Origin of the sequence: Rhizobium sp. SG570, from assembly GCF_012275345.1 — a bacterium.
GTDB classification, from domain to species: Bacteria; Pseudomonadota; Alphaproteobacteria; order Rhizobiales; family Rhizobiaceae; genus Rhizobium; species Rhizobium lusitanum.
Genome location: NZ_JAAZQI010000008.1, coordinates 1 through 56,651 on the forward strand (window position 1 = coordinate 1; position 56,651 = coordinate 56,651).

Annotated in this window: 54 protein-coding genes and 1 riboswitch (1 of these 55 running past the window's edge); of the genes, 22 read left to right on the plus strand and 32 right to left on the minus strand. The window is 60.2% G+C overall.

What is annotated here, in order from left to right; all coding sequences use genetic code 11:
- Positions 1 to 100: 100 nt before the first annotated feature.
- The 3 genes from FHT28_RS17060 to FHT28_RS17070 are packed head-to-tail and all read right to left on the minus strand — an operon-like array spanning position 101 to position 2,209.
- Entirely contained in the window at positions 101 to 499 is a 399-nt protein-coding gene (locus tag FHT28_RS17060) for a Fur family transcriptional regulator (protein ID WP_037202531.1), read from the minus strand.
- A complete protein-coding gene (znuB, locus tag FHT28_RS17065; protein ID WP_168596839.1) occupies positions 496 to 1,323 on the minus strand; it encodes a zinc ABC transporter permease subunit ZnuB in 828 nt (275 codons plus the stop codon). The genes FHT28_RS17060 and znuB overlap by 4 nt, the downstream gene beginning before the upstream one ends.
- The gene (locus FHT28_RS17070) at positions 1,316 to 2,209 is read right to left on the minus strand and encodes a metal ABC transporter ATP-binding protein (RefSeq protein ID WP_037202533.1); all 894 of its coding nucleotides are present in this window, start codon (positions 2,207 to 2,209) and stop codon (positions 1,316 to 1,318) included. The genes znuB and FHT28_RS17070 overlap by 8 nt, the downstream gene beginning before the upstream one ends.
- 100 nt (positions 2,210 to 2,309) lie before the next feature.
- On the opposite strand from FHT28_RS17070, the gene FHT28_RS17075 reads away from it, so the two are divergent.
- Both FHT28_RS17075 and zigA read left to right on the plus strand, forming a co-directional pair.
- A complete protein-coding gene (locus FHT28_RS17075) occupies positions 2,310 to 3,263 on the plus strand; it encodes a zinc ABC transporter substrate-binding protein (protein WP_168596840.1) in 954 nt (317 codons plus the stop codon).
- A gap of 91 nt (positions 3,264 to 3,354) precedes the next feature.
- On the plus strand, positions 3,355 to 4,560 hold the full coding sequence (gene zigA / locus FHT28_RS17080; RefSeq protein WP_168596841.1) for a zinc metallochaperone GTPase ZigA: 1,206 nt from the start codon (positions 3,355 to 3,357) through the stop codon (positions 4,558 to 4,560).
- A gap of 186 nt (positions 4,561 to 4,746) precedes the next feature.
- On the opposite strand, the gene FHT28_RS17085 is transcribed toward zigA, so the two are convergent.
- The 14 genes from FHT28_RS17085 to FHT28_RS17150 form a co-directional block, all read right to left on the minus strand.
- Complete coding sequence (locus FHT28_RS17085) at positions 4,747 to 5,469, minus strand: PAS domain-containing protein (protein ID WP_037202536.1); 723 nt, start codon at positions 5,467 to 5,469, stop codon at positions 4,747 to 4,749.
- A 271-nt stretch (positions 5,470 to 5,740) separates the two neighbouring features.
- A complete protein-coding gene (locus FHT28_RS17090; protein WP_037202857.1) occupies positions 5,741 to 6,673 on the minus strand; it encodes a lipid A biosynthesis lauroyl acyltransferase in 933 nt (310 codons plus the stop codon).
- A 5-nt stretch (positions 6,674 to 6,678) separates the two neighbouring features.
- Positions 6,679 to 7,707 carry a zinc-binding dehydrogenase gene (locus tag FHT28_RS17095; protein ID WP_037202538.1) on the minus strand — a complete coding sequence of 343 codons (1,029 nt, stop codon included), beginning with the start codon at positions 7,705 to 7,707 and terminating at the stop codon, positions 6,679 to 6,681.
- A gap of 157 nt (positions 7,708 to 7,864) precedes the next feature.
- Positions 7,865 to 9,151: a beta-ketoacyl-ACP synthase gene (locus tag FHT28_RS17100; protein WP_047556477.1), complete on the minus strand. Its 1,287-nt coding sequence runs from the start codon at positions 9,149 to 9,151 to the stop codon at positions 7,865 to 7,867.
- A gap of 11 nt (positions 9,152 to 9,162) precedes the next feature.
- On the minus strand, positions 9,163 to 10,368 hold the full coding sequence (locus tag FHT28_RS17105) for a beta-ketoacyl-ACP synthase (protein WP_168596842.1): 1,206 nt from the start codon (positions 10,366 to 10,368) through the stop codon (positions 9,163 to 9,165).
- 43 nt (positions 10,369 to 10,411) lie between these two features.
- Entirely contained in the window at positions 10,412 to 10,885 is a 474-nt protein-coding gene (locus FHT28_RS17110; protein ID WP_037202542.1) for a 3-hydroxyacyl-ACP dehydratase FabZ family protein, read from the minus strand.
- A gap of 122 nt (positions 10,886 to 11,007) precedes the next feature.
- Positions 11,008 to 11,286, minus strand: a complete 279-nt coding sequence (locus FHT28_RS17115) for an acyl carrier protein (protein ID WP_003502893.1) — start codon at positions 11,284 to 11,286, stop codon at positions 11,008 to 11,010.
- A 227-nt stretch (positions 11,287 to 11,513) separates the two neighbouring features.
- A complete protein-coding gene (locus FHT28_RS17120) occupies positions 11,514 to 11,942 on the minus strand; it encodes a L,D-transpeptidase (RefSeq protein ID WP_037202544.1) in 429 nt (142 codons plus the stop codon).
- A 121-nt stretch (positions 11,943 to 12,063) separates the two neighbouring features.
- Positions 12,064 to 13,044: an adenosylcobinamide-phosphate synthase CbiB gene (gene cbiB / locus FHT28_RS17125; protein ID WP_037202546.1), complete on the minus strand. Its 981-nt coding sequence runs from the start codon at positions 13,042 to 13,044 to the stop codon at positions 12,064 to 12,066.
- Positions 13,041 to 14,039, minus strand: a complete 999-nt coding sequence (gene cobD / locus FHT28_RS17130) for a threonine-phosphate decarboxylase CobD (RefSeq protein WP_168596843.1) — start codon at positions 14,037 to 14,039, stop codon at positions 13,041 to 13,043. The genes cbiB and cobD overlap by 4 nt, the downstream gene beginning before the upstream one ends.
- On the minus strand, positions 14,036 to 15,343 hold the full coding sequence (locus tag FHT28_RS17135; RefSeq protein ID WP_092573890.1) for a cobyrinate a,c-diamide synthase: 1,308 nt from the start codon (positions 15,341 to 15,343) through the stop codon (positions 14,036 to 14,038). Before FHT28_RS17135 ends, cobD begins: the two co-directional genes overlap by 4 nt.
- Positions 15,340 to 16,188: a uroporphyrinogen-III C-methyltransferase gene (gene cobA, locus FHT28_RS17140; protein WP_168596844.1), complete on the minus strand. Its 849-nt coding sequence runs from the start codon at positions 16,186 to 16,188 to the stop codon at positions 15,340 to 15,342. Before cobA ends, FHT28_RS17135 begins: the two co-directional genes overlap by 4 nt.
- Positions 16,189 to 16,487: 299 nt before the next feature.
- Positions 16,488 to 17,447, minus strand: coding sequence for a nucleoside hydrolase (locus FHT28_RS17145; RefSeq protein ID WP_047556462.1), 960 nt, complete (start codon positions 17,445 to 17,447; stop codon positions 16,488 to 16,490).
- Between the two features lie 160 nt (positions 17,448 to 17,607).
- Positions 17,608 to 18,012 (minus strand): cobalamin biosynthesis protein, encoded by a 405-nt coding sequence (locus FHT28_RS17150; RefSeq protein WP_047556760.1) that lies wholly within the window; start codon positions 18,010 to 18,012, stop codon positions 17,608 to 17,610.
- A gap of 159 nt (positions 18,013 to 18,171) precedes the next feature.
- Between FHT28_RS17150 and FHT28_RS17155 the strand changes: the two genes are divergently transcribed.
- The 3 genes from FHT28_RS17155 (at position 18,172) to FHT28_RS17165 (ending at position 20,216) form a co-directional block, all read left to right on the plus strand.
- Entirely contained in the window at positions 18,172 to 18,948 is a 777-nt protein-coding gene (locus tag FHT28_RS17155) for a TSUP family transporter (protein WP_131511992.1), read from the plus strand.
- A 102-nt stretch (positions 18,949 to 19,050) separates the two neighbouring features.
- Positions 19,051 to 19,416: a nuclear transport factor 2 family protein gene (locus FHT28_RS17160; protein WP_092573898.1), complete on the plus strand. Its 366-nt coding sequence runs from the start codon at positions 19,051 to 19,053 to the stop codon at positions 19,414 to 19,416.
- Positions 19,413 to 20,216 carry a helix-turn-helix transcriptional regulator gene (locus tag FHT28_RS17165; RefSeq protein ID WP_047556458.1) on the plus strand — a complete coding sequence of 268 codons (804 nt, stop codon included), beginning with the start codon at positions 19,413 to 19,415 and terminating at the stop codon, positions 20,214 to 20,216. The genes FHT28_RS17160 and FHT28_RS17165 overlap by 4 nt, the downstream gene beginning before the upstream one ends.
- Before the next feature lie 18 nt (positions 20,217 to 20,234).
- Here the strand turns inward: FHT28_RS17165 and cobO are convergent, their stop codons facing one another.
- Genes cobO through cobU form a run of 5 tightly spaced genes read right to left on the minus strand, consistent with a single transcriptional unit; the run spans position 20,235 to position 27,017 of the window.
- Complete coding sequence (cobO, locus tag FHT28_RS17170) at positions 20,235 to 20,879, minus strand: cob(I)yrinic acid a,c-diamide adenosyltransferase (protein ID WP_047556456.1); 645 nt, start codon at positions 20,877 to 20,879, stop codon at positions 20,235 to 20,237.
- A complete protein-coding gene (locus tag FHT28_RS17175; protein ID WP_168596845.1) occupies positions 20,876 to 21,475 on the minus strand; it encodes a dimethylsulfonioproprionate lyase family protein in 600 nt (199 codons plus the stop codon). The genes cobO and FHT28_RS17175 overlap by 4 nt, the downstream gene beginning before the upstream one ends.
- On the minus strand, positions 21,472 to 25,428 hold the full coding sequence (cobN, locus tag FHT28_RS17180) for a cobaltochelatase subunit CobN (protein ID WP_168596846.1): 3,957 nt from the start codon (positions 25,426 to 25,428) through the stop codon (positions 21,472 to 21,474). Before cobN ends, FHT28_RS17175 begins: the two co-directional genes overlap by 4 nt.
- A gap of 9 nt (positions 25,429 to 25,437) precedes the next feature.
- Entirely contained in the window at positions 25,438 to 26,487 is a 1,050-nt protein-coding gene (gene cobW / locus FHT28_RS17185) for a cobalamin biosynthesis protein CobW (protein ID WP_092573906.1), read from the minus strand.
- A 5-nt stretch (positions 26,488 to 26,492) separates the two neighbouring features.
- The gene (gene cobU, locus FHT28_RS17190; RefSeq protein WP_047639827.1) at positions 26,493 to 27,017 is read right to left on the minus strand and encodes a bifunctional adenosylcobinamide kinase/adenosylcobinamide-phosphate guanylyltransferase; all 525 of its coding nucleotides are present in this window, start codon (positions 27,015 to 27,017) and stop codon (positions 26,493 to 26,495) included.
- 140 nt (positions 27,018 to 27,157) lie between these two features.
- A riboswitch (cobalamin riboswitch) is annotated at positions 27,158 to 27,556 on the minus strand.
- A 180-nt stretch (positions 27,557 to 27,736) separates the two neighbouring features.
- On the opposite strand from cobU, the gene FHT28_RS17195 reads away from it, so the two are divergent.
- A complete protein-coding gene (locus tag FHT28_RS17195) occupies positions 27,737 to 29,533 on the plus strand; it encodes a chloride channel protein (protein WP_037202573.1) in 1,797 nt (598 codons plus the stop codon).
- A gap of 98 nt (positions 29,534 to 29,631) precedes the next feature.
- Here the strand turns inward: FHT28_RS17195 and FHT28_RS17200 are convergent, their stop codons facing one another.
- A complete protein-coding gene (locus FHT28_RS17200) occupies positions 29,632 to 31,086 on the minus strand; it encodes a cobyric acid synthase (RefSeq protein ID WP_037202574.1) in 1,455 nt (484 codons plus the stop codon).
- A 236-nt stretch (positions 31,087 to 31,322) separates the two neighbouring features.
- Between FHT28_RS17200 and FHT28_RS17205 the strand changes: the two genes are divergently transcribed.
- From FHT28_RS17205 to bmt, 5 genes are all read left to right on the plus strand, one after another.
- Positions 31,323 to 31,466 (plus strand): hypothetical protein, encoded by a 144-nt coding sequence (locus FHT28_RS17205; protein ID WP_092573908.1) that lies wholly within the window; start codon positions 31,323 to 31,325, stop codon positions 31,464 to 31,466.
- Between the two features lie 830 nt (positions 31,467 to 32,296).
- A complete protein-coding gene (locus FHT28_RS17210; protein WP_037202576.1) occupies positions 32,297 to 33,295 on the plus strand; it encodes an ABC transporter substrate-binding protein in 999 nt (332 codons plus the stop codon).
- A 243-nt stretch (positions 33,296 to 33,538) separates the two neighbouring features.
- Positions 33,539 to 34,450 (plus strand): proline/glycine betaine ABC transporter permease, encoded by a 912-nt coding sequence (locus FHT28_RS17215; RefSeq protein WP_037202577.1) that lies wholly within the window; start codon positions 33,539 to 33,541, stop codon positions 34,448 to 34,450.
- Positions 34,443 to 35,495 (plus strand): glycine betaine/L-proline ABC transporter ATP-binding protein, encoded by a 1,053-nt coding sequence (locus FHT28_RS17220; RefSeq protein WP_037202578.1) that lies wholly within the window; start codon positions 34,443 to 34,445, stop codon positions 35,493 to 35,495. The genes FHT28_RS17215 and FHT28_RS17220 overlap by 8 nt, the downstream gene beginning before the upstream one ends.
- A 160-nt stretch (positions 35,496 to 35,655) precedes the next feature.
- Positions 35,656 to 36,669, plus strand: coding sequence for a betaine--homocysteine S-methyltransferase (gene bmt / locus FHT28_RS17225; RefSeq protein WP_168596847.1), 1,014 nt, complete (start codon positions 35,656 to 35,658; stop codon positions 36,667 to 36,669).
- 85 nt (positions 36,670 to 36,754) lie between these two features.
- On the opposite strand, the gene glf is transcribed toward bmt, so the two are convergent.
- Both glf and FHT28_RS17235 read right to left on the minus strand, forming a co-directional pair.
- Complete coding sequence (glf, locus tag FHT28_RS17230; protein WP_210255781.1) at positions 36,755 to 37,930, minus strand: UDP-galactopyranose mutase; 1,176 nt, start codon at positions 37,928 to 37,930, stop codon at positions 36,755 to 36,757.
- Between the two features lie 146 nt (positions 37,931 to 38,076).
- Positions 38,077 to 39,216 carry a DUF707 domain-containing protein gene (locus tag FHT28_RS17235; RefSeq protein WP_052212357.1) on the minus strand — a complete coding sequence of 380 codons (1,140 nt, stop codon included), beginning with the start codon at positions 39,214 to 39,216 and terminating at the stop codon, positions 38,077 to 38,079.
- Positions 39,217 to 39,568: 352 nt separating this feature from the next.
- Between FHT28_RS17235 and FHT28_RS17240 the strand changes: the two genes are divergently transcribed.
- Positions 39,569 to 41,452 carry a glycosyltransferase gene (locus FHT28_RS17240; RefSeq protein WP_168596848.1) on the plus strand — a complete coding sequence of 628 codons (1,884 nt, stop codon included), beginning with the start codon at positions 39,569 to 39,571 and terminating at the stop codon, positions 41,450 to 41,452.
- A gap of 93 nt (positions 41,453 to 41,545) precedes the next feature.
- Here the strand turns inward: FHT28_RS17240 and FHT28_RS17245 are convergent, their stop codons facing one another.
- Positions 41,546 to 42,535 (minus strand): glycosyltransferase family 2 protein, encoded by a 990-nt coding sequence (locus tag FHT28_RS17245; RefSeq protein WP_168596849.1) that lies wholly within the window; start codon positions 42,533 to 42,535, stop codon positions 41,546 to 41,548.
- Positions 42,536 to 42,828: 293 nt separating this feature from the next.
- On the opposite strand from FHT28_RS17245, the gene FHT28_RS17250 reads away from it, so the two are divergent.
- A complete protein-coding gene (locus FHT28_RS17250; protein ID WP_168596850.1) occupies positions 42,829 to 44,043 on the plus strand; it encodes a glycosyltransferase family 2 protein in 1,215 nt (404 codons plus the stop codon).
- A gap of 91 nt (positions 44,044 to 44,134) precedes the next feature.
- On the opposite strand, the gene FHT28_RS17255 is transcribed toward FHT28_RS17250, so the two are convergent.
- The 3 genes from FHT28_RS17255 to FHT28_RS17265 all read right to left on the minus strand — a co-directional run bounded on the left by FHT28_RS17255 (position 44,135) and on the right by FHT28_RS17265 (position 47,278).
- Positions 44,135 to 44,863, minus strand: coding sequence for a phosphodiester glycosidase family protein (locus FHT28_RS17255; RefSeq protein ID WP_210255784.1), 729 nt, complete (start codon positions 44,861 to 44,863; stop codon positions 44,135 to 44,137).
- Positions 44,864 to 44,903: 40 nt separating this feature from the next.
- Entirely contained in the window at positions 44,904 to 45,596 is a 693-nt protein-coding gene (locus FHT28_RS17260; RefSeq protein WP_168596852.1) for a 4Fe-4S dicluster domain-containing protein, read from the minus strand.
- Positions 45,597 to 45,697: 101 nt separating this feature from the next.
- On the minus strand, positions 45,698 to 47,278 hold the full coding sequence (locus FHT28_RS17265; RefSeq protein ID WP_037202588.1) for a trimethylamine methyltransferase family protein: 1,581 nt from the start codon (positions 47,276 to 47,278) through the stop codon (positions 45,698 to 45,700).
- 262 nt (positions 47,279 to 47,540) lie between these two features.
- On the opposite strand from FHT28_RS17265, the gene FHT28_RS17270 reads away from it, so the two are divergent.
- A complete protein-coding gene (locus FHT28_RS17270) occupies positions 47,541 to 48,242 on the plus strand; it encodes a B12-binding domain-containing protein (protein WP_037202864.1) in 702 nt (233 codons plus the stop codon).
- A gap of 66 nt (positions 48,243 to 48,308) precedes the next feature.
- Here FHT28_RS17270 and FHT28_RS17275 read toward each other — a convergent pair whose 3' ends face one another.
- Positions 48,309 to 48,467 carry an entericidin A/B family lipoprotein gene (locus FHT28_RS17275; RefSeq protein WP_037202590.1) on the minus strand — a complete coding sequence of 53 codons (159 nt, stop codon included), beginning with the start codon at positions 48,465 to 48,467 and terminating at the stop codon, positions 48,309 to 48,311.
- 70 nt (positions 48,468 to 48,537) lie between these two features.
- Between FHT28_RS17275 and FHT28_RS17280 the strand changes: the two genes are divergently transcribed.
- From FHT28_RS17280 to FHT28_RS17310, 7 genes are all read left to right on the plus strand, one after another.
- Positions 48,538 to 49,125 (plus strand): DUF1638 domain-containing protein, encoded by a 588-nt coding sequence (locus FHT28_RS17280; RefSeq protein WP_168596853.1) that lies wholly within the window; start codon positions 48,538 to 48,540, stop codon positions 49,123 to 49,125.
- A gap of 239 nt (positions 49,126 to 49,364) precedes the next feature.
- Complete coding sequence (locus FHT28_RS17285) at positions 49,365 to 49,667, plus strand: virulence factor (protein WP_037202594.1); 303 nt, start codon at positions 49,365 to 49,367, stop codon at positions 49,665 to 49,667.
- Positions 49,660 to 50,238 carry a methylenetetrahydrofolate reductase C-terminal domain-containing protein gene (locus FHT28_RS17290; protein WP_092573922.1) on the plus strand — a complete coding sequence of 193 codons (579 nt, stop codon included), beginning with the start codon at positions 49,660 to 49,662 and terminating at the stop codon, positions 50,236 to 50,238. The genes FHT28_RS17285 and FHT28_RS17290 overlap by 8 nt, the downstream gene beginning before the upstream one ends.
- A gap of 3 nt (positions 50,239 to 50,241) precedes the next feature.
- A complete protein-coding gene (locus FHT28_RS17295; RefSeq protein WP_168596854.1) occupies positions 50,242 to 51,348 on the plus strand; it encodes a methylenetetrahydrofolate reductase in 1,107 nt (368 codons plus the stop codon).
- Positions 51,349 to 51,443: 95 nt separating this feature from the next.
- Positions 51,444 to 52,412 carry a methyltetrahydrofolate cobalamin methyltransferase gene (locus FHT28_RS17300; RefSeq protein WP_037202598.1) on the plus strand — a complete coding sequence of 323 codons (969 nt, stop codon included), beginning with the start codon at positions 51,444 to 51,446 and terminating at the stop codon, positions 52,410 to 52,412.
- A gap of 2 nt (positions 52,413 to 52,414) precedes the next feature.
- Positions 52,415 to 52,759 (plus strand): hypothetical protein, encoded by a 345-nt coding sequence (locus FHT28_RS17305; protein ID WP_037202600.1) that lies wholly within the window; start codon positions 52,415 to 52,417, stop codon positions 52,757 to 52,759.
- A gap of 45 nt (positions 52,760 to 52,804) precedes the next feature.
- Entirely contained in the window at positions 52,805 to 54,808 is a 2,004-nt protein-coding gene (locus FHT28_RS17310) for an ASKHA domain-containing protein (protein WP_051964446.1), read from the plus strand.
- 18 nt (positions 54,809 to 54,826) lie between these two features.
- On the opposite strand, the gene FHT28_RS17315 is transcribed toward FHT28_RS17310, so the two are convergent.
- Entirely contained in the window at positions 54,827 to 55,768 is a 942-nt protein-coding gene (locus tag FHT28_RS17315; RefSeq protein ID WP_173410923.1) for a LysR family transcriptional regulator, read from the minus strand.
- A gap of 78 nt (positions 55,769 to 55,846) precedes the next feature.
- On the opposite strand from FHT28_RS17315, the gene FHT28_RS17320 reads away from it, so the two are divergent.
- Positions 55,847 to 56,074, plus strand: coding sequence for a hypothetical protein (locus FHT28_RS17320; RefSeq protein WP_168596855.1), 228 nt, complete (start codon positions 55,847 to 55,849; stop codon positions 56,072 to 56,074).
- On the opposite strand, the gene FHT28_RS17325 is transcribed toward FHT28_RS17320, so the two are convergent.
- A protein-coding gene (locus FHT28_RS17325; RefSeq protein ID WP_168596856.1) for a hypothetical protein crosses the window boundary here: on the minus strand, positions 56,071 to 56,651 show its 3' end. It continues 1,162 nt past the right edge of the window; the window shows 581 of its 1,743 coding nt (coding positions 1,163-1,743); the start codon falls outside the window, past its right edge — the gene reads right to left on this strand; the stop codon is at positions 56,071 to 56,073. The two genes, FHT28_RS17320 and FHT28_RS17325, sit on opposite strands and share 4 nt — an antisense overlap.

Below are 56,651 nucleotides of genomic sequence, written 5' to 3' on the forward strand. Positions count from 1 at the left end.
CATCAAGCCAGAATTCTCCTGCCATGAGCCAATCTCCTTCAAATATCCAGATTGAATCATACAGTTCAAGCAAAATCAAATGCATGATTGGGTTTCGAACCTATGCCGCGCACTTCGCGCAGTGACCGCGGATTTCGATGGTCGACTTCTCGGCTTTGAATTTCTGCGACTTCAGCCAATCCATCAGCCGGTGATCGACCTCATGATCGTGGAATTCGATCACCTGGCCGCAGCTTTCGCAAATGGCGAAGGCAACGAGCCCGTGACTGTGGCAATTTTCATCCGGATGGGCGCAGGCGACGAAGGAGTTTATGCTTTCGAGCCGGTGCACGACGCCATATTCCAGCAGCTTATCCAGCGCGCGGTAGACCTGCAGCGGCGCGCGAAATCCCTGATCGCGCAGCTTGTCGAGAATGGTGTAGGCGCTGAGCGGCGATTCCGCCTTGGTCAGGACATCGAAAACCAGGGTCTGGTTCTTGGTGAGCATCGGAGTGGTCATGATGACTGTCCTCTCTGTTCCGCCGCCGGCGCGGCGCCCCTGCGAACGAGGGGCAGCAGACTGATGATAAACAGAATGAGCGCCGCGACCACGATGGACGGGCCGGAAGGCGTGTCATAGCGTAGCGATCCGAACAGCCCGCCGACGACGGCGACGGCACCGAGGAGCGAGGCAAAAATCGCCATCGTCTCCGGCGTCGAAGCGAAGCGGCGCGCTGTGGCCGCTGGAATGATCAGAAGTGCGGTAATCAGCAGGATGCCGACAATCTTCATGGCAATCGCGATCACCACGGCCATCAGCAGCATGAAGAACAACTTCGCACGCTCCGGCCGCAACCCTTCGGCCTCGGCCAGCTCGGGATTGACGGTGGATGCCAGCAACGGCCGCCACAGCCAGACAATAGCCGCCAGCACAAGGATGCCGCCGCCCCAGATCACCAGGATGTCGGACTGGCTGACGGCAAGGATATCGCCGAAAAGGAAGGCGATGAGATCGATCCTGACCCAGCTCATGAAGGCGACGATGACCAGGCCGATCGCCAGGGTCGCATGCGAGAGAATGCCGAGCAGCGCATCCGCCGACAGCGCCTGCCGCCGCTGCAGGAAGAGCAGCAGGATCGAGACGAGTGCCGCGACCGCGAAGACGGAAAGCGTCAGATTGAGCTGGAAGAGCAGCGACAATGCCACGCCGAGCAGCGCCGAATGCGAGATCGTATCGCCGAAATAGGCCATGCGCCGCCAGATGATGAAGCAGCCGAGCGGCCCCGTGGTCAGCGCCAGCCCGACGCCGGCGAAAATGGCGCGCAGGAAGAAATCGTCAAACATGGCGCTCTCCCTCGGCATGATCATGGTCATGATGGTGCTGATGATCGCCGTGATCGTGGTCATGATCGCCGTGGTCATCAGGGTGATGGCCGTCGCCGGCGTGGCAATGATCGGTGATCGAGCCATCGGCATGCTGCACGCGACCGTCGGGCAGATGCGTGTGGTCGTGATGGTGGCTGTAGATTGCCAGAGATTGCGCCGCGCGCGTGCCGAAGAGTTTCACATATTCGGGGCTCTGGCTGACCGTCTGCGGCGTACCCCGGCAGCAGACATGGCCGTTCAGGCAGACGACGGTATCTGTCGCGGCCATGACGACATGCAGATCGTGCGAAATCAGCAGGATGCCGCAGCCTTCGGAATTGCGGATCGACTTGATGAGGTCGTAAAGCGCGATCTCGCCGTTGAAATCAACCCCCTGCACCGGCTCGTCGAGCACCAGAAGATCGGGCTTGCGGGCGATGGCACGCGCGAGCAGCGCCCGCTGGAATTCACCGCCGGACAAATGCTGCACCTCGGCCTTGGCAAGATGCGCTATGCCGACCGCCTCCAGCGCCGCGCGCAGCTCGCTCTCCGGCAAAGGCCCCGTCAAGGTCATCAGTCGCTGCACGCTGAGCGGCAGGGTCCAGTCGATCGCAAGCTTTTGCGGAACATAGCCGACCTTCAGGCCGGCGATGCGATCGACACGCCCCTCGTCCGGCTTCAGCACGCCGATCGCCACCTTGGCGCTGGTGGATTTGCCGGAACCATTCGGGCCGATGAGGGTGACGATCTCACCTCGGCTCACGGAAAAATCGACGCCGCGCACCAGCCAGCGACCGTCGCGGCGGACGCCGACATCATGGAGCGACACCAGGGGCCGGCTCTTGCTGTCGATGGAAGAGAGCATGAAATTTCCAATTGCGCTATTGCGCCATGCTATCGCACACGTTATAGCATAACGCAATTGATGTAATAACATAACAGACCCATTCAAGGGCACTTATCGCATGAACGTCGCAAAAGCTTTCTTTCCCCTCGCCGCCTCTCTCCTGCTTTCAGGCCTGCTTGTCGGCACCACCGCAACTGCAGCCGATGCCCCAAAGGTCGTCGTCTCCATCAAGCCGGTTCATTCGCTTGTCGCTGCCGTCATGCAAGGGGTCGGCACGCCGGATCTCATCGTCGATGGTGCTGCCTCACCACATACCTATGCGCTCAAGCCCTCGAATGCCCGCAGCCTCCAGCAGGCGCAGGTGGTTTTCTGGGTCGGTCCGGGCATGGAAGCCTTCTTGCAGAAGCCGCTCGCCTCTCTCGGCTCCAATGCCACCGTCGTCGAGCTCGATCAGGCGCCAGGCATCACCAAGCTCAAGTTCCGCGAGGGCGGCGCCTTCGAGCCGCATGACGACGGCGACGAGCCGGCCGCCGGCGAAGACCACGCACACGATCACGAAGAATTCGACACACATCTCTGGCTCGATCCGCACAATGCCAAGGCGATGGTGGCCGAGATCACCACGTCGCTGGTCGCCGCCGACCCCACCAATGCGCTGATCTATGAAGCAAATCAGAAGGCATTGAACGACAAGCTCGATGCCCTCGACACCGAAATTGCCTCGACACTCGCGCCGGTGAAAAACAAGCCCTTCATCGTCTTCCACGATGCCTATCAGTACTTCGAGCATCGCTACGGCGTGCGCGTTTCCGGCTCCATCACGGTAAGCCCGGAAACCATTCCCGGCGCGCAGCGCGTATCGGAAATTCACAGCAAGGTCGCCGATCTCGGCGCGACCTGCGTTTTCGCCGAACCGCAATTCGAACCGAAACTGGTCAATGTGGTGCTGGAAGGCACGGCGGCGAAATCTGGTGTCCTGGACCCGGAAGCCGCAACGCTGCCGCAGGGGCCGGATCTCTACTTTACTCTGATGCGCGGCATCGCAAACTCCCTAAAAGCCTGCCTCTCCTGAGCCAGGCTGAATATCGCCGAAGGAAGCGAGCCCATTGCTCGCTTTTTTCACGCCAACAAATGTTATGATATTACATTACAAAGAGATTGTCATGAACAAGAAGCTCCCGGTTACCGTCCTCTCCGGTTTCCTCGGCACCGGCAAGACGACGCTGCTCAATCATATTCTCAACAACCGCCAGGGCCTGCGCGTCGCCGTGATCGTCAACGACATGAGCGAGGTGAATATCGATGCCGCGCTGGTGCGTGACGGCGGCGCCAATCTCTCACGTACCGAGGAACAACTCGTCGAGATGACCAACGGCTGCATCTGCTGCACGCTGCGCGACGATCTCCTGAAGGAGGTGCGTCAGCTCGCCGAGCAGGACCGTTTCGACTATCTGCTGATCGAATCGACTGGCATAGCCGAGCCCCTGCCCGTTGCGACAACCTTCGAGTTTCGCGACGAGGATGGCAGCAGCCTCGCAGACGTCGCCCGGCTCGACACCATGGTCACGGTCGTCGACGCAGCCAATCTTCTGGCGGACTACGGCTCGACGGATTTCCTTGCCGATCGCGGCGAAACAGCGGGTGACGGCGACAACAGGACCATCGTCGATCTCCTGGTCGAGCAGATCGAATTTGCCGATGTCGTCATCCTCAACAAGATCGGTTCAGCCACTGCCGAGCAACGCGACGCCGCACGCAAGATCATTGTCGGCCTCAATCCCGATGCACGTCTGATCGAAACGGATTTCGGCGCGGTCGAACCGACCGAAGTTCTCGGTACCGGCCGCTTCGACATCGATCGCGCCGAAACGCATCCGTTATGGTATAAGGAGTTGCACGGCTTCAAGGACCATGTTCCCGAAACGGAAGAATATGGCATACGCTCCTTCGTCTATCGCGCGAAGAAACCGTTCGACCCCACGAGATTCCAAGCCTTTCTCAATCGTTCCTGGCCGGGTGTCGTTCGCGCCAAGGGCTTTTTCTGGCTCGCGACCCGGCCTTACCATGTCGGCGAAATGAGCCAGGCCGGCGCGCTGGTCCGCACGAGCAAAATGGGCCTGTGGTGGGCCGCCGTGCCACAGGAGCAATGGCCCCGCGATCCGTCTTTCAAGCAGGCTCTGGCTCCCTATCTCGATCCGGTCTGGGGCGACCGCCGTCAGGAATTGGTCTTCATCGGCGCCGATCCCATGGACCGGCAGAAGATCACCGCGGAGCTGGATGCGTGCCTGGTCAAGGCGGAGCGATTTACGCCGGAGCGCTGGCGAGACCTGCCGGACCCTTTCGCCAGTTGGAACGGGCCAGCAGCATGAAGAAGCCGAACGTGATCAAGTTCCGCTGCCACTGCATGGAATGCAGCAACGAGGACAAGCCCGAGGCCGGCGCTCCGAAGCCAATCGAACAGCGCCGGATCAAGAATATAATAGGGAAAACGGGTCAGATCTCCGCCTCGCGGCGGACTCGATCGAAAGATTGCTGACCGGGGCCTGAACGCGGGTTCAGGCTACCATCATGTGGGCGGGGACCGCGCTCACTTCATGCATGACCAGCAATGCGCCGATCACCTCGCCCTTGGTGCGAAGCGGTGTCATGCTGCAGTGAAGGACCTTGCCGGGCTCTACGGTATGATAGCCCGGATAGAGGCACTCGACCGCCTCGCCTGCGAAGCAGGAATCCAGCTTCGTCCTGACGCTGCTTTCGAAATATTCGGAACCGATGAATTCGGACATATGCCGTCCGACCAGTTCGATCGGCTTCGATTTCAGAAACTCCGAATTGGCAGCGTTGCTGTAGAGATAGCGATAATCCCGCGTAATGACGGCAACGCGATCCGGCAGACTGTTGAGAATGACATCGTTCAAGACGCTGCCTTCGTCATAGCCAAACAGATCGTCGCGTTCCTTTTTCTTGGACGAAAATGCTATCAAGACCTCGGCCGCAGCATCGCTCGCGCCGCCGAAATAGCGATCGATCAGCACGGACAGCGACGCTGAATTGCGTACAACCCGCGACCGATCGTCCGATTCTTCCCGGATGAGATTGTTCATGAACTGGAGCTGCATGTACATTTCAAGCAGGCTTGTGGCCCTAGAGGCCAAAATAGCCGCTATAAGCGGCTCCAATTCGCGATCAAGTGACGCTACAAGCTCATCGTCGCCAAGTTTTATCGCACGCTGAATCTGGTTACATTTCGTGGAGAAGGCATGAAAGAGTGCCAGCAAAATTGCCCTCCTGTCCCTGACCATAGTCAAACACCGAGGCCTCGTTTCCCGACGCTGACATGCCCAAGGATAATCAGTCTGGTGTCCGCATTCTCACCAGACTTTCTATCATGTGAATTAACATGACTTACCCTCACTTTCAATCCAGATGAGTGGAAGTTCTCGGAAAAGGCGAACTTTCTGAAATGAAAGGCTTACTGGGCCGAATGACTGTATGAAGACTGGACCTGGAGAAACATAAGACCTGCTCTGGCACGAGCTTGGCAGAAGTCTAGAAGACAGTTTTCTTGATGTTCCAGCGATCATGATACCAGAGCCATTGCTCGGGATTCTCCCTCACCCAGCCCTCGACTTTGTCGTTCAACATCTGCGCCGTCGCCGGCAAATCGAGATTGCCCAACTCGTTGCGCGGCATCTCCAGCTTCGGCTCGATTTCCAACCTATAGCGGTTGCCTGGCAGGCGGATGCAACGAGCCGGATAGACCTCGCAGTTGAACTGGCGCACGAGCTTCGGCAGAAGCGGATTGGTTTTCACCTCCCGGCCGAAGAACAAGGTCTTCAAACCCTTGCGAAATTTCTGATCGACCAGCACGCCGACGCCACCGCCCGCTTCCAGTTCCCTGGCAAGGGCGAATGATGACCCCGCATGCGATGGTACGAGATTCCCCATGCGTTTCGCGCGAAAGTCAAAAACCTTCTTGGCGACATAGGGATTGTTCGGCGGGCGAAACAGCACCGTCACCTTGAGGCCGAAGGCAGCACCGGCGACGGGCAGCAACTCGAAATTGCCGGTATGGCCGGTAAAGACGATGAATGGCCGCGGGTTATCCCTGAGATCGAGAAAGATCGGAATACCCGAAACCTCGACGCGGCCCGGCTTGTCGCTATGGGGATCGAAATCGAAAAGCCGGTCGAGAAAGACATATTCCGCCGCCAGCCGCCCCATATTGCCCCAGCTCGCGAGCGCGATCTTCTCGATCTCCGCCTCGCTCTTTTCCGGAAAGGCGTTACGCAGGTTGGTCAGCATCAACGTGTGCCGGCGCATGCGCGGACCGATCTTGCGGGTCAACCAATCGGCAAACCTGATGCCGCCATCCGCCGGAAACAGCTTCAGAAAATTGAGGAAACCGAAGATGACCTGCGCCACCAGCCATTGCCGGAAATTTCTGAGCGAGAGGACGATCCGGGTGATGACGAGCTTCACGCGGCTCAATCCATCTTCAAGATGATCTTGCCGAAGATCTGGCGCGATTCCATCCGTTCCAGCGCCCGGTCGATATCGCTGAAGCTTACCTCGGTGTCGATCACCGGATGCACCAGGCCCCGCGCCATCTTCTGCATGGCGTTCGCCATGTTCTCCATGCGGCAGCCGAAGGAACCGAAGAGCTTCAGCTGCTGCTGGAACAGCATCATCAGGTTCATTTCGGTCGACACACCCGAGGTCGAACCGCAGGTCACGAGGCGACCGCCACGCTTCATGCAGAGCATGGAGCCGGCCCAGGTATCCTTGCCGACATGTTCGAAAACGACGTCGACACCCTTTTTCTTCGTCAGCTTGCGCACCACACCCTCGAAGCGGTCGGTGCGGTAATTGATGACATGATCGGCACCCAGCGCCTTGGCCTTCTCGATCTTGTCGTCGGAGCCGACTGTCGTGATGACAGTGCAGCCGATCTTCTTGGCAAGCTGGATAGCCGCGGTGCCGATGCCCGAGCCGCCGGCGTGGACGAGGATCGTCTCGCCCGGCTCCAGCTTGGCATTGTCGAACAGCATATGCTCCACGGTACCGAAGGTGACGGGGGCGAGTGCCGCGCCGATCGCATCGACGCCGGGAGGCGCCGGAACCAGCAGGCGCGCCGGAAGATTGACCTTCTCCTGTGCGAAGCCGTCGAGATGGAAGCCATGCACACCGCTGACATTCTCACAGAGATTGTCGCGGCCTTCGCGGCAATGACGGCAAAGGCCGCAGGTGCGCGCACCATAAATCGAGACGAGCTGCCCCGGCAGCACGTTGGCCACGCCCGGCCCGATCGCCTCGACCACGCCGGCGGCTTCCGCACCGATGACAAGCGGCATCTTGCGCTTGGCAAAGGCCATGCCCCGCCAGCCCCAGACGTCGATGTGATTGAGGGCAACGGCCTTGACGCGCAGCGTCACCTCGCCCGCGCCGGGAGCGTCTGGCTCTGGCAGATCGGTGATCTCAAGTTTGCGGTCGTCAACCAGTTGCAAAGCACGCATGACAAAATCCCTCGCCTTTTAGGCGTCCTAAGGCACGATCCCGAAAAGTGCGAAGCGGTTTTCGGACAAGATCATGCCACATCCAATAGTCCTGGAGCGAGGCGACGATTTCAAGATACGTCGTCTCGCTCCAGTGTCTTGTTCTTCAAAGGTCCGATTAAGCCGGTTCAAGCGCCATGACAAGGCTGGCATTCTGGCCGCCGAACCCGAAGGAGTTCGAAAGGATCGCCTTTACCTGTTTTTCACGCTTCTTGTTCGGCACGACGTCGAGAACGATCGACGGATCCGGATTGTTGTAGTTGATGGTCGGCGGTAGCGTGCCGGTCAGCATGGTCTGCAGCGAGAACACCGCCTCGACTGCGCCCGCCGCCGTCAGCGTATGGCCAATCATCGACTTGTTCGACGAAACGGGAATGGCCGAGAGCCGCTCGCCGAAGACAGCGGACATGGCGCCATATTCCATCTTGTCGTTTTCCGGCGTCGATGTGCCGTGGGCGTTGATATAGCCGATATCACTCTCATCCATGCCGGCATCGGCCAGCGCCGCGCGAATCGTCGCGATCGCCGGGCCGCCGTCGGGCGAGGAACGCGTGCGATGGAAGGAGTCCGCCTTGTCGCCCGCACCCTTCATGATGCCGAGGATCTTGGCGCCGCGCGCAATCGCCGCCTCCAGCGATTCCAGCACCAGCGTCGCAGCACCTTCCGCTATGACGAAGCCGTCACGGTCCTTGCTGAACGGCTTGGATGCCTTGGTCGGCGGATCGTTCTGGGTCGAAAGTGCCGACAGCAGCGAGAAGCGGATCAGCGCCTCGGCGCTGAGCGACCCGTCGGTCGCAACCGTCAGAGCCCGCGTCGTCCGGCCCTGGCGGATCGCCTCGATGCCGAGCTGGATGGCGGTCACGCCGGACGCACAGGCCGTCGATAGCGTTATCGGCAGGCCGCGCGTACCGAAACGGTCGGCAAGGCGCTCGGAAATGGCCCCGAAGAGCGCCGCTTCGTGGAAGACAGCATCCGGGCGCTGGCGCATGGCGGCCAGGAAACGCTCATAGGCGTCGCCCTGATGATCCGCCGGCGGCGAACGATCGGCAAGCTCGAAGCGGGCGCTCCATTCCGGCTCGATCGGCGGCGCGGCAAGGAACAGCGGCGCATCGAAATCACCGGAAATGCCGGCCTGGGCCAAAGCCTCAATGGTTGTTTCGCGTGCAAAGGCATAGGATCGCTCAACGGCATTCGGCGCCGGAATATCGATGAAATCCACCGTGCCGGCGATACGCGTCGAAAGCCCGTCCGTCGGGAAGCGCGTGATATTATGGATGCCGGAGGTGCCCGACGAAAGCGCGTTCCAATTGTCCTGCAGGCCCTGACCGAGCGAAGTGATGATTCCCATGCCGGTGACGGCAACGATGGGACGCCCCAGATGATCCTTGTAAGCGGATGCGGTCATGATCTTGTTCCTCACGCTTCGGCGGAAAGTACGGCGATGCCTTCGCCGCGCGCATGGCCGACAGTCGTTACCACAGCCTTGCGCGCACCGGCCGTCATCGGCTTTTCATTTGTGGCATCAAACGGCGGCACCTTGGCCTGATTGGCGAGGGCGAGCGCCGCGAAAGCAATCCCGAGCGGAAACTGGCTTTCAAGCCCATGGCCGGAAACTCCGCCGTAGCCGCGAATGGCCGAGGCGGGAAGCTGTGCCTCGAGAACGGCTTTCTCGCGCTGGGCAAGATCGGTAATTGCCGTCGTCCCGGAGAAGATGACGGTCGTATCGCCCTTGCCCTCTTTGGCTGATGTGAGCATACGCTCCAATCGTGCCTCGAACCTACCTCCGTCACGGCTGCCGCGATCCCCCTCGATCGAATCGATGCTCGCATAAATATGCGCGCCGCGGCCTTCGGCATGGGCGCGGGATTCGAGCACGAGAAACGCGCCGAGCGACCCCATGATCATGCCGCCGCCATTGTCCGGCGTGCGCGACCACAGCGGATGCCATTCGCCGATGGCATGTGCATTGATGGATTCGATCAACAGGATCATGTCGAGCCGCTCGGCCGAAAAGGCGCCGCCGACCAGGGCATGGCTCGATTCACCCGACTTGATGCGATGGAAGGCGGTCTCGACGGCGGAGATGCCGGCGGCTTCCTCGCCCATGAAGGTGCGTGACGAGCCGGTGACCTTGTGGACGATCGAGATATTGCCGGCGAGCAGATTGGAAAGCTGTGCAAGGAACAGGGTCGGCCGCAGTTCGGTCGTCAGCTTCTCGTTCAAGAGCACTTCGCGATCGTTACGGTTCAAGGCCTCGTTGACGATCAGCGTATCGACATTGAGGTCGCGCTCGCCGCCGCCGGCCGCGACGATCATGTCCATGCTGCCGCAGGCTTCCAGATCTTCCTTGAAGCCTGCATCGTCCAAAGCCAGTCCGGCAGTGAAGACGCCGATACGCTGCCAGTTTTCCATCTGCCGCTGATCGCCGCGCTTCGGGATCTGCTGCGACCAGTCGATCTCAGGCAGCGGATGCACCGGATAGGGCTTGAATTTCTCGGTTTCCACGATGGTCGGGGGCGTCTTGTCCGATGTCAGCAGGGCGACATGCGCATCCTTGCCGACACCCTGACAGGTGACGATGCCGATACCCGTGATCACCACATCATTCTGAGCCTTGCTCATTCATCAATCCTCTTAGAATGCGGCGCAATGCGAGCCGGCAGCATCAACCGTTGGCCGCGATGGCGTCGAGGAGACCGACCTCGCCTGCCCGCCTACGCACGATGTCGGCAAGCGGCACCTCATTAAACGGCACGGTGCGCAGCTTCAACTGCGCATCGCAGATCTTCTTCCCCGCAATGGTGATGCGCGCCTTGGTCACGGCGAAGCCGGAACCATCGTGCTCCAGCTCGGCCTCGATATCGAGCTCGGCTTCCGGCTCGACAAAGGTGCGCATCTTGGCGCCATCGACCGACATCAGAAACGGCATATAGGCGAACTTGGTTACCGCCAGCACCAGCATGCCCGAAGCCTGCGCCATGGTTTCGATCAGCAGAACGCCCGGAACAAGCGGCATGCCGGGGAAATGGCCTTCGAAAACTGGGCTTTTCGCCGGAACCACAGAATGAGCCTTCAACTGGCCCTTGGACAGATCGACGGACACGACCCTGTCGATCATCTGGAAATATTCCAGCAGCATCAACGCCTCCGCTCCAACCCGACAGCGCACGATGCTACGGGCGGGATACGCTATTTAAGAATGAAACCGCCCGGCCGCCATATTCAGGGGCGGCTGGGCGTCAAAAAATGCAAGAATGTTGCTCAGCCCTTGGCGGCGCGCAATTCATCGATCTTGGCACAAAGGTTCTTCAGCACGAAGTACTCTTCGGTCGAAACCTTGCCTTCATTGACTTCCTGCGTCCACTGCTCGAGCGGGATCTTGATGCCGAATTCCTTGTCGATGGCGAACACGATGTCCAGGAAGTCGAGGCTGTCGATGCCGAGGTCGTCGATCGTGTGGCTTTCCGGAGTGATCGTCTCACGGTCGATTTCGCTGGTCTCAGCGATGATGTCGGCAACTTTGTCAAATGTAGCAGTCACTGCCCATACCTCTTGAAATAATAATTCAATCCCCCTCATAGGGAAATCCAGTCCAAAAGCCAATGCTTTCCAATAGAAACCCCGGCAATTTGGCGGATGACTGTTGCGCAAACAGCAAAGGCAGTCCTCACGCCACCATCGGCCGGATCGCGGCCGACATGCGTGCAAGATGCGGCAGCATTACGGCTATACCAGCCTTGCGAACAAATTCGCACGGTGTGAGACGCTCACTCGCTGATGACAATCCGCGTGTTGCTGAGGCCTACATCCGCAGTCATGGAAAAGAAGGTTGCGGCATTACGGGTCTCCAGCCGCACGCAGCCGTGCGAAGCGGGCTGGCCGAGATGCCTCACCTCATAGGTGCCGTGGACAGCATAACCGCCATTGAAAAACACAGCATAGGGCATCGGCGCGTCGTCGTATTTCTTTGAGCGATGATCTTTCGAAAGCCATTTCGCCGTATAGGAGCCTGTCGGCGTAACATAACCCCTACGCGCCGTCGAAACTTTCCACCGATACTTGAAAACACCATCTTCCGAAACGGTCATTGTTTGCGACCGAAGATCCACCTTCGCGAGAACAGTTCCCGCCTGCACTGATCCAGCATGCAATTCCATACATAGACATACGGCTGCAGCCACAACGCTATATTTCATCTTATCCCCTCCGACCGTTTGCTTCATTCCGAAGCAATTCAGACGATGGGAAAGCCTAACAGGCCGTCAATTATACCATATTAATACATATAGTGAGCAATTCATTAATATAGATAGTCGCTCACAGCAGCAGCAGGAAGCCCAAAAAGGCTAAAAGCGTCAGCATTGAGCATGCCGAATAGAAGATCGAGATTCCTGCTTCGATGTCGCTGACGGTGGCCGTGTCACGGCCCGCGCCATTGATCATCGGCTCACGCACGACCTCACCACCGTAGATCCGCGGCCCCGCAAGCTGAATGTCCAGGGCGCCGGCCATCGCCGCTTCCGGCCTGCCGGAATTCGGCGACCGATGCAGCCCGCCGTCCCGGACCGCGACTCGGATCGCATTTCCGAGCGCCGAGATCCCGCGCTTGACGAGGGCGCCGACGGCGATCAGCAGGATCGACAATCGTGCGGCCGGCCAGTTGGCGATATCGTCCAAACGTGCAGCCGCCCGTCCAAAGTCGACATAGGTCTCCGATTTATGGCCAATCATCGAATCAGCTGTGTTGAGCATCTTGTAGAAAAACAGGCCCGGCAGGCCGAAAATGCCGTACCAGAGCGCCGGCGCCACGACGCCATCCGAGAAATTCTCGGCAAGGCTTTCGATCGCCGCCCGGCAGATGCCAGGCTCGTCCAAGGTCTCGGGGTCGCGGCCGACGATGCGCGACACCGCAAGACGGCCGCCCTCCAGGCCGTTGCTCCGCAACGCCCGCGAGACCTCACCGACATGATCGGCCAGGCTCTTCTGCGCCAGGAACACCGCGACCAGCGCCGCTTCGACCAATATGCCGAGCCAGCCGAAGAAGGCGAGCAAGCCGTGGATCGCCCAGCCGACGATAACGGCTCCCATGAGCAAGGCGATGATCGACATCATACCGTTGCGGCGACGAAGCACGCCGGGCAGATGTTTTGCATTGAACCGGCTGTCGAAGGACGAAATCGCCTTGCCGAACAGCACGACGGGATGCGGCACACGCTGCCAAAGCCAATCGGGATCGCCGACGATGCGATCCAGCAGCAATGCAAGCACGAGAATGAGCAAATGTTCGTCGGCGGTCATGTCGAATAATCCTCTAGTGCCCCGGCGAGTCTGTGATCTGCCTCCTCATCCGGAGCGAGACCGAAGCGCAGCCAATTGCGCGCATAATCGAACTTGCGGACCAGAATATGGTGGCGGCAGAGATGCTTATATATGCCTTCTGCGCGGTCGTCCGCAACCAGCGCGAACAAGGCCGTGCCTCCGGCAACATGCAGATGGAACCTATGGAGAGCCGTCTCCAGCGCAAGGCGCCTTTGTAAAATACGATCGCGCACGGCGCTCGTGTCGCGCTCCATCAACGAGGCAGCGATCGACAGCGCCGGACCGGACACGGCCCAGGGACCCAGCCAATCCTCGAACTGGGCGGCAATCGACGCTTCGGCGATCACGAAACCGAGCCGCAAACCGGCCAGGCCGAAGAATTTCCCGAATGACCGGAAGATGATGAGGCTGGGCATGGAGGCGGCATATGGCGCAAGGGTCGCCTCAGGTTCGATATCGCCAAAGGCCTCGTCGACCAGCAGGATACCATCCTGCCGGCGTTGTCTGTCGTGCAAATCGCGCAGCTGATCGACTGACAGCCTCCGCCCATCCGGATTGTTGGGATTGACGACGACGACGAGCCTGTCTTCAGCAGTAAGATCAGCTATCCCCGAAACCTGGCGTACAGGAAGGCCTGCGAGCGTGAACGCCCGGACATATTCGCCATAGGTCGGCGACAGGATCGCAACGCTGCCGTTGGGCACGAGCCTGGGAAGCAGCTGAATGACCGATTGCGTACCGGGAACGGGCAAGGGCAGGATATCGCCGCTGCGGTAATAGCCCCTCGCCGCCTCCCGCGCACGCTCCTGCAAATGCTGGTCCGGCAGCCGGTGCCAGGCCGAAACGGGCACCTCCGGCAGGGCGACCGGGTTGGGGTTGATGCCGGTCGAGAGGTCAAGCCAGTCTTCCGGGCGTCCGCCATACTGGCGAGCCGCCGCGGTGATGCCGCCGCCGTGGACGATCCTGCTTGTCATGCCGCGTCCCCGGCAAGATCGATCAGGTGCATGTAGGAACCCGCGACATTGGCGCGCTGAAGACCGGCCGCGCCTAGATCGGCGCCAAGCGCATCCCTGACCGCAAACAATCGATCCGCCTCGCCTTCCGAAACGATGGTCGAATAGTGAAACTCATGCGCCGTCATCGGCTTTTCGAAGAAGGAGCCGGCAAGCGGCGTTACGCGCCGGTAGCCCAGATGGCGCTGTCGCTTTTCGTAGCTGGTCACCACGGGCAGGAGACCGAGCATCTCGTGGCGAGCCCCGGCCGCATCCACCAATCCGTCGCCAAGCACCATGTAGCCGCCGCACTCGCCGTAGATTCGCGCCCCGCGCGCCGCTGCATCCCTCACGCCGGACTGGAAATGATAGGAGTTCGCAAGCTTTTCCGCATGCAGTTCGGGATAGCCGCCGGGAAGATAGACGGCGTCAGCGTCCGCCGCCGGCCCCTCGTCCGCCAAGGGAGAGAAGAAGGAGATCTCCGCGCCGCGCCGCCGCCAACCGAGCAGCATATGCTCGTAGCAGAAGGCGAATGCGATATCGCGTGCCACCGCGATGCGCTGCCCGAACGGCATCAGTCGCGCGATGTTGGCTGTCGATGGACGCACGACATTCTGTTGCGCGGCGCGCAGCAACAGCTCGAAATCGCATGCCTTGGACACGATGCCCGCCGCAGCCTCGATAAAATGCTCCAATGCGGCATGCTCCCCGGCCTGCACCAGCCCGAGATGCCTTTCCGGCAGAGCGAGGCTCGCCTCGTTGCCGATGACGGCGAGAACCGGCATCCGCACCGCGTCCAGCGCCCGGCGCAGCATCGACTCATGCCTTTCGCTGGCAACACGATTGAGCACGACGCCGGCGATGCGGATATCGGCACGGAAATTGGCAAAGCCGCTGACAAGAGCCGCAACCGATTGCGACATGCGCGAGGCATCGACAACAAGCACGACGGAAAGACCGAGGAAGGCCGCAAGATCGGCTGGCGTGCCGGAGCCGTCAGCGGCACCATCGAACAGACCCATCATGCCTTCGATCACGAGCATCCGCGCACCGGCCCTGTGAAGTGCCGAATTGGCGGATATGAGTTCGGCGCGCATGGCCCAGGGGTCAAAATTGAGACAAGGCGAACCCGCTGCCGCAGCATGAAAGGCAGGATCGATGTAGTCGGGGCCGGCCTTGCCCGATGCGACTGCGATACCCCTCTGCCGCAACGCTCTCAATAGGCCAAGGGTGAATGTGGTCTTGCCGGAGCCGGATGCCGGTGCGGCAATCAGGAGGCCGCTCATGCCGACACCTTATGTCCGTTTCCAGCCCGCACCTCCGCGACAGGCACAAGCTTGCGTCCTGAGAGAGCGCCGAGCCAATCGAGCGAGGGCCGCAATCTCACCACGTCGCCGACGACGACGATCGCAGGAGGTTCCAGACCGGAGGCTTCGATATCGGCAGGCGCGCGTCCGAGCGTCGTTTCCAACACCTGCTGGGAGGAGGTGGCGGCATTGCAGACGAAAGCAACCGGCTCATCCACCGAACGGCCGGCCGCGATGAGATTGGCGCTGATCTGGGCAATATGTTTCATCGCCATATACATGACGATAACAGGCGATCCCTTGCCGATCGCCTCCCAGTTGATGGCGTCAGGCACGACGCCGGAAGAATCATGGCCGGTCAGGAAGGTAACGGCGTGGTTGATGTCGCGATGGGTGACGGGAATTCCCGCATAGGCAAGCCCGCCGATGCCGGCCGTGATGCCGGGCACGATACGGAAGGGAATACCATGTTCCACAAGCATCAGCGCTTCCTCGCCGCCACGCCCGAAAACGAATGGATCGCCGCCCTTCAGGCGCAAAACGCGCTTGCCCGCGCGCGCCAGCTCCACGAGACGCAGCGAAATGTCCCGCTGCTTGGCCGACGGTTTGCCGCCGCGCTTGCCTGCATATTCCAGCACCGCCCCCGGGCGGGCGAGCTTCAGGCAGTCTTCATTCACGAGCGCGTCATGCACGATGATATCCGCCTCGGCCAGCCCCTTGGCCGCCAGCAGGGTCAACAGCCCTGCATCTCCTGGCCCAGCGCCGACAAGCCAGACGGAGCCCGGCTCAAGCGCCGGCAGATTCGAAAATGCGGTATCGTTCATCCCATTTGTCCTATGCCCGGATCGCCGAAATTGCAATGTTGAGAACGGGATAAGACGGCGACCGCCGACGTCGTTTCCATCGCTAATACTAGGGGACCGAAACCCTCCGCAGAGGTGACGGCGCGCTATCGGCTTTTCTAGCGGCGACAGGAAACGGAAAAAACACCTCGATCGAAGGCATGGTTTCCGGACTCAATCTGTCCGGAAACTCAAATAACCATATGATAAGCTGATGGAACGGCTGTTCCACGGAAAGAGGGATAGCGAAGGCGGCACGCGATCGCCCCTTCGCGTAAGGCTCAGTGTTTCCCCTCGTCCAGGATCACGTCACGGATCAGATCGACAACCTGCTGCGACCGAATGCCCGTGCAGACGATCTGACTCGGCAGACTGTCCCAATCGCCCGGCGGGAAGTGACGGCCGTTCGGCTTGATAATCGTTTGGCCATCGGCAATGCCGCCGCAGACGACGCGCACCGACCCCTCGATCGTGTCGAACAATTCGGGAGCCACGACATAGACGCAGGCGCAGCTGTCGTGGACCATCATGCCGTCTTCGACCAAATGGCTGTAGAAATCGATATAGGATTGCGACAGGTCGGAGAGCAGCTGCACGGACGGCCCGCCCGCCTTTGCCATGTCGGCCAGATAGCTGCGGCCCATCGTCGTCGCACCAGTCACATCGAGACCTACAACGACTACTTTCCAGGATGCCGTCATGATCAGATCGGCAGCTTCCGGATCGCCATGGATATTGGCCTCAGCCACGGGTGACACATTGCCCGGCACATAGAAATTGCCGCCCATGATCACGACGCCCTTTACGAGCGAGGCGATTTCCGGATCGTGTTTCAGGGCCAAAGCAAGATTGGTCATGCGGCCTACAGCAACCAACGTCACCTCGCCCGGATTGGCGCGAACGGTATCGATGATGAACTGATAAGCCGGCCGCGGATCGGTCGGCAGATCGATGGTCTCAGGTACGGCGATATTACCGAGACCATTGTGGCCATGAACGATGGTCGGCCACGGCCGCTCCTGCCGCGAGGGATCGAAGGTGATGCTGGCGCCGCGGGCGACCGGGCATGGAATATTCCACTCGCGCTTGAGGAACAGCGCGTTGCGGGTCGTCGTATCAACCGAGGCGTTGCCGAAGACCGTCGTGACGCCGAGAAGGTCGATACCCGGGTGACGGTGCAGGAAGAGAAGCGCCATGGCGTCGTCGACGCCCGGATCCGTATCGTATATGACCTTATGCATGAGTTTTCCTTGATAACATACTGATGAAACTTGATCTTTAAGCAATACCGCTACATCCGAGATCATGCTTGAGTTACCGGCATACACGAGAACCGAAGTGGGTGAAATACGGCCACGATATCGCACATACCGTTTGCACGCTGTGAGCAGCGGCTAGCCTTCAGCCGATCCTAGCGATCGCAGCCGTGGCAAACGCTGACTTGATCTTGGGAAGCACGAGCTCGGCATCGGCGCCGGCAGCCGCCAACGCCGCCGCCTCGGCAACGCCATGACAACCGACATGAGCAAAAACCAGCTCGGACGGGTTCTTCAGGCGGGGCGTCTCCCGCTCCAGCGCGGCCACATTGAAAAAACGCACCGGCAGACGAAAATGCGTGGCGACCTCGAGGATGGCAGGCTCATCGATGCGCGTATCGATCGAGACGACCGCCAGCAACTGCTCGCTTCCGATTCCAACCTCGTGCAAGGCTCGTTCAGCAAGCATGCGCACGTCATTCCAGTCCGTGCCGCGCTCGCAGCCCAGACCAAGAACATAGCGGCGGGGGCAGCCGGCATATGTCGTCATACTCAATCCTCCAGCGGCTGCAATCGACATCACACATCTACCCACCCGTCCCCGACCCGTCAATTTCACCTGGTGTGTCTCGCAGGCAATTGCCTTGGCGCGACCGGAGTGCAAGAAGGCGCCTTGATTTCATGCCCTAGAGTCCCTGCCTTGCAAGACATGACATTTCAACTGCTGCTCCTGCTCTTTGCCGCCGCCTTCTTCGCCGGTTTCGTCGATTCCATCGCCGGCGGCGGTGGGCTGGTCACCGTGCCCGCCATGTTGCTGGCCGGCATTCCACCGCTGCAGACGCTCGGCACCAACAAGGTGCAGTCGATCTGCGGCGCGGCCTCGGCGACCATCGCCTATGCCCGGCAGGGACATGTGCAGCTTCGCGAACAGCTGTCGATGGCGCTGATGGCCGTGATCGGCGGCATGCTCGGCGCGATGCTGGCGACCATCATGCCAAGCGACGTGCTGCGCATCACCCTGCCCTTCCTTTTGATCGCCATCGCACTTTACTTCGCCGTCAAGCCCAACCTCGGCGATGTCGAGAAGCATCGCCGCATGAGCGCGAGGCTATTCGGCGTAACCCTCGTGCCGCTGATCGGCTTCTATGACGGCGCATTCGGGCCCGGCACCGGTTCATTCCTGATGCTGGCCTTCGTGACCCTCGCGGGTTTTGGCCTGCTGAAGGCAACGGCGCATACGAAGCTGCTCAATTTCGGCTCGAATCTCGGCAGCATGATCGTCTTCATCTTTTCCGGCGTCATTCTGTGGAAGGTGGGCCTCATCATGGGGCTTGGCCAATTCCTCGGCGCGCAAGCGGGTTCGCGGCTGGCCATGCGCATCGGCGCCAGGCTGATCAAGCCATTGCTCGTCGTCGTCTGCATCGCCTTCGCGGTCAAGCTTCTTGCAGACCCGACCCATCCCGTGCGGATCTGGCTCGGGCTGTAACAATCGGCATCTTTGATTACCTCCGACGTAATTGATAGTGGTTTGGAGCTCGCCCATGATCGCCCTGCCTGAACGGTTCAGGCGATCCAAAGGAGTTGACCGATGACCGATGCAACCGCCATTGCCGAACGTTATATTGCCATCTGGAATGAGACGGATTCCGAACGCCGGCGTGCCCTTATCGCCGAAGCATGGACCGAAAGCTGCAGCTATATCGATCCACTGATGCGCGCCGGCGATCGCGAGCAGATCCACGCGCTGGTCACGGCAGCGCACGAGCGCTTCCCGGGCTTCCGCTTCACATTGATCACGGACGGCGACCGCCATGGTGACAATCTCCGCTTCTCCTGGGGCTTCGGCCCGGCTGACGCCGAGCCGCTGATCAAGGGCACGGATTTCGCCATTCTCGAGGGCGACCGCCTGAAGTCCGTTCACGGCTTCATCGATCAGCTGCCGGTGGCCGCATGATGACGACGGCCCGCTCTCTCGGCGACCATCTGCGCGAATGGCGGCAACGCCGCCGTTTGAGCCAGCTGGAATTCGCCCTCGAAGCCGACATCTCACAACGACATCTCAGCTTCATCGAGAGCGGGCGCTCGCTTCCCAGCCGCGAGATGCTGATGCATCTCGCCGAACGGCTCGGCGTGCCGCTGCGCGAACGCAATCCGATGCTTCTGGCGGCAGGATTTGCGCCCGTGTTTCCCGAGCGCAAGCTGGACGACCCCGCACTTGCACCGGCATGGCGCGCGATCGATATGCTATTGAAAGGCCACGAGCCCTTTCCGGCGCTGGCGATCGACCGTCACTGGACGCTGGTCGCCGCCAACGCCGCAGTCGCGCCGCTTCTTGCCGGCATCGCCGATATCTCGCTCGCCAATCCACCTGTCAATGTGCTGAGGCTCAGCCTGCATCCAGATGGACTGGCGCCCCGGATCGTCAATCTGCCCGAATGGCGCAACCATCTGTTGGAGCGCTTGCGCCAACAGACCACCGCGACAGGCGATCCTGTGCTCATAAAATTGCTGCAGGAGCTTTCCGCCTATCCCGCGCCGCCGGCACAGAAATCTGGCCCCTCCGACCGAGATTTTGCAGGCATCGCGGTGCCGCTTGAGCTTCTCACCGAAGCGGGCCGCCTCTCCTTCATCTCGACAACGACTATCTTCGGAACGCCAGTCGACGTGACTCTATCGGAGCTGGCAATCGAATCTTTCTTCCCCGCGGACCCTGAGACCGCCGAATTGCTGAAGACGATGATCCCCAGCAGCTAGCAGCGGCCTCGCCGCCGGTCAGAATTCGACGCCCGGCTGTCCCTTGATGCCGGAGCGGAACGGATGCTTGATCAGCTCCATCTCTGTGACGAGATCGGCGATCTCGATCAGCTCTTCCTTGGCATTGCGGCCCGTCAGGACCACATGCGTCATGTAGGGCTTTTCGGCCTTCAGGAATTCCAGCACTTCGTTGATATCGAGATAGTCATAGCGCAGCGCGATATTGATCTCGTCCAGCAACACCATCGAGTTACGCTCGTCGCGGATCAGATCCTTGGCCTTTTCCCAGGCCACTCGCGCCGCCGCCACGTCGCGGGCGCGATCCTGCGTCTCCCAAGTGAAGCCTTCGCCCATGGTATGAAACTGGCAGACATCGGAAAAATGCTTTTCGATCAGATCGCGCTCGCCGGTCCACATCGCGCCCTTGATGAACTGAACGACGGCGCAGGGCTTTCCGTGCGCGATATGGCGGAAGATCATGCCGAAAGCGGCTGACGATTTTCCCTTGCCCTTGCCGGTATGGACGATGATCAAGCCCTTCTCGTCCGTCTTGGTCGCCATGATCTTGTCGCGCGCCGCCTTCTTCTTGGCCATCTTGTCGGCGTGGCGAGCATCGTCGTTCTTCGGTGCGTCGGGGGCCGTTTCGGCCAATTCGTCGCTCATGGCATTCTCCCTGATATGATCGATTTCTGTGCCAGCGGCCCGCCTCGCCAGAGGTAGAGCGCCACCAGCGGCAGGCTTTCGGTTCGCATGGCATGGCGGATATTCGAGGGGTGGTGGATGACCTCGCCCGACCAGCGCGGCAGGAAAGACTGCGCATCCTTGCTCCACAGCGAGCCGTCTGTCAGCGGGATATAGATTTCCTCGGCCTTATGATGATGATCGGGGTAATGCACCCGAGGCCCGAGCAGCAGGAAGCCGCCGGCCATGTCGTCGCTTGCGAAATGACCGCGCGTGCCGAAGAGTTCGACCCAGCCATATCTCTGGAGGAAATCCGCCCCGAAATCGGTGATGCTGTAGGTCTGAGCCCAATGCAGCATACCGGCGGCGTTGAGAAGACTGTCAAACAAGGCCGCCTCCGCTTCACCGCCCGGCCTGCGCAGCCCGCGAAGATAGGCAACCACAGGCAGATCGCGCGGCGCAAGCGACCGCTCTTTCATCGACCACTGGAAACCCTCGATGAAATGCCTCAGCATCGGATCGCTACGCGACAAGAGATAGTCGCGGAAGGCCGCCAGAAGGTCCTCGACCGCACTCACGCCGCAGCCTCCTTGCCCGGTTTCAGGCTTTCCAGATCGAAGCGCGCCGAATTGCTCCTCGGCGTCCAAAGATTGCGGTCGATCGCCTCCAGCAGGCGTTCCTTCAACTCGCGCAGTGCCGCCGGGTTCTTCTCCGCCATGAAATCGCGCACGCGCTGATCGACGACGAAGGCCTGGTGGACCGCCTCGAAATGATGGTTGCGGACGGCTCCGGTCGTTGCCGCAAACGCGAAGAGATAATCGACGGTCGCGGCGATCTCGAAGGCGCCCTTGTAGCCATGGCGCATGACGCCATCGATCCATTTCGGATTGACGACACGCCCGCGCACCACCCGGCCGATCTCCTCTTCCAGCGAACGGATGATCGGCTTTTCCGGCCGCGAATGGTCGTTATGATAGATCGACGGACGAGTACCGGCCAACTGTTCGGCGGCGGCGGCCATGCCGCCCTCGAATTGATAGTAGTCGTCGCTGTCGAGCAGGTCGTGCTCGCGGTTGTCCTGGTTCTGCACGACCGCCTGGATCGAGCGCAATCGTTCCTCGAACACCCCCCGCTCAGCCCGTCCTTCCTCGCCGGCGCCATAGGCATAGCTACCCCAGACGAGATAGGCTTCGGCCAGGTCCGCACGTCGCTCCCAGCCCTTCTCGTCGATGAGCGCCTGCAGGCCAGCACCGTAAGCGCCGGGTTTCGAACCGAAGATGCGGTAGCCGGCGCGGCGGCTGGCCGAGGCTGTGTCCAGGCCGGCCGCTTCGAGCCGCGCGATCTCGCCCCGCATGCGCGCTGCGATCGGATTATCCGTCGCATCCTCATCGAGCGCCCCGACAGCCCGGATCGCCTTGTCGAACAAAGCGATCTGCTCGGGAAAGGCATCGCGGAAAAAGCCGGAGATGCGAAGGGTGACGTCGACACGCGGCCGGCGGAGCATTGCAGGCGGGATGATCTCGTAGCCGGTAACCCGCCGCGAAGTCATATCCCAGACCGGCTTGACGCCGATCAGCGCCAACGCCTGCGCGATATCGTCGCCGCCCGTGCGCATGTTCGATGTGCCCCAGGCGGTGAGGCCGAAAGAAACGGGCCATTCGCCATGGTCCTGAACATAGCGGCGGATCAAGAGTTCGGCGGATTTCTTGCCAAGTTCATAGGCGGCCGGCGTCGGCACCGCGCGACTATCGATCGAATAGAAATTCCGCCCGGTCGGCAACACATCCGGCCTGCCGCGCGTCGGTGCGCCTGAGGGGCCGGGTGGAACGAAACGCCCGTCGAGACCCTTCATCAAGGCAGCGATCTCCGCATCGCCGCAGGCAAGGATCGATGGCTTAAGCCGGGTTTCGATTTCAGCGAGAACGACGCTTGTGTGGGGCCAACTCTCGGGACATGCAATCTCGCCAGCAACGAATTTCGCTGCCAGAAGTTCGATGCGCTCGACTGTATCACCTTGAGTGCGCCAAGGAGCGTCGGAAATGTCGGCAAGAATATTGGGACGCTTGCCAGTCCATTCCGCCGCCATATCGCAATCCAACGGATCGAATGGCTTTTGCGGCGAGATACCCCCCCTATCCGCAAATTCCACTCCCTCCAACGCGTCTAGCGCAATCGCCCGCTGCAGGCTCTGATCACCGCCCTTACCCAAACCTCTGGGAACCCGCGCCAGTGCCACAGTCAAATCCGTCAGCAGCCGTCCAGACGGCGAAACGCCGAAAATATGCAAACCATCACGGATCTGCATTTCCTTGAGGTCGCAGAGATAGGCGTCGAGCTTGCGCAACGCCTCATCCTCGCCCTCACCCTTGGCGATGCCGGCGTCCTGATCGAGACCGATATCGGCGACAAGATCGAGAATCTGCTTGCGCAGCAGACGGACACGACGCGGGTCGCCGCCCGATGCCTCGTAATATTCATCGACAAGCGCTTCCAGATCCTTCAACGGACCGTAGCTCTCGGCGCGCGTCAGCGGCGGCGTCAGGTGGTCGATGATCACAGCGCTGGTGCGGCGCTTGGCCTGCGTGCCCTCGCCGGGATCGTTGACGATGAACGGATAGAGGTTGGGCGTAGGCCCGAGGATCGCCTCAGGATAGCAGTTTTCCGACAATGCCAGCGTCTTACCCGGCAGCCATTCGAGATTGCCATGCTTGCCCATGTGGATGACGGCATGCGCATCGAAGGATCGGCGCAGAAAGGCATGGAAGGCGAGATAGCCGTGCGGCGGAACGAGATCGGGAGAATGATAGCTCTCCTTCGGATCGATATTGTAGCCACGCGCCGGCTGGATGCCGACAAGCACATTACCAAAATGGGTGAACGGCAGGGCAAAGGCGCCCTCGCGCGCATAAGGGTCCGTCTCCGGATCACCCCAGCGCGTCGTGATCTCATCCTGAATCCGTTCAGGAAGAGACGAGAAGAAATCCCTGTATTCGCTAAAGGAAAGCCTCTCGCGAACCAGCCTGCCATCATGGCCGGAATTTGTGGGACCATCCGCCAAGTGTCGCATCAGCGCGTCGCCATCGGCTGGCACCCCAGCGACAGGATAGCCTGCCGCCTGCATCGCTCTCAAAACCTCGATCGTACCGGCGGGGGTGTCCAATCCGACGCCATTGCCCAGACGGCCATCCCGGTTCGGGTAATTCGCCATGACGAGCGCAACGCGACGATCCCGCGGCTGCGCGTTGCGCAATCGCGCCCAGTTCGCGGCCAGCCGTGCCGTGTAGCGCATGCGATCATCAAGCGGTTCGCTGACAACGATATTGGCCTCGACCCGCTCGTCGTAACGCGCCGCCGCCTTGAATGACACGGCGCGGGCAAGCACACGCCCGTCGACTTCCGGCAGCGCGACATTCATGCCGAGATCGCGCGCCGAAAGCCCCTGCGACGATGCCTCCCAGGCTTCCTTGGACGAAGCCGAAAGGATTGCCTGCAGGACGATCGCCTCGCCTGTTTCGAGAACCGTCGGTTGACGGTCTGCGCCCGGCGCGGAAACTGCAAAGCCTGTCGTGTTGACGACGACATCCGGCTTCAGCTCGGCAAAAACGCTCTCCAGAATGCCGACGGATACCGCATCCTTCAAACTATAGGCGAACACCGGCAACGGCCGCATACCCTCTGCGATGAGTGCTTGCATCATGGCTTCGACAGGCCTGGTTTCGCCGCTCTGGACGAGAGCGCGATAGAAGGAGATGGCGACAGTCGGAACTTTGAGGTCCGCCAACTGCTCCGCTCCCTGTAACGCCCCCTCACCCGGCGCTCCTTCGATAAACTCAGGGGCGCCACCCTCTCCCCGCTGGGGCGAGGGTAATACTGCACCCTCGACTTCCGCCTTCTCCCCCCGGGGAGAAAGTGCCCGAAGGGCGGATGAGGGGGTGCTTCCACACGACGTAGAAACACTCCTCCACTCCTCGATCCCAATCGCACCCCTGCCCGGCCACCAGATCCCGGCCTTCATCAAGGGTGCGGCCGGCATCGGCTTTTCCGCCCCTGACAGCATCGCCTCGGCATAGGCGAGAAACGCCCTGGAGTTCGCCTCCCCGCCCTCGATCAAATAGGACCAGAGCGCATTGAGATCATCGAGCGCGACATTGGAAAAGGGCGTCAGCCCTGGATCGGGTTTCGAATCTCCCGGCAGCACGGCGATCGCCGCACCCTGACGCGCAGCACAAGCGTGCAGCGCCTCCAGTGCATAGTGGAAATAGCTCGCACCTCCGAGCGCTCGCACGACGATCAGCTTCGCATGCCGCGCGGTGCGCTCGATATAGGTATCGACCGACATCGGATGCTTGAGGCTCATCAGGCTCGCAAGCCGCAGGGAACAGCTGCCCTCGCCTTGCCCGCGAGCCGCGGCTATCGCCGCAAGCTCGGTATCGGCCGCCGACAGGAAGAGGATATCGCCCGGCGACTGGCCGAGATCGATCGCCTCGTCGCCGTCACTGATCGTTCCCTTCTGGGCTAGGAGGAGATGCATGACTTTGCCTTAGACCAGCGCTTCGATCGCCTTGCGCACGATCCCTTCGTCCATCTCGTGCAGACCGATGACAACCAGCCGCGTCGCGCGCTCCTCGCCGGGCGCCCAGGTACGGTCGAAATAGTTGTCGATGCGGCTGCCGACGGCCTGTACCTGCAAGCGCATCGGCTTGCCGGGCACATCGACAAAACCCTTGAGACGCAGGATATCATGTTCGGAAATGACGCTCTTCAGCGCTTCGATGAAGGCGTTCGGGTCGGCAATGGGGCCAAGCTCGACGACGAAGCTGTCGAATTCGTCGTGATCATGTGGTGTGCCGTCTTCGTGTTCCAACTCATGGTGCGATTTGCGGTTGACGATATCACCTTCGGTACCGATGCCGAGGCCGAGCAGAATGGCTGCCGGCACGTCGCCGTTCTTCGCCTCGATGATCGTCGGCTTGCGGACGGTGCGTGACGCGACTTCCGCACGCACGCGGCCAAGGCCGGCGACGTCGATCAGGTCGGTCTTGTTGAGAACGATCAGATCGGCGCAGGTCAGCTGGTCCTCGAACAGTTCCTCGATCGGGCTTTCGTGATCGAGCGAATCGTCCTCGACACGACGGGCTTCGACGGCATCATGATCGTCGGCAAAGCGGCCTGCGGCGACGGCGGCGCTGTCGACCACGGTGATGACGCCATCGACGGTGACATGCGTGCGGATGTCAGGCCAGTTGAAGGCAGCGACCAGCGGCTGCGGCAGCGCCAGACCGGAGGTCTCGATGATGATATGGTCGGGACGCGCGTCACGCTCCAAAAGCTTGGTCATGGTCGGGATGAAATCGTCGGCGACGGTGCAGCAGATGCAGCCATTGGTCAGCTCGATGATGTCGTCCTCGGTGCAGTTCTCCGCGCCGCAGCCCTTGAGCACGTCGCCGTCGACACCCAGATCACCGAACTCGTTGATGATGAGGGCGATCTTCCTGCCGCCGGCATTCTGCAACAGGTTGCGAATCATCGTTGTCTTGCCGGCTCCCAGAAAGCCGGTGATGACGGTGGCGGGAATCTTTGCCTGGTTCATGTGGATCAACCCTTCATTTTCAGCGGCAATCCCGCCGCGATAAAATAGACTTCGGCGCTTGTCGCCGCGATCATCTGGTGCAGCCGGCCGGCATGATCGCGAAATTCGCGCGCCATGCGGTTTTCCGGCACGATGCCGAGCCCGACCTCGTTGGAGACGAGCACGAGCCGCGCCTTGGCCTTCGGCAAAAATTCGGTAAGAACAGCAAATTCAGCTGCGACGTTTCGTTCGGCCATCATCAGATTGGTGACCCACAGCGTCAGGCAATCGACGAGAACAGCGCGGCCATCGCCGTCGATCGCCGCCAGCCGGGCGGTCAGGTCGAGCGGCTCCTCGTGCGTCGTCCAGAGATCGCCGCGTTCGTTTCGATGCTGCGCGATACGTTCGCGCATTTCGTCGTCCCAGGCTCGTCCGGTCGCCACATAGTGACGGTCAAGGCCGGTATCCGAGATCAGCGATTCGGCGAATCGGGATTTGCCGGAGCGCGCGCCGCCGAGAACGAAAACAGCGCGGGATTGTGAGGATGGCATGAGCTATTGTCGCCCCCATACGAGGGCACGGAGCCGCGCAACGCGGCTAAGACCGAAAGGGGCGCGCTTACGCGCGAGAAATTCGTTTGGCGCCATGACAACCTCCGTGCTGGCAGCGAGACATGCGTCCCAAGATGGGCGCTGTGCCCGGCACGTATGGCAGGTCTCCTGGCTCGCGGTTAAGGCGCAACGAGGGGGCAGACCGAAACCGGTCGCCCCCGATCGTGCACCAGCGGATCTTTCTCGCCTTCCCGGCAATGCATCATGAAAAGACGGACGATTCGTAGATATCGGAGGCGTCCAGCCCTGGTAGATCATGATGCCACACCAGTGGCTTTTCCGGCTTGAAGTTTCTCCGCCTGTTCGCCCCATGCGAACCATCGGCGGGATAGCTGTCAAACCGGACGAAAGACCCTGACCGCTCTACAGTCGCGGGGTCGGCTGTGATGAGAACGCCCGGATTGGGTCCGCCCCTTCACATTCCCTTTTCATCCCATGCGGCACATCGCCGCTCGGAAACCATTCGTTATGCCGGCAATGATTAGGCTTTCACTTAGTTCAAGTCAATCAAGGACATGGGTGCGACATCGGCTGTCCCAGCCGCGAAATCGCCGCATAATCCCGAGAACACATCACTTTTTTTGCCGTATTTCTTTGATGTTAGGAGTTTATAGAGGCTAAGCCCTCATATTCGAGTAGAAACGTATCGTCCGTCCCCAATGTTGCAGAAATTCCAACCCCGTCGCCTGGGCGTCTTCTCAGCCCTATTCGATCTTGGTCGATTTAGAGCGCTGCTCCGCCGCGGCGAACTAGGACTCGTTTTCGCCGGCGCGCTCGTGGGCATCGCGTCCGGCTGCGCCGTTACGGCCATGAGTTTCGTTTCGCGCAAGCTGCACAGCCTCATCTACGGGATCACGGATTACGAGCGCCTGAGCTCGGCGGCAGTGGCGATCCCGGACAAATCGGTGGTGCTGATAGCCCCGATAGCCGGCGGCATCATTCTTGGTATTCTGCTCTATATTCTTTCACGCACCCGCAAGAAGCCGATGGTCGACCCGATCGAGGCGAATGCGCTGCATGGCGGACGCATGTCCTTGACCGACAGCATCATCGTCGCCGTGCAGAACCTGATCTCGAATGGGTTCGGCGCCTCCGTCGGGCTTGAGGCGGGCTACACGCAGCTTGCCGCCGGCATCGCTTCGAAGTTCGGTTACAAGATGCAGATGCGCCGCGCGGATCTGCGCATGCTCGTGGGCTGCGGTGCTGCCGGCGCCATTGCCGCAGCGTTTAACGCACCGCTGACCGGCGCCTTTTACGCCTTCGAGCTGATCATCGGCACCTATTCCATCCTGACCCTGACGCCCGTCGTCGTCTCGGCCCTGATATCGACGATGATCGCAAGGCTGCTCGCCGGCGACGACTTCGCCATCGATATCGGCCATTTCGGCACAATAGTGCCGGCGGATTACCTTCCGGCTGTTTTGCTCGGCGCTTTTTGCGCCGGCATCGGCATCCTGATCATGCAGGGCGTCGCCTGGGTCGAGGAACTGGCGCGCAAGAGCTCGATTGCGCCGCCTTTCCGCCCGGCGCTCGGCGGCCTGTTCGTCGGCTTGCTGGCTTTGATATCACCCCAGGTTCTATCGGCCGGCCACGGAGCCCTCCATCTCAATCTCTCCACCGATGTAACCTTGTGGGCGCTGGTCAGCCTTTTCGTTTTGAAATCCCTCGCCTCGGCTGTGTCGATCGGCTCCGGCTTCAGGGGCGGCTTGTTCTTCGCATCGCTGTTCATGGGCGCGCTGCTCGGCAAGATTTTCGCCTATTGCGCCCCCTATTTCGATCACGCCACGCTGACGCCAGCCGTCTATGCGGTGGTCGGCATGAGTGCGCTTGCCGTTTCGATCATCGGCGGCCCGCTGACGATGACGTTCCTGGCGCTGGAGATCACCGGCGACTTTCCGATTACCGCGCTGGTCTTGGCTGCTGTCATCACCTCGTCTCTCGTCGTGCGCACGACCTTCGGCTATTCCTTCGCCACATGGCGCTTCCATCTGCGTGGAGAAAGCATCCGCAGCGCACACGACGTCGGGTGGATCCGCAACCTCACTGTGGCACGCATGATGCGCCCGGATGTGCATACGGCAAGCGTCGGCATGAGCATCGAGGAATTCCGCAAAGCCTTTCCGATCGGCTCGGCGCAGCGCGTCATTCTGATCGACGACAAAGAGAAATATTCCGGCATGGTGCTGGTGCCGGATATTTATGCGAGCCCGGTCGAGAAAGATGACGAGGAACATGGCCTTGCCGATTTCATCCGCCATCGCAACGAATTCCTGCAGCCGCAGATGAACGCCAAGCAGGCCGCAGCCATGTTCGACCAGACGAAGAGCGAAGCGCTCGTGGTCATAAACGACCTCATTGAACGCAAGGTCGTGGGGCTGCTGACCGAGAGTTACACATTGCGTCGCTACAGCGAAGAGCTCGACCGCCGCCGTCGCGAGGTTTCCGGCGAGCTCTAGAGCCGTTAAGCGGCTCATGGAATCGCTAAACAGCTTTAGATTATTGTTTTTACGCACTTCCGGACGGAAAACCGTTGCGCACTTTTCCTGGAATTGCCCTAGCTGACAAGGCTGTCGAGCCAGGCAGGATCGAGGACGCCTTCCAGTTCGGTCGCGATCTCGTCCAGCGCCGCGTCGACGCCCGCGCGGTAGCCCGTCCGCTCGCCGTTAAGGCCGAAGCTTTCGAGCAGTCTTGCCCGGTACGCATCGCTGCCGAAAAGCCCGTGCAGGTATGTCCCCATGACGCGGCCGTCGGGCGACAGCGCTCCGTCCGGCCGGCCATCGATGACGGTCGAGGGGCGATCACAATCCGGGCCGCTGGTCACGCCGAGATGGATTTCGTAGCCGGACAGCGGCACGTCGTATTCCCTGGAGAAAGCCTGGCTGTTGCGGACGGTCTTTTCAGGCGCCATTTCCGTCTCGATATCCAGCAGGCCAAGTCCGGGCGTCTCCGTCACCGATCCTTCGATGCCGAGCGGATCAAAGACCATGCGACCGAGCATCTGATAACCGCCGCAAATCCCGATGACGCGGCCGCCGCGGCGCATATGGGCGGCAATATCAACATCCCATCCCTGTTCCCGCAGATCGAGCAGGTCACCGATTGTCGACTTCGACCCCGGCAAAACCACAAGGCCCGCATCATCAGGCAGCCGTTCACCGGCCCGGACGAAGACGAGATCGACGTCGGGTTCGGCTCGCAGCGGATCGAGGTCGTCGAAATTCGCAATGCGTGACAGCACCGGCACGGCAATTTTCAAGGCGCCGGAGGAGCCCCGTGTGAGCCGTTCCAGCACAACGGAATCCTCGGCAGGAAGGCGGCCGGCCGCCTTCAGCCACGGCACGATGCCATGACACGGCCAGCCGGTGAACGTGCCGATCGCGTCTATGCCCTCTCCAAACAGCGAGACATCGCCGCGAAACTTGTTGATGAGGTAGCCGCGGATCATGCGCCGATCCTCTTCCGGCAAGATATGATAGGTACCCACCAGCGACGCGATGACGCCGCCGCGGTCGATATCGCCGACCAGCACCACAGGCACGTTGGCGCGGGTGGCAAAGCCCATATTGGCGATATCGCCCCGCCTGAGATTGATTTCGGCAGGCGAACCGGCGCCCTCGACGATGACAAGGTCGGTTCCAGCGCGCATGGCCGCGAAGCTTTCCAAGACGGCGCCGAGCAGCTGCGGCTTGAGCGCCTGATAGTCCCTGCCCTTCGCATGCCCCCAGACCTTGCCCTGCACGATGATCTGGCTGCCCGTCTCCGATTGCGGCTTCAGCAGCACCGGGTTCATATGCACGGATGACGGAACGCGCGCCGCCAGCGATTGCAGCCACTGGGCGCGGCCGATCTCACCGCCATCTTCGGCAACGGCGGCATTGTTGGACATGTTCTGCGGCTTGAAGGGACGGACCCTGACACCTCTGTTGGCGAACAGGCGGCACAGCCCGGCGACCAATACCGTTTTTCCGACATCGGAGCCGGTTCCCTGCAGCATGATCGCCTTCGTCATTCTTCATCGCTCCGAGATGCTACAGCCCCTGAAAACACGGAATTTTGCCTTGATTTCGCCGCGATCCCCAACGGCCTGAAGCCACCGGCACGATACAAAAATACATCACGTCGCACCATGCTCTATTTGCGACATCGGATGACGATTTCATCCATTGTTAGTTATACTGAAGAGGATTATCTCCACCGCGAAAACAAACACCGAAAACCGGCCGTTTCGGCCTGGAGGATACCCCGATGCTCTTCATCTTCAACAGACAGAATTCCATCCAGATCGCCTGGAATGGCAAACTGCCGGCAAACCGCCCTGATACCCGCCTGCAGCAGCTTGATACGCGTTTCGGCACAGTCGGCTTCATCCGGACCTATAACGTCGGTTGATAGCCGGTCAAGCCTCAGGTCCTGCGCACGACAAGCCGCCAAGCGACCGCATCGGCGGCTTTATTTTTTCATTCCATATGGGGAAATAAAATCCGGCATTGGCCGGAAGCCGGCTATCCACCCCACGGTCGCCTCCCTGGAACGCGGCGGCCATAAAACGCGAAAACCGCGCGATCCGAGGATCAACGCGGTTTGCCAAAAACGCCGGCTCCCTTGCACAAACGCCGCAAGGTTCGCTTTCTCCGGTACGCACTACCTAAGCCGAAGAAGCAGCGGTGTCCCCCGCCACGCATCGATTGATAAACCGACATCGTTACCGGAGCGTTATTAATTGCTTAAATAAGAATGAATCCGAAAATTTTTTGAAAATTTTCTCATTCTCGTTGCGAAATCGCAAACGACGCAAATGGAATAGAAAACGTCTTTCAAGGACGCGATATTTTAGCGGTATTTAACTTCGCCTATGCTTTAAAGCTTCGTTGAAGCCTCGCAATGCCCATTTTGCAGCCGCGAATAGTAGAAAATAGGCTAATTCAGGCGCTTATATAAGCTTCTCCAACAGGCGCGATAAGTTCAATCAGCCGACAGACTGTTGATTTCTTCATTCAAATCCTTACGCTGCTCGCTGTCGATGTAGAAAATGCTCGGCCGCGACAGGGTTCCGCGGTCGCAAAAAGACCAGATGCACGACAGCAGCAAAGGGGACCGTGCGGGCGTCGTCAGCGGCGTATGAACGGTTGTGGTTGAACCGCGCTGACGGGGATCGACAGACACCATATCCGCTTGGAGTCGATTTCCGTAACGTAACGAGAAATTGGGAGACATTATCAATGAAGAAGCTTCTCGCTTCCGCCATCTTCGCATTCGGCGCCTACGCTTTGGCTGGCTCGGCGCACGCTGCGGAATGCGGCGATGTATCGATCGCCGAAATGAATTGGGCCTCTGCCGGCGTTGCCGCTCAGGTCGACAAGATAATCCTTCAGAATGGCTATGGCTGTAACGTCACGCTGGTAACCGGCGACACGCAGCCGACCTTCACCTCCATGAACGAAAAGGGCCAACCCGACGTCGCGCCCGAGCTTTGGGTCAACGCAGTACGCACCGCGCTCGACAAGGCCGTGTCCGAAGGTCGTCTGATCGAGGCAGCGCCGCTCCTGAGCGATGGCGGCGTCGAGGGCTGGTGGATTCCGAAATTCCTCGCCGACGCGCATCCCGACATCAAGACCGTTCAGGACGCGCTGAAGCATCCGGAACTCTTCCCCGCCCCCGAGGATTCTTCCAAGGGCGCGGTATACAATTGCCCGGCAGGCTGGAACTGCCAGATCTCGACCGCCAATCTCTACAAGGCGCTCGGTGCAGAGAAGCTCGGCTTTACGTTGGTCGATACCGGCTCTGCCGCGGGTCTTGACGGCTCGATCGCCAACGCCTTCGAAAAGAAGATCGGCTGGTTCGGCTACTATTGGGCACCGACAGCCATCCTCGGCAAGTACGAAATGGTGCGTCTGAGCTTCGGCGTCCCGCACGACAAGAAGGAATGGGATGCCTGCACGGCGATCCAGGATTGCGCCAATCCGAAGGTGAATTCCTATCCGGTTTCGGACGTCTACACGGTCGTAACGAAGGCTTTCGCATCCAAGGCCGGCATTGCCATGGATTACGTCAAGACCCGCAAATGGGACAACGGCACGGTTGGCAAGGTTCTGGCCTGGATGACGGACAATCAGGGCACGAACGAAGACGGTGCGAAGTACTTCCTGAAGACCTACCCCGATATGTGGACCAAGTGGGTTTCTCCAGACGTCGCCACCAAGGTCAAGGCTTCGCTCTAATCCGCACGAATGAATCGGCGGCAGGCCTGCGTCTGTCGCCGATTTTATATTCGCCGGATGCGACTGACACTCATACCGACAGACCGACGCGGCCACAGGTCGCAACGAGTGCAGATTGGCGGCGGCAAATGTAGTAAGAATTAAAAAGCAGCCTGAAGAACCGGTCGCAGCGCTGCAACACCGTCCGTACATGAAGGCCACATGCACTGACAGGGACAGAGCCGGACAAAGAAGGGGAAATACATGGCTATTCAGTGTACGATCCTGCCAGATGTGCTTTGCAATTTTCCGGCAATAGACGAATCGCTCATACGCCTCGCACGCAAGAATATCGACGATGGGTTCAGGGCATCCGTGCGCGCCTACGGCAATATCATCGACGCCATAGTTCAGCCGCTGCAATGGTTTCTGAACTATCTGGAATGGCTCTTCACCAACACGCCGTGGTTCATCGTGCTTCTCGTCATGATGCTCGTTGTCTACGCCGCCAGCCGCAATCTCAAGATCGTCATAGGCACTGCGATATCGATGACGCTCATCGGCGTCTGCGGCCTTTGGGGCGACACCATGATAACGCTTGCGATGGTGACCGTCTGTACGCTCATCGCCATCGTCATCGGCCTGCCGATCGGCATACTGATGGCCCGCTCCGACCGGATGCAGTCGATCGTCAATCCGATCCTCGACGTGATGCAGACGATGCCGAGCTTCGTCTATCTTATTCCCGTCGTGGTGATTTTCGGCATTGGAAAGGTTCCTGGCCTTATCGCTGTCGTCATCTACGCCGTCCCGCCGATGATCCGGTTGACCAATCTCGGCATTCGCCTGGTGGACAAGGAAGTGCTGGAAGCCGCCGATGCTTTTGGCTCGTCGCATCGCCAGAAGCTTTTCAACGTGCAGATACCGCTCGCGTTGCCCACCATCATGGCCGGCATCAACCAGACCATCATGATGTCGCTTGCCATGGTCGTGGTCGCATCGATGGTCGGCGTCGGCGGTCTCGGCAAGAACACGCTGCAGGCGATCAACAACCAGTTCTTCACGGTCGGCTTCCTCAACGGTTTCGCGCTGGTCGCAATCGCCATCATTTTCGACCGCACGAGCCAGGCCTACGGCAGACGGCTCCAGAAGCACTCGGAGGTCATTCATGGCTAGTCACGCGATCCAGATCAAAAGCCTCTACAAAATCTTCGGTCCGCGCGGGCGCGACTTTGTCGACATGGTCAAGAACGGCATCAGCAAGACCGAACTCAACGAGACTCATGGTCACGTGCTCGGCCTGCAGGACATCAACATTGACATGCCGGCCGGCGCCATCACCGTCGTCATGGGCCTTTCCGGCTCCGGCAAATCGACGCTGATCCGCCATATCAACAGGCTGATCGAGCCGACCGCCGGCGAAGTGCTATATGACGGCATCGACGTCTGCAAAATGAACGAAAACGCCCTGCGTGAATTCCGCCGTCACAAGACGGCGATGGTGTTCCAGAAATTCGCTTTGCTGCCGCATCGCACGGTCATCGAGAACACCATTTACGGCCTGGACATTCAGGGCGTGCCCCGTGCTGAAGGCGAGAAGAAGGGACAATACTGGATCGAGCGCGTCGGTCTCAAAGGTTTCGAAAGGCACTATCCGAACCAGCTCTCCGGCGGCATGCAGCAGCGCGTGGGGCTCGCGCGCGCCCTGACCAATGATGCCGATATCCTGCTGATGGACGAAGCTTATTCGGCGCTCGACCCGCTCATCCGCGTGGATATGCAGAGCGTGCTACTCGACCTGCAAAAAGAGCTGAAGAAGACCGTCGTCTTCATCACCCACGATCTCGATGAGGCACTCCGTCTCGGCGACAAGATCGCGATTCTGCGCGACGGCAAGGTCGTGCAGCAGGGAAGCGGCCAAGAGATCGTGCTGAAACCCGCGGACGACTACATCACCGCCTTCGTCAAGGAAGTGAACCGCGGTCGTATCATCCAGGCTCAGACCATCATGAAGCCGCTCGCCGGTGACCCCGGCGGCAGCCGCGTACCCGGCGATATGACGCTGGAAATCGCCGCCAAACGGATAACCGACGCCGGACACACCGGAGCCGTCGTCACCGATGCCGGTGGCAAGCCCATCGGTGCGATAGACCTGCAAAGCATCATCTCCGCCATGGTGACGCCGACAACCCATGACGCGGCGCAGATGGCGGCGGCTTAAAGACTTCTTTGTCTAACAAAGGAGAGCGCCTGCGCAGGGCGCTCTCTTCCTCTTTATGCAAGATGAACATGCTTATCGCTGTTCGCTCGTTGCACTCATATAAAGAAATGTTTATATCTGCATTTCACAACCGAAAATCCGCATATCCGGAGAAGACGCCATGACCGTCGCAACCAATCCCTTGACCGATCTTCTTGCTGAAAAAGGCGTGCTGCTCGCCGATGGCGCGACGGGCACAAATCTCTTTGCCATGGGCCTGGAAGCCGGTGAAGCCCCGGAACTGTGGAACGAGCAGCACCCCGAGCGGATTGCAAAACTGCATCAGGATTTCGTTGACGCCGGCGCCGACATCATTCTGACCAATACCTTTGGCGGAACGCGTCATCGCTTGAAGCTGCACCATGCGCAGGATCGCGTGCACAGCCTGAACAAGGTGGCCGCCGAGATTGCCCGTGCCGTCGCCGACAAGGCTGACCGCAAGATCATCGTCGCCGGTTCCGTCGGGCCGACGGGCGAGCTGCTGGTGCCGCTCGGCGCATTGACCTATGAAGACGCAGTTTCCGCCTTCGTCGAACAGATCGAAGGCCTGCAGGCCGGTGGTGCCGACGTCGCCTGGATCGAGACCATGTCCTCGCCCGAGGAAATACGCGCAGCAGCAGAAGCTGCCGTCAAGGTCGGCCTGCCCTATACCTATACGGGTTCGTTCGATACCGCCGGAAAGACCATGATGGGCCTGCATCCGAAGGATATTCATGGCATTGCCAAGGACGTCGGCGATGGTCCGCTCGCCGTCGGCGCCAATTGCGGCGTCGGCGCATCGGATATCCTGTCGAGCCTGCTCGACATGACCGATTCCGATCCGGCCGCGATCGTGATCGTCAAGGGTAACTGCGGCATCCCCGAATATCGCGGCGCCGAGATCCATTATTCCGGCACGCCACCGCTGATGGCCGACTACGCGCGCCTTGCGCGCGACGCGGGCGCCAAGATCATCGGCGGCTGCTGCGGCACGTCCTGCGGCCATCTCGCTGCCATGCGCGAGGCTCTCGACAACTATACGCCCGGCCCGCGCCCGACTCTGGAAGTGATCGTCGAGCGGATCGGCCCGATGCGCAACAAGACGGCCAACGAAGGCGGAACGGCGCCTGTGCGTGAGCGCAGACGCCGCAGCTAAACGGCGACTTGCCGCGTCAGGCCTTGAAACCTGACGCAAGCGGCCATCATGACAATCGAACAACCAAGACGGCGGTGGCGTTGCACTACTTCTCGCCACCGAGAGGGCGCCCCTCGGTAAAATGCGGCACGACCCGGCTCTCAAATGCCTTCAAGGCCGCGCCGATCGCCTGATGCATATCAAGGTAGCGATAGGTGCCAAGCCGTCCGCCGAAATGGACGTTGGCTTCCGCCTCGGCACGCTCACGATACCGTAGGAAGACCGCCTTGTCCTGCCGCGTGTCGATCGGATAATAGGGCTCGTCCGCGCGTTGGGCCGAACGTGAATACTCCCGCACCACAACAGTCTTTTCAGTCTGATAGCTGCGCTCGGGATTGAAGTGGCGGAACTCAAGAATGCGGGTATAAGGGACCGCTTCGTCGGCATAGTTCATGACGGCCGTACCCTGGAAATCGCCCGTGTTCAGGGTCTCTTTCTCGAAATCGATCGTACGCCAACCCAATTCGCCTTCGGAATAATCAAAATAGCGATCGATGGGTCCTGTGTAGACGATGGGGAGACCGGGCGGCAAAGCGGATTTCAGCGAAAAGAAATCGACACCGAGAGCAATATCGATCCTCGGATGCTTCAGCATCCTCTCGAAGATGGCCGTGTAGCCGTCGACCGGCAGACCTTCAAACTTATCGTTGAAATACCGATTGTCGAACGTGTAACGGACCGGCAGCCGCGTGATGATATGCTCCGGCAGGTCACGCGGGTCCGTTTGCCATTGCTTGGCAGTGTAGCCGCGGATGAAGGCTTCATATAGCGGACGGCCGATCAGGGAAATTGCCTTCTCTTCCAGGTTCGCCGGGTGGCGCCCTGCCATTTCGGCCGCCTGCTCCGCGATCAGAGCTCGCGCTTCATCCGGAGAAAGGCGCCGATTGAAAAACTGCGAGATGGTGCCGAGGTTGATCGGCATCGAGTAGACCTGATTGCGGTAGCTCGAATAGACGCGATGCTTGTAATCGGTAAATTCGGTGAACCTGTTGAGATAGGTCCAGACCACCTCGTTCGGCGTGTGGAAGAGATGGGCGCCGTAACGATGAACCTCGATGCCGGTCTGGCCGTCGAACTCGCTATAGGCATTGCCGCCGATATGGCTGCGGCGATCGATCAGAAGCACGTTCTTCTGAAGCTCGTTCGCCACCCGCTCCGCAAGCGTCGCGCCATAAAAGCCCGCGCCGACGATCAATAGGTCTACCTTCGAAAAATCAATCATGCTTTCAAACTTTCGGCGCCCGCAATATCGGCGATGGGTTTAGTGGAGTGCGAAAATGATCATTGGGGAAACTGACAAGGCATCGGCGCATGGGATTGCGCCGACGACATCAGGAAACTGCGGCAGTGCCGTCCGGACCAGGTGGCTCACCGCACGCCGGCATATTTCAGAGGCGTATACTGATATGCCTTGAAAAGCGCCGCCTGCTCGTCGATCGCCGCCTTGACATTGTATGTCGCGCCGAGCGGGCGCGTATGGGCAACGGCGACGGCATCGATGATCGCCATTCGGGCCGTGGGGCGCCCGAGGAACGATGGCCAGAGGTGATCGAGGCCATAGCCTGATTCGACATCCCTCATGGAGCCGATGCAGATCTGCAGCGCACGCTGCGAGAAGAGCGGACACATGATTTCGACGAAACCCTCATAGCGCACCAGGCTGTCGGGTCTCTGAATCGTCAAAGGATGGTTGGGGTAGGAGCCCTGGTCTTGCTTGAGCGATGGCTGTGCGAGATCGAGGCCGTGTTTGTGCGACAGGTGGAACATTCGGTTGAGGTCTTCGCCGTTGCACAGCAGGTCGTCGTCCGGCAACCATATGCGCTCATAGTTCCAAAGCGGGCTGCCCTCGTAAAAGAGGTCGTAGAGAAGCTTGAACTTCTTGCGCTTTGGCAAATGCGCCAGATATTCGTAAGGACTACCGGAAACCTCCGGTTCCTCGGCACCGTAATAACCGATGCAAAGATCCCAGTTGCGGGTCGCTTCGTCTATCTTTTCGAACCAGCGCGGGTGCAGAGACTTCGAATTGGCGGGCACGACGACAAGATTGGGGCGCCGTATCCCCTGCTGCGGCTGGGCGCGGAACGTCGCGCGGCGTTCGACATCCGCCGGTGTCGGAAATAGCGGATGGGGAGGATGGTCGACCGGCACCAGCAGGTAGGTGGCGTCGACACCTCCGATCACGCCACGCCCCGCAAGCGCCATGAGATTGTCGCCTTCGATATGCGCGGAATCGAAAATGACCGACGGCAGTCCATCTCGGTCGATCAGGCAAAGCCGGCCGCCCATGACATGCCAGAAATCCACGTCAGGTTCAAAATAGTTACCGATCAGTCCATCCGGCGCCAGCACCAGGAAGGATGAGAACATCCCGCGGTTCACGTCGCCGAAGCTCCAGAATGTGCCGCTCAGCATGTCCTGAGTCAGAGGCGGCGCGTCGGACCACCGCATCTGGTTTGCCGGGCGCGCGGCATATTCGGACGTGTGCAAGCTGTTCGCTGCCGATGACATGTTGGACTGTCCCCTATTCCTGGACCGAAGCAACGGCGCGATCTGAGGAAGGCGGCTGCATGAACAGCTCCGGAATGTCCGCCCCCAATCGAACTCGTTTGATCGACACCTTGGCGTTCATTCCTTTTGCGAAGCTTACGGCCGGAATCGACCGCCGCCTCATCGCCAGGCGCAATCAATCCAGCCTCGCGAAAGTTGGTCGGCATAGTGTCGAAAGCGGAATTTCTACGCGGGGCAATCGCGCGTTCGGAATATTGCCAAGAATGTCGGCGCTCGGCGGACACGAAGGTCGGTCATGTCGTCCGTCAAGTCGGGACAAAGAACCACTCGTCTCTTTTTACGGTAGAAGAAGATGCATCAGAAGAAGAAGCTGGCCATACTCATCGAAGTCGATAGTTTCATCGGCGACATCTATCATCATCTTTCAAAAACTTACGAAGTCCTTGCGATTCAGCCGAAGACTTACAAAGAGATCGAAACGGCCGTGGAATGGGCCGACATCGTCTGGTTCGAATTCTGTAACGAGCTCTTCGCGCATGCGATCAATCAGAACATCCGCCGGCTCGGCAAACGCGTCATAGCGCGCTGGCATCGTTTCGAAATCGTGGAATCGAGTTTTCCCACACGCATCAACTTCGGCTTCATCGACGACCTGATCCTCGTATCTCACGACATGCTTCGGGTCCTGAGGCACAGGGTGCCGCAGCTCTCGCAAAAGACACGCACACACGTCGTCTGGAACGGCCTCAATCTCGAAAAATTCAAGCCGATCCCGTCGCTAGACAAGAAGAAGATCGTTTGGGCAGCCAAGCCGTTCATGCGCAAGAACCAGCCAATGTTCCTGCAGATCATGCATGCCCTCGTGAAGAGAGACCCGTCCTACACCCTGCATGTCGCCGGCGAGCAGGAAGAGTTCGTCATGGCGCCTTACCTGCAGCGTACGACGGAGAAGCTCGGCCTCGCTCGCCACGTCTTCTTCCACGGCTGGCAGCGAGACATGCCTGCTTTTCTAGCCGACAAGGGCGTCATTCTGTCGACCTCCATCCATGAAAGCTTTGGATACAACATCGCCGAAGCGATGGCCGTCGGCGCCCTGCCCGTGATTCACGATTATCCCGGCGCCGAGGAATTCTGGCCCGACGAAATCCGTTTCTCATCGGTGGACGAGGCTGTCGAGAAGATCATCGCCGGACAGATGCATCAGTGGTCGCAATATGTACGCGAAAAGTTTCCTCTCGCCAAACAATTGCATGAGGTGGACATGGTCATGAACGGCCGGGTGGCCGAGCTCGCGGCGGCGCCAGCAGCTCCGATCGAGCAACATGCCGGTTCGCAGCTCAAGCGGCCTGTTCCGCTTTGGCTGGTACAACAGCCGGCTTCCTCGCTGCAGGCGCAGCAGCCCGCAACCGTACCGCAGGCCATATCGGTGCAGCAGGTTCGGGAGGCTCTTCCGCTCGGCGAGGTTTTTGCGCCGCCGTTGCAGCAGCCCATTCCGACCCAGCCGCAGCCTATCGCCATGCCGCCGGCGCAGCGGCTCGCTCCCGTGCCGCCTCCGCAGCAACAGCCAAAGACGCCGGACGCCCCGCTTGGCTTTGATTCCAGCGGCTATTGGGAGACCCGCTACCGTACCGGCGGCAATTCGGGAGCCGGCTCCTACGATGTCCTCGCCAACTACAAAGGGCTGTTTCTCAACGCCTTCGCCCGAAAGAAAGAGCTTTCCTCCTTTGCCGAAATGGGGTCGGGCGACGGCAATCAGCTGAAATATTTCGCATTCGATCGCTATACCGGCTTCGACGTCTCGAAGACCGTGATCGAGCGCACGCAGGCGATGTATAGGGATAAGCCGAATTACCAGTTCATCTGGCTAGGCGATCAGTCCCTGGATTGGGAAACCCAAGAGGACGCTTATGACTGCGCCTTGTCTCTCGATGTGCTTTACCACCTCATCGATGACGCGATCTATGTCAACTATCTCGACCAGCTGTTCTCCCTCTCCAGGCGCTACGTCATCATATATGCCTCCAACTTCGACGGCCCCGACATCCGTGGCGCCGCCCATGTCCGGCATCGCAAGTTCACGAGCGACATCGCCCGCAGGTTCCCCCAATGGACATTGCTGAAGCTCGTCGAGAATCCCTACAAGTTCAAGGAATCGACCGAGGCGGATTTTGCGATCTACAGCCGCGAGGAGTTCGAAGATCCGGCGGCGCTCAACGAACTCGATAACATCCGATAGAATTGAGCATGCAAAAAGAGAGGCGCAACGGCTCTGCCGGTTGCGCCTCTCTTTTTTACACCGTCTTTCGCCGACGGCGACTAGAATCGCCGGCTAACTCGCCAATCTGCCAAGCACGAGATGCGGCGTCCGCTTCAGCCTCAGCGATACTTCGGCCATTTGGGGCGACTGCGCACGGACGTAGTTGTATTCAGGCTCATCATATCCCGCATAGGACTGTGTGATCAGCGTAAGAAACCGCTCCCGGAGATTGACCGGCAGACGCGGATAGATCCATTGCAGCAGATCCAGCTTGCTGCAAAGGAACCACTGATAATAGGCCTGTTTCATGAGAGGCAGGCGCGCGAACAACGCCTCCACCTCCTCGAATGCCGTGAAGATTTCGAAACGTTTTTCGGTGAACACGTTGGTAAGCTGCGCCCGCTCCTCATAGACGCGGTGACCGATGAGATAACGATTCATCATGCCGATCCTCTGTGCATGCATATAGATATGCCAGTGGGCGTAGATGTCATTGTGGACGCGCGTCTCTGAGAAACGCAGGCCCGTTTCCCGGCAAAGCTTGGCGCTGACGATCTTGTTCCAGGGGAAATTGACGGTAAAGAGCAGCCTTGCGCACTGTTGAAGCGTGAATATGCGGATGTCCGCATCACCGACCAGCTGGCGCCAGGCCTCGTCATCGATCTGCAACATCGGACCCAGGCGGTCGTTCTTGTCGGTGACATAGCGATAACGAAACACCATCACGTCGCAGCCATTGGCTTCCATATGATAGATGACCTCGTCGATCGAGCGATGGGCGATCATGTCATCGGCGTCGAGAAAATAGTAGTAGTCGCCGCGTGCCGCCGCCATGCCGGCATTGCGGCTGTATCCGGCACCGCGATTTTCCGTATTGCGCAGCAACCGTACACGCTCGTCGCGTCGGGCATATTGTTCGACGATCAGCGCGGTGGCATCGCGCGACGTGTCGTCAACGATGATCACTTCCAAAACCTCGCGATTTTCAAGAACAGCCGTAATTATGTCGCCGAGGGAGTCCTGCGCGTTGTAGGCGGGGATGATGACACTGACTTTGCTCACAAGGCCTCCTGATACTAGATGGGCGCCGGACCTGGGGTATCGGCCATGCTATTCGCCTCAAGCTGCGTAGCCGTCCTTCCGGCAACGCGACCTCGGCAAATTGCGATCGCCACCTAGCAAAACTCGCAGGACCGCTCCTCAAAGCATAGGGGTCGGAACTTGCACTGAACTGGTGCGTGGATGCCCTGCCCGATCGGCGGAGGACCGAACTATCCAGCCCCGCGAAAGCAAACCGGCTTATGCAAAAAGACAAAGTCCGCGCCCAGAATCGCGCCGATGCCGTGGAGAAATCGATGTCTTCTGCTGAAATCCCCGTCCTTTCGATTTGCGTTCCAACCTTTAATCGTCAGTTCTTGCTTGAACGGAACATAAATTTCCACCTGGACGCTTTTCGTAAGCTCGATATTCCTTTTGAAATCGTCATTGTCGACGATTGCTCGACCGACGACACCGCCGCCTATATCCAGTCGATCTCGCACCATCCGGAAATCAGCGCCTATCGCCGGGCACGCAATTCCGGCTTCATCAGCAACTACGCCTTTGCCATGCAGCGGGCTCGCGGCCACTTCGCGGTCTTCCTCGGCGATGACGATCTGCTGATCCCGGAAAAGGTCGTCGAATATCTCCACATCATGGTGGACGACAGGCGGATCGGCATGATCCAGGCGCCTTGGCTTCTGGTTGACGGACGGCCGGGCGGCGGAGACATGCAGCCTTTCTATCGCCTGTCCTACCCCTCGCGGCATACCAAGGGCGATTTCCATTCGATGCTGGAATTCATCCTGGAGCGGCATGTCTTCCCAGAATTCATGATAATCCGGCGCGACATCCTGGCGAGATCCATATCCAGCCCGACCCCCTTTATTTTCTGGGCCTTTCTTTACACCACCCGCGCGCTGGACAAGGCCGATGTGCTGTTCATGCCGGAACCCTTCGCTCGGGTGACTGCGGTTTCCGACGACCCCCGTCTGCAACAGGGCAACAAGGAATGCATGTTCCAGTGGGACAGCTACCGAGGCGGCCTCGAATATCTTGCATCGCAGGCGCTTCGCGACAACCGGCTGCCGCCGGATTATCGCGGCTCGCTGATGCCGCGCATCACCGACTTCATGCTGCAGCGCCAGGCCGTGGCGATGCGCTTGCACGTCAATGCACAGAACTGGGTCGAAGCCTACATCATGTACCACCGCATGGCGGCCTATCATCCGACACCGCTGCCGGCGGAGTCCTACGACCAGATCCGCAAGCTGGCGGGCATCGCAACAGCGGCAACTGAGGCGATCGCATTCAATGGCGAGCCCGTCATCCTTGAGCCGATCATAGACGACGCTACAATCAATCTTCTCTCGCCCTCGATCCGGGAGCATCTCATCAGGGAAGAACCGCAGGCCAGCGGCTATGACAGGAAGCCAAGGGCATATTTGCGCTTTACGGAAAACTTTCCTGCCAATCCGGGGCCCAAGGACGGCATGTTCGACATTCTGACCTACATCGAACAGTTTGCCTGACGATCACTGCCGGGGACCGAAACTGGATCCGCTGCCGGTGTCGCATTGCGAATGTCCGGTCCGAATCCTGGCTCGGTCGCCAGGCGTGCATTCAGCCGGGCAATAACTCGGTCACCGCGATGATGGGGCCGAGTGGAAACAGGCCGTCCCGCCTTTGCCATTCAGGAATGTAGAGGCTGGAAATGCTGCCGTCCAGAAACAGCGCGTTCGCGCAGCCGAGGTCGTCGCGGAAAAGCGTCGCAAAGTCATGAAAGCGGACGGGACCATCCGAAATCGCGAAAACGACCTTGCCATCCCCGGTGACACCAACGCCGTTTCGCGTCTTGAAGCTGGTGCTGTCGGCAAGAAACGACGGATGGAGCTTGCCGTCGATGACGAGCATCGGGCCGGACTGGGTCGCGTAGAACGGCTTGATGCCCGAGGTGGCAAAAGCCTTGCTTTCCATCACGCCGGCACGGCCCGGCAGGAGATAAAAGACGCCGTTCGGCAGCAGGTGGAAATTGCCCCACCCCTTGTTGGTATTGATCCTCTTCAGCTCACGACCGTTTTCGACGAAGAGGCCGACGGGAGACTGGTCGTCGAGATACATGCCGCCGTTCATGGCGAAGCGGACATAGACGCGGTCCTGACGCAGATCGTTTTCCAAAGCCCGGAACGAACCATAGGGCTTGCCGCTGCGATCATTCTGGAAAAGCTGGATATCGTCGGTCGCCGGATCGAAGGTGCAAACCGTGTAGCCATCACCGAGATGCTCGACCTTGCGGCAGGCCTCGCCGGCCGATGCCGCGGTGGCGCAGACAAGAACCGCGAGGATGATCATCAATCGAATCAAGCTGACAACTCCGGATGGATATCCGCACTTACAACTGGAGGGCCGCCATGTGAAAGGCAAGCTGCGCGGCAGGATAACGATAGCTGGCACCAACCGGACAGGCATTGCGCGCGAGACAGCCCGCCGCCATGCAGCCCCGTTGCCCTTCATCAGCCCGCAGATGCGTTCGACAGCGCTGAACGTCGAACCCGGCGGGCGCCACTGCATCTACGGGACAAGCATCGAGACAAGGCTTATCCAGGCAATGATCGCAAGGATGCGCGCCGCGCGCCGGCGCGCCGTCATCCACTAGAATATCGGCAAAACCCAGGGCGCCGCGATAGCCGTGCCAGAGGCCGTATTCCGGATGGATCAGGATGCCGAGCGGCGAGGCCTTCAGGCCCTCCGCCCGCATGGCCCATTGCTGGAAAGGCTGCCATGGAGGATCCGAGGGAAAATAAGCCGTCGCTGCGAGCTCGTCAGCGATCGGCCGGATGATCGCCTTCGACCAGTCGTCGAGCGGATCGCGGCGCAGCATATTCTCAGGCAATTGCCGCCAACGCGAGAAGGGTTGCCAGATGGAGCCGCCGACATTGCCAAGCAGGACGACGCTGCGCGCTGCACTTCCGTCGGCCAGCACCGGCCCCTCGCCTGCGTCGAAAGACAGGCTGCCGCGAACGAAAACTCCGTGGACGCCGAGCGCCGCACGGAGCTGTTCGAACGTGGCGGGACCGCGGTTCACCGTGGCCCCTTATATGGATAGTGCGGCCGCCAGACCTCCTTCTGGATCAGATCGGCAACGCGTATCGCACCGCCTTGCTCCCTGGCGGCCTCGGGCTCTCTTCAAGTGAAGGCGTCCGGCATCGAATCCTTGCGCTTCTGGATATAGGCCAGCAGTGCCTCGTCGATCGCCGGATCGAGCGGCGGCGCTTCATATTGGTCGAGCCAGGAGCGGCAAAGCGCATTGGCGCGCTCCTCAACGCGCTTCTGCCCCTCGATTTCCCATTGCTCGAAGGAATTATTGTCGGCCAGAGCCGAACGATAGAAAGCGCTCTGGAAGTTCGCCTGCGTATGGGCGCAGCCGAGATAATGGCTGCCGGGACCGACTTCGCGGATGGCATCCAGCGCCTGACCGTTTTCGGAGAGATCGATACCCTCGGCCATCTTCTGCATCATGCCGAGCTGGTCCTGGTCGATCATGAACTTCTCGTAGGAAGACACGAGACCGCCTTCCAGCCAGCCGGCCGCATGCAGCACGAAATTCGTGCCGGCCAGCAGCGTCATGTTCAAGGTATTGGCCGATTCATGCGCGGCCTGCGCATCCGGCACCTTGGAAGCGCAGAGCGAGCCGCCGGTACGGAACGGCAGGCCGAGACGGCGCGCGAGCTGGGCGGAGCCATAGGACACCAGCGACGGCTCCGGCGTGCCGAACGTCGGCGCACCCGACTGCATCGAGATCGAGGCGGCGAAGGTGCCGTAGAGAACCGGCGAACCCTTGCGGATCAACTGCGTGAATGAAGCGCCGGCAAGCACTTCGGCGAGAATCTGCGTCAGCGTGCCCGCCACCGTCACCGGGCTCATGGCGCCCGAAAGGATGAAGGGGGAAACGACCGAAGCCTGGTTGTGCCGCGCATAGACCTTCAGCGCGCCGAGCATGGTCTCGTCGAAGACCATCGGCGAATTGGCGTTGATGAGGTTGAGCGTAACGCAATTGTTCTCGACGAAATCGTCGCCGAAGACGATCTTCGCCATCGCGACAGTATCCTCGGCGCGCTCCGGCGCCGTCACCGAGCCCATGAATGGCTTGTCGGAATATTTGATATGGCTGTAGACCATATCGAGATGGCGCTTGTTGACCGGAATGTCGACCGGCTCGCAGACCGTGCCGCCGGACGAGTGCATCGAGGGCGCCATGTAGGCGAGCTTCACGAAATTACGGAAATCCTCGATCGTCGCATAACGGCGGTTGCCTTCGAGGTCACGGACAAAGGGCGGCCCGTAGACCGGCGCGAAGATCGTCGCCTTGCCGCCGACATGGGCGTTGCGGGCGCTGTTGCGCGCATGCCAGGTGAATTCCTTCGGTGCCGTTTTCAGGAGTTCGCGGCAAAGACCCTTCGGAAAATGCACGCGCTGCCCGCGCACGTCGGCGCCGGCCTCTTTCCAGAGCGCCAGGGCCTCCGCATCGTCGCGAAACTCGATGCCGATTTCCTCCAGAACCTTATCGGCATTGCGCTCGATGAGCTGCAGGCCCTCTTCGTCAAGCACCTCGTAAACGCCGATCTTCCGGACGATATAAGGAAGCGAAGGGCCCGGCCCGCCGCCGCTGCGCGACGCGCGCCTTGCCGCTGCACCTCTGCCCTCACCGCGCGAACGTCGTCCGCCGCCATCGCCGCCCGCAGCCGGTTGCTCGTTCATATCGTCCATGATGTTTCCTCGCTCCTGCGCATGAATGCGTCTATCCTCACTCTATGCTAGCCGATTCCGTCGGCCGGACGTTCCTTAATGCGCCAGCAATTAGCATAGGACAGACATGGCCGCGACGATATCGCCTCATTTCCGTCCGTCGCGATTAATCCGCGCGACGTCGCTTTCAAAAAGAATTTTGTCATCGTTGAGGTTTATCGCTTATTGAGGCAGTATTTTATACAAGCCTCTGATGCATTTGCACGAAAACGGGATGGAGCGCATGTCTGACGACGAAATCATTCTCTCGGAACTTTCGGACGAGGAACTCGTGCAGCAGATGCATGACGACCTGTATGACGGGTTGAAGGAGGAAATCGAGGAAGCGACCAATATCCTCCTCGAACGCGGCTGGACGCCTTATGACATTCTCACGCAAGCGCTGGTCGAGGGCATGCGCATCGTCGGCATCGATTTCCGCGACGGCATTCTCTTCGTGCCCGAAGTGTTGCTGTCAGCCAATGCGATGAAGGCCGGCATGTTTATCCTGCGGCCGCTCCTGGTCGAGACCGGCGCGCCGAAGCTCGGCAAGATGGTGATCGGCACCGTCAAGGGCGACATTCACGACATCGGCAAGAACCTCGTCGGCATGATGATGGAGGGCGCGGGCTTCGACGTCATCGACCTCGGCATCAACAACCCCGTCGAGAACTATCTCGATGCCATCGAGCGCGAACAGCCTGATATTCTTGGCATGTCGGCACTGCTAACGACCACCATGCCCTACATGAAGGTCGTCATCGATACGCTTAAGGAAAAGGGCATGCGCGACGACTACGTCGTTCTCGTCGGCGGCGCGCCGCTGAACGAGGAGTTCGGCAAGGCCGTCGGCGCCGATGCCTATTGCCGCGATGCGGCCGTGGCGGTTGAAACCGCCAAGGACTTCATGAAGCGCAAGCACAATAGCCTGGCTGCACAAGCCTGATTACAGCGGATTCCAAACTGGCGACAACCGAAAGGTTGTCGCCGACCCGTTGGCATCCCAAATTGGTTATTGGGCAGCCTTCTTGACGGTATGACCGGCGTCTTCCGTCGCGTTGACGGCATTGGCCGTATCCCTGCCGACGCCGCGAATTGTATTGGCGCATGAAGCAAGTACCATAAGGACGGCAAGCGCGGCGGCGATTTTGCTGAATGTCGGTGCAGTCATGATTTGGAACCCTCTCTGAGTGGATATCGATCAACAAAAAGCGGAGACAAATCCTCCGCGTGATAAACGCATGAAAACGCGAAAAGTTCATGTGATCGCGTGCGGCGCAATCGCGCGCGAGATACTGGCGGTCACCAGAATAAATCAGCTCGACCACATCGATCTGCACTGTCTTCCCGCGATCTATCACTCCTACCCTCAGAAGATCGCGCCCGCATTGGAGGAAGCCATTGCGAATGCGCGCGCGCGGGGTTTCGAGAGGATCTTCATCGGCTATGCCGATTGCGGAACCGGCGGCATGATCGACAAGATCTGTGAGCGTGAGGGCATCGAGCGCCTTTCGGGGCCGCACTGCTATTCCTTCTTCAGCGGCAACGAAGCCTTTGCAGCGCGCGAGGATGACATCACCTCGTTTTTCCTCACCGACTTTCTCGCCCGGCAGTTCGAGTCCTTCGTCGTCGTACCGCTCGGCCTCGACCGGCATCCGGAACTGCGGGACATGTATTTCGGCAACTACCGCAAGGTCGTCTATCTCTCGCAAGAGGAGGATCCGGCTCTGCAGGAAAAGGCAAAAGCAGCGGCTGCCTATCTCGGTTTGGATTACGAATACCGCTTCACAGCGTATGGCGATCTTGCCCATGAATTGCTGACCGTCTGATTACGACATTCCACCCTATATCCTTGCTTGCTGCCCACGTCGGACTCCGCCATGTTGCAACGCGTCGAAGGCGTTGAATCGCGGTGGAAAACTCGAGCGTTCGGCATGACGATGAAGTTTGCCGCTGGTTGCGGGATGTGCTTTCCGCGCCGCGTCGTTTTTTGGCATGGGCCGCGTCGTGGCGAGCGCAGTCTCCGGGTCGATGGACGTGCATTCTTGATTAAAGAGGAGAATTTTGCATGGCGGATCGCATTGTCGTCTACTGGCGGGACATTCCGGCCCAAGTGATCATCAAGAAGGGGCGGCAGACGGCAAAGCGCGAGCTCTCGCTGCGCTTCACCGAGGCGATCGACATGTGCGCGATGCGCACCGGCGCGGCCGAGACCGACGACTACTTGGCCGAATGGCGCAAGGCCGATCCCGTGCCTGTCTCCGACGATCTGGAAGCCGAGGCGGATAAGGCCGCAAGCGAACTCGAAGCAGCCTTTGACCGGGAGCGTCTGATTGCTCTGGTGAAGGCCGGAGGCCGCGACAATGGCTGACGCCATCCAGAAGCCGGGCAACGCGGCGCCCGGAGCGAAGGCCGCAAGCGGCGCCTATACGCCCGCCGGCGTCTCGCCCAACCGCCGCGCCCGCCGCAAATACACCGTCCGTCTCTGGGCCGTGCGCCATTCGCGCTTCCTCGAATGGTTCTATCATCGCTTCGCCGATGCTTTCCTCCTCCTTCATCCGCTCTGGAAGAAAATCGGCTACGACCGCGTCGAACGGCCGATCACTTTCGTCGAGCGCAATGTGAAGGGCTTTCTGTTCGACTGTCGCATGTGCGGCCAGTGCGCGCTCTCGTCGACCGGCATGTCCTGCCCGATGAACTGTCCGAAGCAGCTGCGCAACGGCCCTTGCGGCGGGGTACGCGCCAATGGCAATTGCGAGGTCGAGCCGGACATGCCCTGTGTCTGGGTGCAGGCCTGGAACGGTTCGCGAAACATGATCCAAGGCGATGCGATCCTGAAGGTCCAGAAACCGGTGAACCAATCGCTGCGTGAAACTTCCTCCTGGCTGCGCGTCACTGCGGAAGCCGCCGCTGCCCGTGAAGCAGCGAAAAAGGAAGCGTGATCGATGGCGCATATCGACGAAAATCCGCTCGGCGTCCACCTGCCGCTCGATCCTCTACCCGGCCATTCATCACTCGGGCGGCTGGAGCGCGTGCTGCGCCGCGGCGAATTCGCGGTCACCGCCGAATTGAATCCACCCGATAGCGCCAACCCCGAAGAAGTCTATGAGCGCGCCGCGATTTTCTCCGGCTGGGTTGATGGCATCAACGCGGTCGATGCCTCGGGCGCCAATTGCCACATGTCCTCGGTCGGCATCTGCGCGCTGCTGACGCGCATGGGCTATGCGCCCATCATGCAGATCGCCTGCCGCGACAAGAACCGCATCGCCATTCAGGGCGACGTGCTGGGTGCTGCTGCCATGGGCGTGTGCAACATCATGTGCCTGACCGGCGACGGCGTGCAGGCCGGCGACCAGCCGGGCGCCAAGCCGGTCTTCGATCTCGATTGCATGTCGCTGCTCGAAACCGTGCGCATCATGCGCGACAACGCGAAATTCCTGTCGGGGCGCAAGCTGACATCGCCACCGAAGGTCTTTCTCGGCGCGGCCATCAATCCCTTCGCGCCGCCCCACGACTTCAGGCCCTATCGGCTGGCGAAGAAGATCGAGGCCGGTGCGCAATTCGTGCAGAGCCAATATTGCTACGACGTGCCGATGTTCCGGGAATACATGAAGAAGGTGCGCGACCTCGGCCTGAACGAGAAATGCTTCATTCTCGTCGGCGTCGGCCCCCTCGCCTCAGCGAAAACCGCTCGCTGGATGCGCTCCAACGTGCCGGGCGTGCACATTCCCGATGCCATTATCAAACGCATCGAAGGCGCACAGGACCAGAAGAAGGAAGGCAAGCAGCTCTGCATCGATATCATCAACGAGGTGAAGGAGATCAAGGGCGTTTCCGGTATTCATGTCATGGCCTACCGCCAGGAAGAATATGTCGCCGAGATGGTGCATGAATCCGGCGTGCTGAAGGGCCGCCAGCCATGGAAGCACGAGGCCAACCAAACCGACGCGCTCATCGCCGAGCGCCTGGAACACATCCGTGGGGGCAAGGAAGAGAACCAGCAGGAAATGGCCGAAGCCGCCGCTCATCATCCGCCACACAAGACGCACTGAAATCGAGCAGCGGGCGGAGGAGCCCGGACGGCTTGTAACCCCCATCCCGGCACGATAGACCAGATCTATCGGGCCAACTGACCAGAGGATCAGACATGACGCGCACCATCGTTGCATCCGCCACTCGCGAAATCATCATCGGTTTCGACCAGCCCTTTTGCGTGATCGGCGAACGCATCAACCCAACGGGGCGCAAGAAGCTGGCCGCTGAGATGATCGAGGGCAATTTCGATACGGTTATCAAGGACGCGCTGGAACAGGTGGCCGCGGGCGCGACCATGCTCGACGTCAACGCCGGCGTCACCTCGGTCAACCCGAACGAGACGGAACCTGGCCTGCTGGTGCAGACGCTGGAAATCGTCCAGGGCTTGGTCGACGTGCCGCTCTCGATCGACAGCTCGGTGACGGCCGCCATCGAAGCTGCGCTGAAGGTTGCCAAGGGCCGGCCGCTGGTCAATTCCGTGACCGGCGAGGAGGAAAAGCTCGAAGCCATCCTGCCGCTCATCAAGAAATACGACGTGCCGGTCGTTGCCATCTCCAACGACGAAACCGGCATTTCCATGGATCCGGACGTGCGTTTCGCCGTCGCAAAGAAGATCGTAGAGCGCGCCATGGACTACGGCATCAAGCCCCATGACATCGTGGTCGATCCGCTCGTCATGCCGATCGGCGCGCTCGGCGATGCCGGTCGCCAGGTCTTCGCGCTGCTGCACCGCCTGCGCAACGAGCTGAAGGTGAATACCACCTGCGGCCTTTCCAACATATCCTTCGGCCTGCCGCACCGCCACGGCATCAATGCCGGCTTCATCCCGATGGTGATCGGCGCCGGCATGACCTCGGCCATCATGAACCCTTGCCGCCCGCAGGAAATGGAGGCGGTGCGCGCCGCCAACGTGCTGAACGGCACCGACGCCAATTGCACCAACTGGATCATGACCTACCGCGACTACAAGCCGGCCGAAGGCGGAGCGAGCGCTCCGGCTTCTGCGGCCCCCTCGGCTGGCAGCGGCGGCCGGCGTGGTGGGCGCGCGGCACGAGCCGGTGCCGGCGCGGCGAGGGAATAGAGATGAAATATCCGAGCCGGAAGCTTTCCGATGATCTCGCCACATTGTGGATCCAGGCGCCCATGGTGATTGGAATGCGCCTGTCGCAAATGTGGATGACAGCGATGACCGGCGGCGGCGTCAACATGACGGAATTCAACCAGATGGTCTCGGAAAAGATGATGGCCGCGGCCGAAAGTGCCGTTGCCACCAATATCGCCATGACCCAGCAGAATATTGCGGCAATGACGAAGGGGGGCAACGCCTTATCGCATCGCGCCGTCGATGCCGTCGCCCAGGCCATGGTCAAGCCGTATAGCAAGCGCGTTCGCTCGAACGTACGCCGCCTTAGCAAACAGAAAGACTGATCCGTGGCCCAAGCCAGCGACAGCGCGAATCCCCTCGTCCTCTTCATGCCCTCCGGTAAGCGCGGCCATTTTCCGGTGGGAACGCCGGTGCTGGAGGCTGCGCGGCAGCTCGGCGTCTATGTGGAGAGCGTCTGCGGCGGCCGTGCCACCTGTGGGCGCTGCCAGGTCTCGGTGCAGGAGGGCAATTTCGCCAAGCACAAGATCGTCTCGGCCAACGACCATCTCTCGCCCATCGGCCCCAAGGAAAGACGCTACGCCGAGGTGCGCGATCTGCCTGATGGACGCCGCCTCTCCTGTTCTGCCCTGATCCAGGGCGATCTCGTCATCGATGTGCCGCAGGACACGGTGATCAATGCGCAGGTGGTGCGCAAAGCCGTCGACGAGCGCGTCATCATCCGCGATACGGCCGTGCATATGTGCTACGTCGAGGTCGAGGAGCCGGACATGCACAAGCCTTCGGGCGATCTCGACCGGTTGAAAGCCGCGTTGGCTGCCGATTGGAAATACGACAATCTCGACGTGGATTTTCACATCATTCCGCAAGTGCAGTCGATCCTGCGCAAGGGAGAATGGAAAGTCACCGCCGCGATCCATCAGGATCACGCCGATGACCATCCCCGCCTGATCGCGCTTTACCCCGGCCTCAAGAACGAGGCCTATGGCATCGCCTGCGATATCGGCTCGACCACTATCGCCATGCATCTCTCCTCGCTGCTGTCGGGCCGGACGGTGGCATCTGCCGGCACCTCCAATCCGCAGATCCGCTTCGGCGAGGATCTGATGAGCCGCGTCTCCTACGTCATGATGAACCCGGACGGCCGGGTCGCGATGACCAATGCCGTGCGCGAAGCGCTGAACGGGCTGATCGACAAGGTCTGCGCCGACGGCGGCGTGTCGCGCCAGGACATCCTCGATGCGGTCTTCGTCGGCAACCCCATCATGCATCACCTCTTCCTCGGCATCGACCCCACCGAGCTTGGCGGCGCCCCCTTCGCGCTCGCCGTCTCAGGCGCGGTACACCTGAGGTCGGCCGAGATCGGCCTGCCGATGAATGCCGGCACGCGCGTCTACATGCTGCCCTGCATCGCCGGCCATGTCGGAGCCGACGCCGCCGCCGCCACCCTCGCTGAAGGGCCTCACCGCCAGGATGAGATGATGCTGCTGGTTGATATCGGCACCAACGCCGAAATCGTGCTGGGCAATCGTCAGCGCGTCGTCGCCGCCTCCTCGCCGACGGGCCCTGCCTTCGAAGGCGCCGAGATTTCCAGCGGCCAGCGCGCAGCACCAGGCGCCATCGAACGTGTCCGCATCGACCCCGTCACATTGGAACCGCGCTATCGCGTCATTGGCATCGAGCCTTGGTCGGACGAGCCCGGCTTTGACGAAGCCGCCGCCACCGTTGGCGTCACAGGCATCTGCGGCTCGGCGATCATCGAGGTGGTCGCCGAGATGTTCCTGACTGGTATCATTTCCGAGGACGGCGTGGTCGACGGCGGCATGATGGCGCGTTCTCCGCGTATCCTGCAGAACGGCCGCACCTATTCCTACCTGCTGCGCGATGGCGAACAACGCATTACCGTGACACAGAACGACGTCCGCGCCATCCAGCTTGCCAAGGCCGCCCTTTATGCCGGCGTCAAGCTGTTGATGGACAAGCAAGGTGTCGAGCATGTCGATCGCATCGGCCTTGCAGGCGCCTTCGGCACCTTCATCGACCCCAAATACGCGATGGTGCTCGGTCTCATCCCGGATTGCACCCTCGACAAGGTGAAGGCAGTCGGCAACGCGGCCGGCACCGGCGCGCGCATGGCATTGCTCAATCGCGGCCATCGCCGCGAGATCGAGGAAACTGTCAGCAAAATCGAGAAGATAGAGACGGCGCTTGAATCAAAGTTTCAGGAGCATTTCGTCTACGCCATGGCGCTGCCGAACAAGGTCGATGCCTTTCCGGAACTGGCGAAGGTGGTGACACTGCCGGAGCGCAAACAGCTTGGCGACGATGCCGGCGGCGAAGGCGGCGGCCGCAGACGGCGGCGCAGCCGCGAGTAACGCTTAACCGGCGGCGGCTCACGCGGCCATTTTTCGCCCGATCTCTATGAATGCCTGCCGGATGCTATCGGCAACGGCCTTCATCGGCCCCGTCATCTGCGATGCCGTCAGCAGGCGAATGTCGAAGGAGGTGAGTTCCGGCAGCCCCTCGTTCGGCCCGAGGATCTCCATATCCTCACCAATGTAGGACCGTGGGAACGGCGCGACCGCAAGGTCGGAGACAATAGCGGCGCGCTGCGCCATCGTGTGGGCGCTGAGATAGGAAACGCGGTAAGGCCGCTTCTGCCGTTCCAGTTGCGCCAACGCTTCCGACCGCCAGATGCAACCGTCTTCCCAGATGGAGATCGGCAGCGGGTCGCGCCGATAGGCCGTGCCGCACTTGGCACCCGCCCAGACGAGACGCTCCGTATAGATCACTTCGCCTTCCGTCGGGAAAGGCCGCGTCGCGCAATTGATCAGCGCCAGATCCAGTCGCTGCTCCTCGATGCGCTTCTTCAGCTGGAGGCTCATATCCACGACGACATCCACCATGATGCCGGGATAGCTCTCCGAAAAGCTCTTCAGAATGGTCGGCAGCAGGCGCTCGCCGATATCATCGGGTGCGCCAAGCCGCACCACGCCGCTGAGCTCGGGCATGATGAAACGCGATACGGCTTCGTTCGACAAGGCCAGGATATTGCGCGCGTAGGAGAGCAGCATCTCGCCATGCTGCGTCAGGCTGACCGAGCGCGCGTCGCGCAGGAACAGCGTCACGCCGAGCTGCTCTTCCAGCTTCTTGATTTGCATCGAAACAGCGGACGGCGTGCGGAAGACCGCATCGGCGGCGGTGGAGAAATTGCCGGTCTCGGCAATGGCTACAAAGGTGCGCAGAACTTCATTGTCAAGCAACGGTATGGGCCGGCGGAACGGTACGGTCATATCGGCAACCTTCAATTTTTCTGATCCTAAGCACCATATCATTTCATTTGTCTGATTGTCAATGAAGCAGCATATTAGCCCCAATGAAACTGATACAGACAGCTGCAAGGAGCAAACACCATGGCTGGCACGGCACTCGGCGAAGCCTCTCGCATCTTCACCCTTTTGCATATCCGAAAAATTCAACGGATGGCGCAGCATACGCTCGACGAGATTGCAGCGCGCTTCCCCGCTCACCTGATCGACGACGTCAATGCGCGCGGCCTCCCCCCGGATCGGACGCTGTCCGTATGGCCGGAAAAATTACTTGATTCCCGAAATGGAAGTTATTTTGATTCCTCGCGCTAAACACTGCGAACGCCAGGGCGAAACGCCCTCAAATAGGCTTCAGCCTCCCCCCTTTCGTAGAGCCTGACCTCTGGCACAATCCGACGCAGGCCAGAGCTATCGAGGTCCCGCCCCAGAATACTCGGGAATTGCCGCATGCCGTTGACGAAAAGATGGGCCTTTATGTCTTGAAAGGTCATGTAGCGCTCCTGCAGGCCCCACAGGATCTTAAGGGTAAGCCTGCCACGAGGGATCACGCGCGCGCCTCGCAACATCGCTCGCGAGGTGCGCATCATTCGAAAGTAGAATAGCAAGTCGTCAATAGATATCTCGGTGTCAGGGCTAAGGGTTGACCCGCGTGACTGACAGATTTTTCTCACTCGGGCTTCGTCCGTGGTGAACAAGCATTTTGAGAACCAGTTGCTGTTCCCCTTGGAAGGCTGCCACCTTACTTTGATTTCGCCGTTGAGGATGGCTGCGAAAACCTGCGCCCAGGGATGCTTTGAACTCCGAGAGGCATGCACCAGCTCGAAGATAGGTAGGCCTCTCGCCTCTACCGATGGGCTTCGCTTAAAGGACTCGGTGTTGAGCAGCGGTG

What these genes read in the sequence shown, in the direction of transcription:
- FHT28_RS17060 (WP_037202531.1), bottom strand. Translation starts at nt 499, where the DNA reads ATGACCACTCCGATGCTCACCAAGAACCAGACCCTGGTTTTCGATGTC.
- znuB (WP_168596839.1), bottom strand. Translation starts at nt 1,323, where the DNA reads ATGTTTGACGATTTCTTCCTGCGCGCCATTTTCGCCGGCGTCGGGCTG.
- FHT28_RS17070 (WP_037202533.1), bottom strand. Translation starts at nt 2,209, where the DNA reads ATGCTCTCTTCCATCGACAGCAAGAGCCGGCCCCTGGTGTCGCTCCAT.
- FHT28_RS17075 (WP_168596840.1), top strand. Translation starts at nt 2,310, where the DNA reads ATGAACGTCGCAAAAGCTTTCTTTCCCCTCGCCGCCTCTCTCCTGCTT.
- zigA (WP_168596841.1), top strand. Translation starts at nt 3,355, where the DNA reads ATGAACAAGAAGCTCCCGGTTACCGTCCTCTCCGGTTTCCTCGGCACC.
- FHT28_RS17095 (WP_037202538.1), bottom strand. Translation starts at nt 7,707, where the DNA reads ATGCGTGCTTTGCAACTGGTTGACGACCGCAAACTTGAGATCACCGAT.
- FHT28_RS17100 (WP_047556477.1), bottom strand. Translation starts at nt 9,151, where the DNA reads ATGACCGCATCCGCTTACAAGGATCATCTGGGGCGTCCCATCGTTGCC.
- FHT28_RS17105 (WP_168596842.1), bottom strand. Translation starts at nt 10,368, where the DNA reads ATGAGCAAGGCTCAGAATGATGTGGTGATCACGGGTATCGGCATCGTC.
- FHT28_RS17110 (WP_037202542.1), bottom strand. Translation starts at nt 10,885, where the DNA reads ATGCTGCTGGAATATTTCCAGATGATCGACAGGGTCGTGTCCGTCGAT.
- FHT28_RS17120 (WP_037202544.1), bottom strand. Translation starts at nt 11,942, where the DNA reads ATGAAATATAGCGTTGTGGCTGCAGCCGTATGTCTATGTATGGAATTG.
- cbiB (WP_037202546.1), bottom strand. Translation starts at nt 13,044, where the DNA reads ATGACCGCCGACGAACATTTGCTCATTCTCGTGCTTGCATTGCTGCTG.
- cobD (WP_168596843.1), bottom strand. Translation starts at nt 14,039, where the DNA reads ATGACAAGCAGGATCGTCCACGGCGGCGGCATCACCGCGGCGGCTCGC.
- FHT28_RS17135 (WP_092573890.1), bottom strand. Translation starts at nt 15,343, where the DNA reads ATGAGCGGCCTCCTGATTGCCGCACCGGCATCCGGCTCCGGCAAGACC.
- cobA (WP_168596844.1), bottom strand. Translation starts at nt 16,188, where the DNA reads ATGAACGATACCGCATTTTCGAATCTGCCGGCGCTTGAGCCGGGCTCC.
- FHT28_RS17145 (WP_047556462.1), bottom strand. Translation starts at nt 17,447, where the DNA reads ATGCATAAGGTCATATACGATACGGATCCGGGCGTCGACGACGCCATG.
- FHT28_RS17150 (WP_047556760.1), bottom strand. Translation starts at nt 18,012, where the DNA reads ATGACGACATATGCCGGCTGCCCCCGCCGCTATGTTCTTGGTCTGGGC.
- FHT28_RS17155 (WP_131511992.1), top strand. Translation starts at nt 18,172, where the DNA reads ATGACATTTCAACTGCTGCTCCTGCTCTTTGCCGCCGCCTTCTTCGCC.
- FHT28_RS17160 (WP_092573898.1), top strand. Translation starts at nt 19,051, where the DNA reads ATGACCGATGCAACCGCCATTGCCGAACGTTATATTGCCATCTGGAAT.
- FHT28_RS17165 (WP_047556458.1), top strand. Translation starts at nt 19,413, where the DNA reads ATGATGACGACGGCCCGCTCTCTCGGCGACCATCTGCGCGAATGGCGG.
- cobO (WP_047556456.1), bottom strand. Translation starts at nt 20,879, where the DNA reads ATGAGCGACGAATTGGCCGAAACGGCCCCCGACGCACCGAAGAACGAC.
- cobN (WP_168596846.1), bottom strand. Translation starts at nt 25,428, where the DNA reads ATGCATCTCCTCCTAGCCCAGAAGGGAACGATCAGTGACGGCGACGAG.
- cobW (WP_092573906.1), bottom strand. Translation starts at nt 26,487, where the DNA reads ATGAACCAGGCAAAGATTCCCGCCACCGTCATCACCGGCTTTCTGGGA.
- cobU (WP_047639827.1), bottom strand. Translation starts at nt 27,017, where the DNA reads ATGCCATCCTCACAATCCCGCGCTGTTTTCGTTCTCGGCGGCGCGCGC.
- FHT28_RS17195 (WP_037202573.1), top strand. Translation starts at nt 27,737, where the DNA reads ATGTTGCAGAAATTCCAACCCCGTCGCCTGGGCGTCTTCTCAGCCCTA.
- FHT28_RS17200 (WP_037202574.1), bottom strand. Translation starts at nt 31,086, where the DNA reads ATGACGAAGGCGATCATGCTGCAGGGAACCGGCTCCGATGTCGGAAAA.
- FHT28_RS17205 (WP_092573908.1), top strand. Translation starts at nt 31,323, where the DNA reads ATGCTCTTCATCTTCAACAGACAGAATTCCATCCAGATCGCCTGGAAT.
- FHT28_RS17210 (WP_037202576.1), top strand. Translation starts at nt 32,297, where the DNA reads ATGAAGAAGCTTCTCGCTTCCGCCATCTTCGCATTCGGCGCCTACGCT.
- FHT28_RS17215 (WP_037202577.1), top strand. Translation starts at nt 33,539, where the DNA reads ATGGCTATTCAGTGTACGATCCTGCCAGATGTGCTTTGCAATTTTCCG.
- FHT28_RS17220 (WP_037202578.1), top strand. Translation starts at nt 34,443, where the DNA reads ATGGCTAGTCACGCGATCCAGATCAAAAGCCTCTACAAAATCTTCGGT.
- bmt (WP_168596847.1), top strand. Translation starts at nt 35,656, where the DNA reads ATGACCGTCGCAACCAATCCCTTGACCGATCTTCTTGCTGAAAAAGGC.
- glf (WP_210255781.1), bottom strand. Translation starts at nt 37,930, where the DNA reads ATGATTGATTTTTCGAAGGTAGACCTATTGATCGTCGGCGCGGGCTTT.
- FHT28_RS17235 (WP_052212357.1), bottom strand. Translation starts at nt 39,216, where the DNA reads ATGTCATCGGCAGCGAACAGCTTGCACACGTCCGAATATGCCGCGCGC.
- FHT28_RS17240 (WP_168596848.1), top strand. Translation starts at nt 39,569, where the DNA reads ATGCATCAGAAGAAGAAGCTGGCCATACTCATCGAAGTCGATAGTTTC.
- FHT28_RS17250 (WP_168596850.1), top strand. Translation starts at nt 42,829, where the DNA reads ATGTCTTCTGCTGAAATCCCCGTCCTTTCGATTTGCGTTCCAACCTTT.
- FHT28_RS17255 (WP_210255784.1), bottom strand. Translation starts at nt 44,863, where the DNA reads ATGATCATCCTCGCGGTTCTTGTCTGCGCCACCGCGGCATCGGCCGGC.
- FHT28_RS17265 (WP_037202588.1), bottom strand. Translation starts at nt 47,278, where the DNA reads ATGGACGATATGAACGAGCAACCGGCTGCGGGCGGCGATGGCGGCGGA.
- FHT28_RS17270 (WP_037202864.1), top strand. Translation starts at nt 47,541, where the DNA reads ATGTCTGACGACGAAATCATTCTCTCGGAACTTTCGGACGAGGAACTC.
- FHT28_RS17275 (WP_037202590.1), bottom strand. Translation starts at nt 48,467, where the DNA reads ATGACTGCACCGACATTCAGCAAAATCGCCGCCGCGCTTGCCGTCCTT.
- FHT28_RS17280 (WP_168596853.1), top strand. Translation starts at nt 48,538, where the DNA reads ATGAAAACGCGAAAAGTTCATGTGATCGCGTGCGGCGCAATCGCGCGC.
- FHT28_RS17285 (WP_037202594.1), top strand. Translation starts at nt 49,365, where the DNA reads ATGGCGGATCGCATTGTCGTCTACTGGCGGGACATTCCGGCCCAAGTG.
- FHT28_RS17290 (WP_092573922.1), top strand. Translation starts at nt 49,660, where the DNA reads ATGGCTGACGCCATCCAGAAGCCGGGCAACGCGGCGCCCGGAGCGAAG.
- FHT28_RS17295 (WP_168596854.1), top strand. Translation starts at nt 50,242, where the DNA reads ATGGCGCATATCGACGAAAATCCGCTCGGCGTCCACCTGCCGCTCGAT.
- FHT28_RS17300 (WP_037202598.1), top strand. Translation starts at nt 51,444, where the DNA reads ATGACGCGCACCATCGTTGCATCCGCCACTCGCGAAATCATCATCGGT.
- FHT28_RS17305 (WP_037202600.1), top strand. Translation starts at nt 52,415, where the DNA reads ATGAAATATCCGAGCCGGAAGCTTTCCGATGATCTCGCCACATTGTGG.
- FHT28_RS17310 (WP_051964446.1), top strand. Translation starts at nt 52,805, where the DNA reads ATGCCCTCCGGTAAGCGCGGCCATTTTCCGGTGGGAACGCCGGTGCTG.
- FHT28_RS17315 (WP_173410923.1), bottom strand. Translation starts at nt 55,768, where the DNA reads ATGATATGGTGCTTAGGATCAGAAAAATTGAAGGTTGCCGATATGACC.
- FHT28_RS17320 (WP_168596855.1), top strand. Translation starts at nt 55,847, where the DNA reads ATGGCTGGCACGGCACTCGGCGAAGCCTCTCGCATCTTCACCCTTTTG.